This is a genomic window from Streptococcus mitis, from assembly GCF_009496155.1.
Lineage (GTDB): Bacteria > Bacillota > Bacilli > Lactobacillales > Streptococcaceae > Streptococcus > Streptococcus mitis_BQ.
The window spans coordinates 1-42,534 of sequence record NZ_WIJP01000016.1; the positions used below are offsets into that span (position 1 = coordinate 1).

35 protein-coding genes, 1 tRNA gene, 2 pseudogenes and 1 CRISPR repeat array are annotated in these 42,534 nt (G+C 40.7%); of the genes and pseudogenes, 8 read left to right on the forward strand and 30 right to left on the reverse strand.

From position 1 onward, the window contains the following. From GEZ84_RS09185 to GEZ84_RS09215, 7 genes and pseudogenes are all read right to left on the reverse strand, one after another. On the reverse strand, positions 1-5,333 hold a 5,333-nt coding region (locus GEZ84_RS09185), incomplete at its 3' end, for a YSIRK-type signal peptide-containing protein (protein WP_153224310.1). Between the two features lie 425 nt (positions 5,334-5,758). Next, a pseudogene (locus tag GEZ84_RS11165) lies at positions 5,759-6,139 on the reverse strand (hypothetical protein); the annotation flags it as partial. A 10-nt stretch (positions 6,140-6,149) separates the two neighbouring features. Continuing rightward, positions 6,150-7,061, reverse strand: coding sequence for an Rpn family recombination-promoting nuclease/putative transposase (locus GEZ84_RS09195; RefSeq protein ID WP_153224312.1), 912 nt, complete (start codon positions 7,059-7,061; stop codon positions 6,150-6,152). A 210-nt stretch (positions 7,062-7,271) separates the two neighbouring features. Next, positions 7,272-7,357: transfer RNA gene (locus tag GEZ84_RS09200), tRNA-Leu, on the reverse strand. Between the two features lie 81 nt (positions 7,358-7,438). After that, positions 7,439-8,014 carry a cysteine hydrolase family protein gene (locus tag GEZ84_RS09205; protein WP_070526965.1) on the reverse strand — a complete coding sequence of 192 codons (576 nt, stop codon included), beginning with the start codon at positions 8,012-8,014 and terminating at the stop codon, positions 7,439-7,441. Further along, a complete protein-coding gene (codY, locus tag GEZ84_RS09210; protein ID WP_153224313.1) occupies positions 8,014-8,802 on the reverse strand; it encodes a GTP-sensing pleiotropic transcriptional regulator CodY in 789 nt (262 codons plus the stop codon). Before codY ends, GEZ84_RS09205 begins: the two co-directional genes overlap by 1 nt. Positions 8,803-9,058: 256 nt before the next feature. After that, positions 9,059-10,633, reverse strand: coding sequence for a DEAD/DEAH box helicase (locus tag GEZ84_RS09215; RefSeq protein ID WP_319946444.1), 1,575 nt, complete (start codon positions 10,631-10,633; stop codon positions 9,059-9,061). A gap of 329 nt (positions 10,634-10,962) precedes the next feature. On the opposite strand from GEZ84_RS09215, the gene GEZ84_RS09220 reads away from it, so the two are divergent. The 4 genes from GEZ84_RS09220 (at position 10,963) to GEZ84_RS09235 (ending at position 15,819) form a co-directional block, all read left to right on the forward strand. Then, positions 10,963-12,279, forward strand: coding sequence for an FAD-containing oxidoreductase (locus GEZ84_RS09220; RefSeq protein WP_084889397.1), 1,317 nt, complete (start codon positions 10,963-10,965; stop codon positions 12,277-12,279). Positions 12,280-12,483: 204 nt separating this feature from the next. Next, positions 12,484-13,827, forward strand: a complete 1,344-nt coding sequence (gene murT, locus GEZ84_RS09225) for a lipid II isoglutaminyl synthase subunit MurT (RefSeq protein ID WP_153224314.1) — start codon at positions 12,484-12,486, stop codon at positions 13,825-13,827. Then, on the forward strand, positions 13,827-14,609 hold the full coding sequence (gene gatD / locus GEZ84_RS09230) for a lipid II isoglutaminyl synthase subunit GatD (RefSeq protein WP_153224315.1): 783 nt from the start codon (positions 13,827-13,829) through the stop codon (positions 14,607-14,609). Before murT ends, gatD begins: the two co-directional genes overlap by 1 nt. 127 nt (positions 14,610-14,736) lie before the next feature. Beyond that, positions 14,737-15,819 carry a M24 family metallopeptidase gene (locus tag GEZ84_RS09235; protein WP_153224316.1) on the forward strand — a complete coding sequence of 361 codons (1,083 nt, stop codon included), beginning with the start codon at positions 14,737-14,739 and terminating at the stop codon, positions 15,817-15,819. Between the two features lie 100 nt (positions 15,820-15,919). Here the strand turns inward: GEZ84_RS09235 and GEZ84_RS09240 are convergent, their stop codons facing one another. The 8 genes from GEZ84_RS09240 to GEZ84_RS09275 form a co-directional block, all read right to left on the reverse strand. Beyond that, the gene (locus tag GEZ84_RS09240; protein WP_125420178.1) at positions 15,920-16,381 is read right to left on the reverse strand and encodes an ECF transporter S component; all 462 of its coding nucleotides are present in this window, start codon (positions 16,379-16,381) and stop codon (positions 15,920-15,922) included. Then, positions 16,359-17,132, reverse strand: coding sequence for a bifunctional hydroxymethylpyrimidine kinase/phosphomethylpyrimidine kinase (locus GEZ84_RS09245; protein ID WP_153224317.1), 774 nt, complete (start codon positions 17,130-17,132; stop codon positions 16,359-16,361). Before GEZ84_RS09245 ends, GEZ84_RS09240 begins: the two co-directional genes overlap by 23 nt. Beyond that, complete coding sequence (gene truA / locus GEZ84_RS09250; RefSeq protein WP_153224318.1) at positions 17,122-17,871, reverse strand: tRNA pseudouridine(38-40) synthase TruA; 750 nt, start codon at positions 17,869-17,871, stop codon at positions 17,122-17,124. Before truA ends, GEZ84_RS09245 begins: the two co-directional genes overlap by 11 nt. A 99-nt stretch (positions 17,872-17,970) precedes the next feature. After that, positions 17,971-19,122 carry an MFS transporter gene (locus GEZ84_RS09255; RefSeq protein WP_153224319.1) on the reverse strand — a complete coding sequence of 384 codons (1,152 nt, stop codon included), beginning with the start codon at positions 19,120-19,122 and terminating at the stop codon, positions 17,971-17,973. 235 nt (positions 19,123-19,357) lie between these two features. Further along, a complete protein-coding gene (locus GEZ84_RS09260) occupies positions 19,358-19,987 on the reverse strand; it encodes a Pr6Pr family membrane protein (protein ID WP_153224320.1) in 630 nt (209 codons plus the stop codon). Between the two features lie 2 nt (positions 19,988-19,989). Next, a complete protein-coding gene (locus GEZ84_RS09265) occupies positions 19,990-20,328 on the reverse strand; it encodes a zinc ribbon domain-containing protein YjdM (protein ID WP_153224321.1) in 339 nt (112 codons plus the stop codon). Between the two features lie 129 nt (positions 20,329-20,457). After that, on the reverse strand, positions 20,458-21,129 hold the full coding sequence (gene cmk / locus GEZ84_RS09270; RefSeq protein WP_153224322.1) for a (d)CMP kinase: 672 nt from the start codon (positions 21,127-21,129) through the stop codon (positions 20,458-20,460). Positions 21,130-21,137: 8 nt separating this feature from the next. Beyond that, on the reverse strand, positions 21,138-21,620 hold the full coding sequence (locus GEZ84_RS09275) for an SAG1386/EF1546 family surface-associated protein (RefSeq protein ID WP_153224323.1): 483 nt from the start codon (positions 21,618-21,620) through the stop codon (positions 21,138-21,140). 45 nt (positions 21,621-21,665) lie between these two features. On the opposite strand from GEZ84_RS09275, the gene GEZ84_RS09280 reads away from it, so the two are divergent. After that, positions 21,666-21,869, forward strand: a complete 204-nt coding sequence (locus GEZ84_RS09280; protein ID WP_194252059.1) for a ferredoxin — start codon at positions 21,666-21,668, stop codon at positions 21,867-21,869. Positions 21,870-21,932: 63 nt separating this feature from the next. Here the strand turns inward: GEZ84_RS09280 and GEZ84_RS09285 are convergent, their stop codons facing one another. The 6 genes from GEZ84_RS09285 to GEZ84_RS09310 form a co-directional block, all read right to left on the reverse strand. Beyond that, positions 21,933-22,898, reverse strand: a complete 966-nt coding sequence (locus GEZ84_RS09285) for a glycosyltransferase family 2 protein (protein ID WP_153224325.1) — start codon at positions 22,896-22,898, stop codon at positions 21,933-21,935. 1 nt (position 22,899) lies between these two features. Beyond that, complete coding sequence (gene galE, locus GEZ84_RS09290) at positions 22,900-23,919, reverse strand: UDP-glucose 4-epimerase GalE (RefSeq protein WP_153224326.1); 1,020 nt, start codon at positions 23,917-23,919, stop codon at positions 22,900-22,902. A gap of 102 nt (positions 23,920-24,021) precedes the next feature. Further along, positions 24,022-25,125, reverse strand: a complete 1,104-nt coding sequence (locus GEZ84_RS09295) for an NAD(P)/FAD-dependent oxidoreductase (protein ID WP_153224327.1) — start codon at positions 25,123-25,125, stop codon at positions 24,022-24,024. A 16-nt stretch (positions 25,126-25,141) separates the two neighbouring features. Next, positions 25,142-25,939, reverse strand: coding sequence for a Nif3-like dinuclear metal center hexameric protein (locus GEZ84_RS09300; RefSeq protein ID WP_153224328.1), 798 nt, complete (start codon positions 25,937-25,939; stop codon positions 25,142-25,144). Further along, a complete protein-coding gene (locus GEZ84_RS09305; RefSeq protein ID WP_153224329.1) occupies positions 25,926-26,603 on the reverse strand; it encodes a tRNA (adenine(22)-N(1))-methyltransferase in 678 nt (225 codons plus the stop codon). The genes GEZ84_RS09300 and GEZ84_RS09305 overlap by 14 nt, the downstream gene beginning before the upstream one ends. Before the next feature lie 100 nt (positions 26,604-26,703). After that, positions 26,704-29,040: a cation-translocating P-type ATPase gene (locus tag GEZ84_RS09310; protein ID WP_153224330.1), complete on the reverse strand. Its 2,337-nt coding sequence runs from the start codon at positions 29,038-29,040 to the stop codon at positions 26,704-26,706. Between the two features lie 131 nt (positions 29,041-29,171). On the opposite strand from GEZ84_RS09310, the gene GEZ84_RS09315 reads away from it, so the two are divergent. Next, positions 29,172-29,921 carry a lysophospholipid acyltransferase family protein gene (locus GEZ84_RS09315; protein ID WP_153224331.1) on the forward strand — a complete coding sequence of 250 codons (750 nt, stop codon included), beginning with the start codon at positions 29,172-29,174 and terminating at the stop codon, positions 29,919-29,921. A gap of 42 nt (positions 29,922-29,963) precedes the next feature. Here GEZ84_RS09315 and GEZ84_RS09320 read toward each other — a convergent pair whose 3' ends face one another. The 6 genes from GEZ84_RS09320 to rpsO all read right to left on the reverse strand — a co-directional run bounded on the left by GEZ84_RS09320 (position 29,964) and on the right by rpsO (position 36,351). Beyond that, positions 29,964-30,656: an alpha/beta hydrolase-fold protein gene (locus GEZ84_RS09320; protein ID WP_153224332.1), complete on the reverse strand. Its 693-nt coding sequence runs from the start codon at positions 30,654-30,656 to the stop codon at positions 29,964-29,966. Further along, on the reverse strand, positions 30,637-31,647 hold the full coding sequence (locus GEZ84_RS09325; RefSeq protein WP_153224333.1) for an ABC transporter substrate-binding protein: 1,011 nt from the start codon (positions 31,645-31,647) through the stop codon (positions 30,637-30,639). Before GEZ84_RS09325 ends, GEZ84_RS09320 begins: the two co-directional genes overlap by 20 nt. A gap of 19 nt (positions 31,648-31,666) precedes the next feature. Beyond that, complete coding sequence (locus GEZ84_RS09330) at positions 31,667-32,422, reverse strand: ABC transporter ATP-binding protein (protein ID WP_153224334.1); 756 nt, start codon at positions 32,420-32,422, stop codon at positions 31,667-31,669. A 1-nt stretch (position 32,423) separates the two neighbouring features. Beyond that, positions 32,424-33,470: a FecCD family ABC transporter permease gene (locus GEZ84_RS09335; protein ID WP_153224335.1), complete on the reverse strand. Its 1,047-nt coding sequence runs from the start codon at positions 33,468-33,470 to the stop codon at positions 32,424-32,426. Between the two features lie 234 nt (positions 33,471-33,704). Further along, positions 33,705-34,325 (reverse strand): CadD family cadmium resistance transporter, encoded by a 621-nt coding sequence (locus GEZ84_RS09340; protein ID WP_153224336.1) that lies wholly within the window; start codon positions 34,323-34,325, stop codon positions 33,705-33,707. A gap of 272 nt (positions 34,326-34,597) precedes the next feature. Continuing rightward, a CRISPR array of direct repeats spans positions 34,598-35,737; the repeat unit is 35 nt; unit sequence GTTTTTGTAGTCTCCAAAATTGTGACCGATAAAAC. Between the two features lie 344 nt (positions 35,738-36,081). Beyond that, on the reverse strand, positions 36,082-36,351 hold the full coding sequence (gene rpsO / locus GEZ84_RS09345; RefSeq protein WP_001018251.1) for a 30S ribosomal protein S15: 270 nt from the start codon (positions 36,349-36,351) through the stop codon (positions 36,082-36,084). Between the two features lie 320 nt (positions 36,352-36,671). Between rpsO and GEZ84_RS11090 the strand changes: the two are divergent. Both GEZ84_RS11090 and thrS read left to right on the forward strand, forming a co-directional pair. Continuing rightward, a pseudogene (locus tag GEZ84_RS11090) lies at positions 36,672-36,880 on the forward strand (hypothetical protein). Positions 36,881-36,921: 41 nt separating this feature from the next. Continuing rightward, positions 36,922-38,877, forward strand: a complete 1,956-nt coding sequence (gene thrS, locus GEZ84_RS09350; protein WP_153224337.1) for a threonine--tRNA ligase — start codon at positions 36,922-36,924, stop codon at positions 38,875-38,877. 206 nt (positions 38,878-39,083) lie between these two features. On the opposite strand, the gene GEZ84_RS09355 is transcribed toward thrS, so the two are convergent. The 3 genes from GEZ84_RS09355 to GEZ84_RS09365 form a co-directional block, all read right to left on the reverse strand. Next, on the reverse strand, positions 39,084-40,133 hold the full coding sequence (locus GEZ84_RS09355; RefSeq protein ID WP_153224338.1) for a DUF389 domain-containing protein: 1,050 nt from the start codon (positions 40,131-40,133) through the stop codon (positions 39,084-39,086). 415 nt (positions 40,134-40,548) lie between these two features. Beyond that, a complete protein-coding gene (locus tag GEZ84_RS09360) occupies positions 40,549-41,523 on the reverse strand; it encodes a sensor histidine kinase (RefSeq protein WP_153224339.1) in 975 nt (324 codons plus the stop codon). Beyond that, positions 41,516-42,193: a response regulator transcription factor gene (locus GEZ84_RS09365; protein ID WP_000548991.1), complete on the reverse strand. Its 678-nt coding sequence runs from the start codon at positions 42,191-42,193 to the stop codon at positions 41,516-41,518. Before GEZ84_RS09365 ends, GEZ84_RS09360 begins: the two co-directional genes overlap by 8 nt. Between the last annotated feature and the right edge of the window lie 341 nt (positions 42,194-42,534).

Consider the following 42,534-nt stretch of genomic DNA (forward strand, 5'->3'; position numbering starts at 1 on the left):
TTTCCGTCTACTGTGATCTCTTCTGGTGTGTAGCTTACTACATCTCCTTGATGAGTTTTTTCCGCTGGTACTGTGATTGCTATTGGTTGTCCTTTAGCTTCATCTCCTACTTTCGGTTGGTATTTCAAAACTGTAGACACCACTCCCACATACACAGTTAACGGATCACTTTCTTTTCCTTGACTATCAACAGCTTTAAGTACTACTGCATAGCTTCCTGAGGCTGTTGCTTTTCCTGGTGTTTCTGTTAATCCTGAAACAATTTTTACAGTTGGTGTACCATACGGTCTGTCAGCTTCATTTGTAACTTTATCTTCTCTATCTCCAACAGTTACTAGATTTTCTAGCATTGCTTTAGTAATACTTGTTCCTGATGGGAATACTTTACGTGCGTCAACGCTACTTGCTTCTCTTCCTTTATAAGCTAATGTAGGTTTATTATTTGTTACAGAAACTACTTTCCAATTTCCTGCTGATGTGACTGCTTGTCTTGTTTCTGGTTTGTAATCTACTCGTAATCCTAAACCAGTTCTGTAAGTAGCTGTATTATCCCCTGAAGCATTTTCTTCTTTAATACGAAGTTTTGAATTATTATATGATTCTTTTAATGTAATTGTTACAAGATTTTCTGCTTTATTTGATGCATTAACAGTATTAGTAATAGCTTGTACGAAATTATTTACATTCGTTACTCCTGCAGGTGTTGCTGTAGAGTCTACTTGCCAGTCTCCACCATTTTGACTACGTACAAGAACGATACTTTTTGGTGTATTTCCTGTTTCTGTACTATTATGGAATCGTAATTCCATTCGTTTTGCATCATGTGGTACTTTAACATCTATATGTTTACTACCTGCAATTGTTGTATTTACTGAGTAATCACCCATTTCAACAGCTTTAACATCACTAACTACACTAATATCGTCCGCAGTAGTAGAACCTTTAATTTTCGTTGTAACTGTTAAACCAGTTGGTTGAGTTGTTTCACCATTTTTAGCAACCGATGTACGAAGTTTTACATCATCAGGAAGTGTTGCTGTCCACGTATTACCACTGATTCTTACTCCACCATTATTTTCACTTGTCAATACTCGGTTAGTTCCATCATTCAATGCAACAGACACTACTGTATTACTGCTATTAGCATTTAATCCACCTAATGTACCTGTAATAGTACGTGAAGTTGAAGTCACTTTATTACTATCAAATGTTGGTTTTGGTGGCGTTACGTTCACCGTTACATTGATTGTCTTACTTGGTGTCGCTTGAGTTGCAGCTGGTAAATTATTCCCTGTTTGTGATGGTGGTAATGTAACCTTCACTTGGAATGTTTGTTTACCTGATGTATTAGCTACCTTATTTCCTACCCATTCATAAGTTGTTCCATTAGGTAAAGTATCAGAGCCAGTAGCATTCTTCACAGCAGCTTTTGCCTGTTCGGCACTTAATGTAGTTCCTTGGCTAACAGAAACATTTTTACTATCTGCAATATCAAACACTTTATGCGTTAATGTCTCTGTATGTTCTAAATTGCCTGTAGTTGTATTAGGGTTTGTAAATCGACCATAATTATATCTACCAATGAATGTATAATTAGTTGTCCCTACAGGATCTGATGCAAGAGTTCTAGTAAAGTTCGTTTCTCTTTGCTCTGCTCCTCCACTACGTTTATAAAGCCAATTCATTCCCCCAGGAATATTGTTCCCTTTATTAACATAATAATCCGAATGTCCGTTACTTCGATTCACATCTTTAAAGTCATAAATTGTATTAGCAATCGGGAATGTATTAAGAACTTTATAAGTTAAACGAACTTTTTTCGTTCTATTGTCTCCAAAATTAACGGTTGCTTCTACAGTTTTTGTTTCTTCACTTCCACTTCTTATATTGTTAGTGTCAAGTGTAGCTGTGACAGTTGCCCCCTGAGGTAAATCAACTCGTTGATTTCCTTCTTGTACTTGAATAAATCTCTTCAACTCATCTGCTGAAATCGTTTCTCCACGTTTAACATTGATAATATCACGAGCTACTAGATTATAGCCTGTAACATTTCTATTTTCACTATTATCTGAACTTACAGAATAAGCTGTAGCGCCTTGTCCTCCACTAACTTTTACGACCGCATGAACTTGTTGTCCTTCTGTTAAGTTAGTTGTAAAGTTACTTGCGGATAACGTTGTCGTTCCGTTTCTATCTGTTACAGTCTTACTAGCGACTTTAGTAGTTCCTTGATAGAGCTCAACCGTTACAGTTGCTCCTTTTTGTAATTGAGCATTTGTTGGAAGATTTTCTACAGTCACATTTGGTCTTGTACCTGCTGTACCGTTAAATTGAGGTTGAGATATTGTTGGCGCATTTGGCTTCACATTAAACGTTATTGGTATTGCTTTTTGTGTAGGTGAATAGATTGTATAATTTACACGATCTATTTCTTTCGTATTCTTCACACCAGGGAATACAGCTGTAGCAGTATACTTAGTAATAGTTCCTAACTCATTTAACTGCGTACCATTAGCAACATCAGTAATTCTAGCATTTCTAAGATCGATCTCTTTCCATTTAAACTGCATTCCATCTGGATAGTACTTATTGTTCTCTACAGTATCACTTTCTGCTACTTTGAAGTGATCACGAGGATTTCCTAATGTACTTCCAACCGCACGATTTTCTGTCGTACTATTTTTTGCTTGAATATCTACAATACGATATTTAAATTTATATGTTTTGCTATTGCCATATTGGTCAGATGCTTCAACTGTTGCAATTTGTTCCCGTAATGTAGCATCATCTGCTACTTTATTACTATCATCATCAGAAATTGTATGATTTAAAGTTGTAGATGTTCCTACAAGTTCTCTATCTACATTATTAACTTTATTAAAATAAACACCTTTTGGTAGGTTTCTTACCATCAAACTACCAATTCTACTTTCGTCTGTTACGTTAAATGTAGGATTAAATGCAGCTCCACGATAAATAATAAAACGATTATCATTCTCATTTGTTGTTAATCTTTTTCCATTTAGTAACACTGTTGGTGGTTGTTTATCAGGAACTTCTGTTGGGATTACAGCATCACTTCGTTCAGAGGTCACTGTCCCACCATGCTCTACTATTGTCTCTGCTGTAATAGGATTGCCAGACAAAGCTTCCGAAACAGTAACAGTAGCTGTTGTACCAGTTGTTCTCCCTTCCCCAATAAGTTTACCTCTATCATACAACCTAACTTTAGAATTATCTTTAACTCCACTTCCTACATCCACTCTAATCGATTGTCCTTTTAAACCTTTTTTATGTTCTACTTCGCTGGCTTTAATAATCGGTTTTTTAGGCTTTACTTTTAGTGTTACGGTTGTCGAATTTGATGAATTATCATAATAGTTGGCAGTGACATTATACTGAAATACTCCAGCAGTATTAGTATTCGGTTGTCGTCCATTTGGCCAACTCCAACTCACATCACTAGGGAAGTGTGTAGTGTTATCATTTCGGACTACAAAACCTGATGATACAGGATTACTTACATTCTCAATAGTTTCCCCAACTGTCTTTGTGACTTCTTTACCTTTAATCCGATATTCTTCATTTTGTTGAACGGTTGGCACTACTGGTCTATCTGGTACATTTGTATAGTTCTCACTAGCATTTTTTCCCGATACAAATACATAAGATTGGTTTGTTGTTGGTCTCTGAGTTCCAGCTATTGCTAATGTATAAGCTTCTTTTACCTTTTCTTCTGTTACACCTGGCTTTAACTTAGCCTTTACTTGCATATGCACAGCGTCTCTATCGTTAAGAGTTAGCACACCGATACCATATGACAATTTGCCGTACACACTATTTCTTGATACAGCCATTGCTAAAAAGGGATCATTATTGTTACTTTTAAAAGTATCCCTCATATCTAATCCATAAGAGTCATTAGTGTGACGAATATCTAAATTATAATAATATGTTAATCCTTCCTTGGTTCTCTCATGTTCATGCAAGAAATCAAAATTTGCTGTTCCTGTTTTAGAAAAATTCCTTGGATTTTGAGATAAAGTTCCAACATTCCCATTTTTTCGATATATTTCAAATTTCAAGTCCTTTAATGTATCATCTTTGTAACCTCCATTAGATTTTAAATCTAAAATTTCAGGCTGCAAAATCAATTTATAAAATACTTGGTGAGTACTTCCACCCATCTCACGCCCGTCATTATTAAAGAACACATCATAAACGACATACTTACTTCCATTAATGATTTCAAAACGAGCTGTCATATCAACTTTGTTTTCCGTAAATTGTCTATTTCCGTTTTGGAGATTCCCATTAAAATCAGAAGCACGAAAGCGTTGGTAACTTAAAATATTTTTTTCAGAAGTCCAATCTCGTGATACAGCTGCAGCTCTGTTACTTGTTCCCGATTCCATACTCTGACCATTTCGAGAATCACGTTTCCCTGAATGTTCACGAGTTACTGCTAAGACAAGTTTTTGCTCAGCTTGCTTACCTCGCTTCATCAATTCTTCAATTTCCGAAGCAGTTAATTTCGGATTCACTAACCCATTTTCGACAGAGCGGACAATTTCTTCTACTCCCTCCAAGAGTTTCTTAGTCTCAGGGCGTTCAATTTTTTTAGCAGTATCTAAGTAAGTGATTAAACTTTTAGAAAGCGCCTCCAATTTATCTTTATTAGCAGCACCTTCCTCTTTGTTGTCATCTTTTTGAACATCTTTGATTTCTTCAGCCTGATTAGTAGGAATCACAGCTTTATCAGATACTTTGAGCTCTTTTTTATCTTGAGCTTTAGAATCAGTTTTCTCTTCTTTGTTAGAAGTTTTATCTTCCGTCTTAGACTTAAGCTGACCTACTTGCTCTGTAAGAGATTGAACTCGACTTACTTGTCTTGTAAGCACTTCCTGAGAAATGTCTTCTCCATCAAGTAAACGCTTATTTTCATCGGTTAATTGAGAAAGTTGATTAGATAGACTTAATAAACTTTCCTCGTCTGCTTTTGCAATCGCAGCTTGAAGTTCACTAATAGCCTGAACGAGAGGAGACTTATCCACTGGCTTCTGAGCAACAGTTGTTTTATCACCCTCTACTTCTTTTGATTTCTCTATAAGATTCTCTTTAGGGGGAACTCCCTCTGTCAGTCCCGTAACACCAGCATTTACCTTTTCAGTATTAGCCGTAACAGGTGATACAGCTAAAGTATCTGCCTTAACCGCACCATTAGCGAAAAACATTAATGCCGCTACGGCAACACTTGCAGCACCAAAATGGTACTTACGAATAGAATAACGGTATAATTTTTCACCATTATCATTAGATTTTTTACCAAACATAAATATGTCCTTTCTATTGTTTCAGTAAAATAAGTTTAAAATCTTCGAGACACAATGGCTCAATAATATGTTATCTCTTTTAAAATAAAAAATCAAGTATTTTCATAAACAACATCTAAAGATGTAAACGCTGTAATCGTACTATTTCAAGGCATTTCTGTAATATATATATATATATATATATATGCAACGCTTATTGTGCCGCATTTTTAGACTATATATTATAAAAATTTAATATAAACAAAAAACAGATTTTACCTTTTGCTTCGGAAAAATCTGTCATTATTTTATTTTAAATGGTAGATTGCCTGTCCTTACATTTTATGGATAAAGCTTATTGCTTAGCAAAAAGCTTGTTCTCAAAAAACTCCAACTATGGCTTGCGAACGCTATCCTTGCTGGTTTCTCTGTATTTTTAGGTTTTACTAATGATAGTCTTTCAATAGTGACTCAAATTCAGCGACGGTCATACCCAATTGCTGACTTGCAATCTCAGGTGTCAGGATACCTTGACGAACCATATCTAGGAAGGCAAAAAGTTTCCCTTCTTCTCTTCCCTCAACTTTCCCACGTTCTAATCCTTTTTCTTCAGCTTGCTCCAAAGCATAGTCCTGTGCTAACAAGGCCTGTTCTTCTCGCATACGTAGTTGACTAAACATTTTCCTGTCCTCCTCGGACCAGCTCTTATAGTCCAGCAGTTGATCTGCCTGACTGATGGCTCGCTCAGGTTCTTGGGTAAAGGGTTTATTCCCGAAAAACTCCAACCACGGTTTGCGAACGCTATCCTTGCTGGTTTCTCTGTATTTTTAGGTTTTACTAATGATAGTCTTTCAATAGTGACTCAAATTCAGCGACGGTCATACCCAATTGCTGACTTGCAATCTCAGGTGTCAGGATACCTTGACGAACCATATCTAGGAAGGCAAAAAGTTTCCCTTCTTCTCTTCCCTCAACTTTCCCACGTTCTAATCCTTTTTCTTCAGCTTGCTCCAAAGCATAGTCCTGTGCTAACAAGGCCTGTTCTTCTCGCATACGTAGTTGACTAAACATTTTCCTGTCCTCCTCGGACCAGCTCTTATAGTCCAGCAGTTGATCTGCCTGACTGATGGCTCGCTCAGGTTCTTGGGTAAAGGGTTTATTCCCAAAAAACTCCAACCACGGTTTACGAACCGCATCTTTGCTGGTTTCTCTGTATTTTTTTAGTTCCAAGAACGCCATCTTGACCAGATGGTTTTCTTGTCCATTATTGGTTATGGTTAAAACCTCTCCTGTAGTGTCCTCTCGCATGCTAAAGCTATGAAAAGCAAAATCATCTGAGAAATAATTACTATCCACAATAGCGATAGCGTATACGGGTGCGATGTGTTTATAACTCTGATGAGTATTTCCTTCTTGCTGGCGAATTTTTTCAAGATTTTGATTGACCTGACTGCACAAGTAAGCCCACAAACGATTAATGAAAAAATTCTGATGATGCACCTGAATCTCAATGATAACTTGAGTGCCATTATCTAGTTCAGCTAAAACATCTATACTGGTATAGAAATCCTGAGCCGAGTACGGCAGGGAAGGCAAGACATGAATATTGCTTCCCTCCAAAATAGTTACATTTTTAGCTGATAAGTCCAGCATATCGCGAATAAATTGACAAGTGATTTCTGGATTACTGAAGATTTTCTTAGCAACCAAGTCATTAGTTGGGCTGATGCCCGGATGACGTACAGTCATACTTTTCCTCCTTTTATTATACCACAGTTTTAAATCTAAGCTCACTAGATTCACTGCTACTATCTATTTATTCGGAAAAAGTAGAAAGAGTAGAGAAAATTAGGAGAAATTTCAAACTATATTATTTATCTGAAAGAGAGGGGTGCCCACCATGGATATTATAAATCTGATAAAAAACAAAAGAGTTAGCCTAAGCTAACTCTTATCCTATGCGGAGAGAGGGACTTGAACCCTCACGACCTAAAGCGGTCACAGGATCCTTAGTCCTGCGCGTCTGCCAATTCCGCCATCCCCGCGTCGATTACTTTACTAGTATATCAACTTTTAGGATGCTTGTCAACACTTTTTTCAAATTTTTTTCATTTTCACCAACCAAGTTACTCTGAAATTTCATTTAGATTTTCATCTACTAACTTAGCTCCAAGTGTATTTTTGAAATGCCCTAGGGCAAATTGGTGATTTTCAGGCCAGATGGAAGCAACAGCTGGTTTAACAATCTCGATGTCATATCCTAGATTATAGGCGTCTATAGCTGTATGCAGGACACAAATATCCGTCAAGACCCCTGTTAAGATAACTGTAGAAACGCGACGCTCTCTCAGACGGATATCCAAATCAGTCCCTGAAAATGCTGAGTAATGGCGTTTATCCATCCAAAAGACTCGACTGTCTGAACCATGCTCTTGATAAAAGGTCCCCAAATCTCCATATAAATTGCGTCCACTAGTCCCAATCAAATTGTGAGGAGGAAATAATTTACTTTCTGGATGGAAACAATCATTTTCTTCGTGAGCATCGATGGTAAAGAAGATATAGTCTCCACGTTCAAATGCCAATCGAGTTACCTTGCTGATGGCATCTGAAATTGCCTGAGCTGGAGCGCCTGCTGTCAATTTTCCACTATCAGCCACAAAATCTTCTGTATAATCAATCGAAATTAAAGCCTTAGTCATTAGTAATCTCTTTTCTTCACTTCTTCAAAAATATCTGTAATCAAGACCTTAAGATAGGTTCCCTTCATTCCAAGTGAGCGACTTTCAATAATCCCCGCAGATTCAAGTTTACGAAGGGCATTGACAATCACAGAACGGGTGATTCCGATACGGTCTGCAATCACAGACGCAGTTAACTGACCTTCATTTCCATTTAATTCCCCTAAAATTGCTGAAACAGCACGGAGTTCGGAGTAAGATAGGGTGTTAACCGCCATGGTAACAGCAGTACGGCGACGGATATTTTTCTCATCTTCCTCACGCTGGAAGTTGAGAAGTTGAATTCCAACAACGGTACTGGCAATCTCAACAAGAATCAAGTCCTCGTCTTCGAATTTTTTATCATTGCGCCAAATAATCAAAGAACCAAGTCGAATCCCTGATACATGAATCGGTGCAATAGTCGTCAAGCCATCAGGAAAATCAGCACGACTTTCCACAGGAAAAATACTTAAATCATGATCAACTGTCAGATTGGCTTCTGTATCGTAAATCATGTTCGCACCTTGAATATAGTCATCAGGGAAAATCTTAGTTTGGAAGAATTGCTCTACACGATCTGTATTGGTTTTGTAACGCATAAAATAGCCAAGGAGACGTCCCTTGCTATTGACGATACAAGCGTTACAGTCAATAATATCTGCCAATTGACGGGTAATCGCATTGTAGGGAAGTTCTTCCTGCAACTGCTCGTCTGAGCGCTTCAGGATAGAAGTAATTTTTCTAGTTTTTTCTAATAAATGTGCCATTTTTCACCTCGAATTTAATCGCTATCATTATAACATAAACAGCTTGAATTTTCAATTATTATCTGAAAATTGCTTATTTAATTGCAATTTGAAAAAACAAGAATATTTTTAATTAAATTGCTTCTTTTCTATTGACAAGTTCCCTATTTTTGTGTATTATAATATTACAAGAAGATAATATAGCTATTATATATATCTTTCTTTTTCCATTCGGTCTCCTTATATAAAAAAGCGATTCATTTTGAACCGCTTTTTCTTATTTATCACCCTTGTTACGAATCACAAAGCCTGTTTTCTTTTCACTTGAAGTAGTGCGTGGTTTTTTATTATCTTTACGGTAACGTTTTTCCTTATCAAAACGATCGTTGCCACGACTGCCTTTCTTGAAATCATCACGACGACCACCACGACGGTTGTCTCCTCGGCGATTATCACGACGGTCATCTCCACGACGACCTCCCTTACCTTTACCGCCGAAGCCATTACCTGATGGTTTAAACGGCAGTGGTTTTTCACGCGCAATCTCCACTTCAGGCAGACTATCTGGATCTTGAACAGTCAGACTCAAGATATACATTGCCAATTCTTCTGGAGTAAACTCAGCAGCTAGTTTACGAGCATCCTTGCCAAATTTCTCAAAGTTGGCACGAATGGTTTCATCTGTAAAATCACGTTCGATTTTCTTGAGAGCTACCTGTTTTTTAGCTTGGAAGGCTTCTTCTGCACTTGCAGGTTTGAGACCTTTCATGCGTTTCTTGGTCAAGTTTTCAATGATTTGGAGGTAACCCATTTCATTTGGTGATACGAAAGTAATAGACTGACCTGACTTACCAGCACGACCTGTACGACCGATACGGTGAACATAACTTTCAGGATCTTGTGGAATATCGTAGTTATAGACATGAGTCACACCTGAAATATCCAAGCCACGCGCTGCAACGTCTGTCGCAACTAGAACATCAAGATTGCCATTTTTAAAGTCACGAAGGACACGAAGACGTTTATTTTGGTCTAGGTCACCATGAATTCCTTCTGCACGGAAGCCACGGATTTTAAGACCACGAGTCAATTCATCTACACGGCGTTTGGTACGACCAAATACGATAGCAAGTTCTGGTTGTTCCACGTCCATGAGACGTGTCATAGTATCAAATTTTTCTTGTTCCTTAACTCGGATATAGTACTGGTCAACCAATTCTGTTGTCAATTCCTTGGCAGCAATCTTCACATGCTCAGGTTCTTTCATAAACTGAACACCGATACGTTTGATGGCATCTGGCATAGTTGCTGAGAAAAGCAAAGTTTGACGGTTTTCAGGAACACGAGAAATGATAGCTTCAATGTCTTCAAGGAAGCCCATGTTGAGCATTTCATCCGCTTCGTCAAGGATGAGAGTTTCAATATCTTGTAATTTCAAGGCCTTGCGTTTGATCAAGTCTAAGAGACGACCAGGTGTTCCCACCACGATATGGGCACCAGATTTAAGAGCCTTAATTTGTTTTTCAATGCTTGATCCACCGTATACTGAGCGAACCTTGACTCCCTTACTGCGACCAAAGCGGAAGAGTTCCTCCTGACTTTGGACAGCGAGTTCACGAGTTGGAGCGATGACCAAGGCTTGGATAGTTGCTTCTTCTGTACGGATTTTTTCAAGGGTAGGCAAGCCAAAGGCTGCAGTTTTCCCTGTACCAGTCTGTGCTTGACCGATAACGTCTTTTCCTTCAAGAGCCAAGGGAATAGTTTGTTCTTGGATAGGACTAGCTTCTACAAATCCAGCTTTTTCAATCTCTGCTAGCAAATCAGCAGACAAGTTTAATTCATTAAATTTCACGTTATTCTTCTTTCTAAAGGTGGTGCGAAGCCACCCTATAGGGCTTAGTTTATACTTTTCTTTTTATGACGTATTTTCATATACTGGATATAAAATCGTGTTGCTTCTTTTCCACAAAAGAAAAGTACTGTTTTCTTTGCAACCTATCTAGTATAACACAAGAGAGAAGCAAAAGATAGCTAAATCCGTCGATAAAATCATGTAAACGATTTTTCAGAGAAAATAAGGATGAAATTTCCACTATTTCATAAACTTTTTTAAAGCGTAGCAGAATTGTGCAAAAGTTTTTTTCTTGTGCTAGAATGAAATTCGAATAGGAGGAACTCTAAATGTTAACTTATGATTTAATCGTTATCGGATTTGGTAAAGCTGGTAAAACACTAGCTGGTAAATTGGCTTCAGCTGGCAAAAAAGTTGCCCTCATTGAACGTAGCAAAGCTATGTATGGTGGAACTTGTATCAACATCGGTTGTATCCCAACTAAGACTTTGCTAGTTGCTGCTGAGAAGGACTTGTCTTTTGAAGAAGTGATTGCTACCAAAAACACTATCACTGGTCGCCTCAACGGTAAAAACTATGCTACTGTTGCTGGTACAGGCGTGGACATCTTTGATGCGGAAGCTCACTTCCTTTCAAATAAAGTCATTGAAATCCAAGCTGGTGATGAAAAGAAAGAACTGACTGCTGAAACAATCGTCATCAACACTGGTGCTGTTTCAAACGTCTTGCCAATCCCTGGACTTGCTACGAGCAAGAACGTTTTTGACTCAACAGGTATCCAAAACTTGGACAAATTGCCTGAAAACCTTGGTGTCCTTGGTGGTGGAAATATCGGTCTTGAATTTGCTGGTCTTTACAACAAACTTGGAAGCAAGGTTACAGTCCTAGATGCCTTGGATACTTTCCTTCCTCGTGCAGAACCTTCCATCGCGGCTCTTGCTAAACAATACATGGAAGAAGACGGTATTGAATTGCTTCAAAACATCCGTACTACTGAAATCAAAAATGACGGTGACCAAGTCCTTGTCGTAACTGAAAACGAAACTTACCGTTTCGATGCCCTTCTCTACGCAACAGGACGTAAACCAAACGTAGAACCACTTCAACTTGAAAATACAGATATTGAACTAACTGAACGTGGTGCTATTAAAGTAGACAAACATTGTCAAACAAACGTTCCCGGTGTCTTTGCGGTTGGAGATGTCAACGGTGGCCTTCAATTTACTTACATTTCACTTGATGACTTCCGTGTTGTTTACAGCTACCTTGCTGGAGATGGCAGCTACACTCTTGAAGACCGTCTCAATGTACCAAACACCATGTTTATCACACCTGCACTTTCACAAGTTGGTTTGACTGAAAGTCAAGCAGCTGATTTGAAACTTCCATACGCCGTTAAGGAAATCCCTGTTGCAGCAATGCCTCGTGGTCACGTAAATGGAGACCTTCGCGGAGCTTTCAAAGCTGTTGTGAATACTGAAACAAAAGAAATTCTTGGAGCAAGCATCTTCTCAGAAGGTTCTCAAGAAATCATCAACATCATCACTGTTGCTATGGACAACAAGATTCCTTACACTTACTTCACAAAACAAATCTTCACTCACCCAACCTTGGCTGAGAACTTGAATGACTTGTTTGCGATTTAAGTTGAAGTCTCATCTTAACTGACAGCCCTCTTTGGGCTGTTTTTACTTCTGCGGAACCTCATACTCTTTGAAAATCAAATGCAAACTACGTCAGCTTCACCTTGCCGTACTCAAGTACAGTCTGCGGCTAGCTTCCTAGTTTGCTCTTTGGTTTTCATTGAGTATCAAATCTGTCTTTTCCCTCTTTTATGATATAATAGAAACATGAAATTAAAAACTACTTTGGGCCTTCTTGCTGGGCGTTCTTCCCACTTCGTTTTAAGTCGTCTTGGCCGTGGAAGTACGCTCCCAGGAAAACTCGCCCTTCAATTTGATAAAGATATTTTACAAAACCTAGCTAAGAACTACGAGATTGTCGTGGTCACTGGAACCAACGGAAAAACCTTGACAACTGCCCTCACTGTCGGCATTTTAAAAGAGGTTTATGGTCAAGTTCTGACCAACCCAAGTGGTGCCAACATGATTACAGGGATTGCGACAACTTTCTTAACAGCCAAGTCTTCTAAAACTGGGAAAAATATTGCCGTCCTAGAAATCGATGAAGCCAGTCTATCTCGTATCTGTGACTATATCCAGCCAAGCCTTTTTGTCATCACGAATATCTTCCGTGACCAGATGGACCGCTATGGTGAGATTTACACAACTTACAAGATGATTTTGGATGCTATTCGTAAGGTGCCTACAGCTACTGTCCTCCTTAATGGAGACAGTCCACTTTTCTACAAGCCAGCTATTCAAAATCCTGTACAGTATTTTGGTTTTGACTTGGAGAAAGGGCCAGCCCAACTGGCTCACTATAATACCGAAGGGATTCTCTGCCCTGACTGTCAAGGAATCCTCAAATACGAGCATAATACCTATGCAAACTTGGGTGCCTATATCTGTGAAGGCTGCGGATGTAAACGTCCTAATCTCGACTATCGCTTGACAGAACTAGTTGAGTTGACCAACAATCGCTCTCGCTTTGTCATTGACGGACAAGAATACGGTATTCAAATCGGTGGTCTCTACAATATCTACAACGCCCTAGCTGCGGTTGCCATCGCCCGTTTCCTTGGTGCTGATTCACAACTCATCAAGCAAGGATTTGATAAGAGTCGTGCTGTCTTTGGACGCCAAGAAACCTTCCATATCGGGGACAAGGAATGCACCCTTGTCTTGATTAAAAATCCAGTCGGTGCAACTCAAGCTATCGAGATGATTAAACTAGCACCTTATCCATTTAGCCTATCAGTCCTCCTTAATGCCAACTATGCAGACGGTATTGATACCAGCTGGATCTGGGATGCTGATTTTGAACAAATCACTGACATGGACATTCCCGAAATCAACGCTGGCGGTGTTCGCCATTCTGAAATCGCTCGTCGTCTACGAGTAACAGGCTATCCAGCTGAGAAAATCACTGAAACGAGTAGTCTGGAACAAGTTCTTAAGACAATTGAGAATCAAGAATGCAAGCATGCCTATATCCTGGCTACCTATACTGCTATGCTGGAATTCCGCGAACTGCTGGCTAGTCGTCAGATTGTTAGAAAGGAGATGAACTAATGGTTTATACTTCACTTTCCTCAAAAGATGGCAATTACCCCTATCAGCTCAACATCGCTCACCTCTATGGAAACCTCATGAATACCTACGGGGACAATGGAAACATTCTCATGCTCAAGTATGTGGCTGAAAAACTGGGAGCCCATGTGACCGTTGACATCGTTTCACTTCATGATGATTTTGATGAAAACCACTACGACATTGCCTTTTTCGGTGGCGGTCAAGACTTTGAACAAAGTATTATTGCAGACGACCTACCTGCTAAAAAAGAGAGCATTGACAACTACATCCAAAACGACGGTGTGATTCTGGCTATCTGCGGTGGTTTCCAACTATTGGGTCAATACTATATTGAAGCTTCAGGGAAACGCATCGAAGGGCTAGGGGTCATGGGACATTATACCCTTAATCAAACCAACAACCGCTTTATCGGGGACATCAAGATTCACAATGAAGATTTCAATGAAACCTACTATGGATTTGAAAACCACCAAGGACGTACCTTCCTCTCGGATGACCAAAAACCACTGGGACAGGTTGTCTATGGAAATGGAAACAATGAAGAAAAGGTCGGCGAAGGGGTTCATTATAAGAATGTCTTTGGTTCTTACTTCCACGGGCCTATCCTCTCTCGTAATGCCAATCTAGCTTATCGCCTAGTCACTACTGCCCTCAAGAAGAAATATGGTCAGGACATTCAACTCCCTGCTTATGAGGACATTCTCAGCCAAGAAATCGCTGAAGAATACAGCGATGTTAAAAGCAAGGCTGACTTTTCTTAAACCAAGGAAAACTCTATCAAAGAACTCCGTCATCATATCGGAGTTCTTTTTATCTTTTCTTTTACCCTTCTCCCTTGCATTTTCTCTCTTTTTTTGCCAAAATAGAGGGGTAGAAAGAAGGTAGCATATGTCTAAATTACAACAAATCGTAACATATCTTGAAACTGAAAAACTAGACGTCGCTGTCGTATCTGACCCCGTCACAATCAATTACCTCACTGGTTTTTACAGTGATCCCCATGAACGCCAAATGTTCCTTTTTGTCCTAGCTGATCAGGAACCGCTCCTCTTCGTTCCAGCCCTTGAGGTTGAGCGTGCAAGCAGCACTGTTTCTTTTCCAGTTGTGGGCTATGTGGATTCTGAAAATCCATGGAAAAAAATGAAAGATGCTCTTCCACAACTTGACTTCAAACGTGTAGCTGTTGAGTTTGACAATCTCATCTTGACAAAATACCATGGCTTGAAATCAGTCTTTGAAACTGCTGAGTTTGACAACCTCACTCCTCGTATCCAACGCATGCGCCTCATCAAATCAGCTGACGAAGTGCAAAAAATGATGGTTGCAGGTCTCTATGCGGACAAGGCTGTTAAGGTTGGTTTTGATAATATTTCTCTTGATAAGACCGAAACAGATATCATCGCTCAAATTGACTTTGCCATGAAACGTGAAGGCTATGAAATGAGCTTTGATACCATGGTCTTGACTGGTGATAATGCTGCAAATCCGCACGGTATTCCAGCAGCTAATAAGGTCGAAAATAACGCCCTTCTCCTCTTTGACCTGGGTGTTCTAGTCAATGGCTATGCGTCAGATATGACTCGTACAGTCGCTGTTGGTAAACCAGACCAATTCAAGAAAGACATTTATAACTTGACTCTTGAAGCCCAACAAGCTGCTCTTGACTTTATCAAACCAGGTGTGACTGCCCATGAAGTGGACCGCGCTGCCCGTGAGGTCATCGAAAAAGCTGGTTATGGCGAGTACTTCAACCACCGTCTCGGTCACGGAATCGGTATGGATGTCCACGAATTCCCATCTATCATGGAAGGAAACGACATGGTCATCGAAGAAGGCATGTGCTTCTCCGTTGAACCAGGTATCTATATCCCTGGTAAAGTCGGCGTCCGTATCGAAGACTGCGGTGTTGTTACCAAGGACGGCTTCGACCTCTTTACAAGCACCAGCAAAGATTTACTTTATTTTGATTAATATTCTCGGAAAATCTTTCCACAATAAAAACGCATAGTATCAAGGTTTCAACACTGTACTATGCGTTTTTCTGATTTGAAAGACTTTTGGCTCAGCCTCTTTACTTAATCTTCTTGATACTTTGACTAAGAATAATTCCTACAATCATCCCTACCATATTTTGCATGAAATTTGGTAGGATTTCTGGTAGGGCTGCAGCCCAGCCATTCATCAAAGTTGAACCCAAGGCGTAGCCCCCTACCATGGCAATCGTTGCTAAGATAAGGCCTAACCACTGAGTTTTTCCTTTAAATCCTGCGAAAAATCCCTGCAAGCCATGGTTGACCAAGCTAAAGAACATCCACTGAGGATAACCTGATAAGAGATCAATCAAGAAACCTGCTAGTCCTCCGACTACAGCCCCTTCACGACTACCAAAGTAAAAGGCCGCAAAGAAGACACCCGCATCTAAAAGAGTTAGAATTCCTGTCGGTGTTGGAATTTTTAAGAAATAACCTAGAACCACAGAAAGGGCGGTTAAGAGGGATACAAGGGCGATTTTAGTTGTTTTGGTTTGCTTCATATTGTCTTACTCCATACTGATCTGCTTGTGCAATAGCACGATAAACGAAAGCCTTAGAGCTTTCTACTGCTGGTAAAAGTTCATCACCTTTGACTAGGTGACTGGCAATGCTGGAGGCAAAGGTACAACCTGCACCAGCATTTTGCCCTTGAATGACAGGATTTTCTAGGATAGTAAAGGTCTGTCCATCATAAAAGACATCTACAGCCTTGTCCTGACTAAGGCGATTACCTCCCTTGATAATGACTGCTGGCGCTCCTAAGTCATGTAATTTCTGAGCTGCAGCCTTTATATCTTCCAAGGTTTTAATTTCCTGACTAGCTAATAATTCTGCTTCAGGAAGATTAGGCGTAATCACACTGACATGAGGGAAAAAACGAATCAACTCTTGGCAGAGTTCACTGACAGCTACATCGTGCGTTTCCTTGCAGACCAAGACAGGATCCAATACCACAGGCACTCTTGGACGCTGCTTGATAAAGTCCAAGGCCTTCTCAGCCACACTGACAGTTGGTAGAAGACCAATCTTAATTCCCCCAAACTCCACATCACGCAAGCTATCTAATTCATGTTGAAAAATGGTATCGTCAGTTGGAAAGACTTCAAATCCTTTTTCTGTTAAGGCTGTCAAGCAAGTCACTGCTACAAAGCCATGCAAGCCGTTCAAGGTATAGGTAGCCAAATCAGCGGACAAACCACCACCACTAAAAATATCATTTCCAGAAAGTGCTAAAATACGATTATTCTTCATAACGAATCTCCTTTAAATACAAACCATTTGGTGCCGCAGTGGGACCAGCAAGTTGCCTGTCCTTCTTCTCCAAAACGAGGTCAATCTGCTCCACTGGCATGCGATTATTGCCGATTTTGAGCAGTGTCCCCACCATATTGCGAATCTGCTTATACAAGAAACCATTTCCTGAAAAGGTAAAAGTCAAAAACTGACCTGTCTCATCAACCCTGAGACTAGCTTCTGTAATAGTACGAACCTTATCCTCCACACTAGTCCCAGAGGCTGTAAAACCTGTAAAATCATGTGTTCCCTCTAGCTTCTTGATTGCAATCTGCATCCGTTCCACATCGAGTGGGTAGGGGAAGTGAGTAGCATAGTGACGGCGCATTGGATTTTTAGGACGTCCTCTATCCACAATAAACTCATAGGTCTTGCTATGCTTGGCATAACGGCAATGAAAATCATCCGCCACAAGCTCAATCGAAATCACATCAATATCTTCAGGAGACTGGGTGTCCAAAGCAAAACGGAGCTTCTCCTCATCCATTTGATAGGGCAGGTCAAAATGAATGACCTGTCCCAGAGCATGAACCCCACTATCTGTCCTACCAGCACCATGAACAGTGATGGCTTTCCCCTTATTCAATCTAGTCAAGGTTTTTTCAAGTTCCTCCTGAACACTACGTGCATGGGGCTGGCGCTGAAAACCAGCAAAGGAGTAACCGTCATAGGAAATAGTTGCTTTGTATCTTGTCATAACTTCTATTTTATCAAGAAATTAGTCTGTAGACAAGGTACAAAATTTAAAATTGTATGGGTGCAAAAATCACAAAAAGAAAAACTTAGGAAACTAATCCTAAGCTCTCTTTTGAAGTAGGTACATGACAAAGATAGAGGTTACAATCAACCAACCTCCTAAGATACTAAAGACCAACATACCATTGTGAGTTAGTAAGCCGATTGCACCTAGAACGAATGGGGTCGTAAAGGCTCCGAAACTACAGCCTAAAACCGCAAATGAAGTCGCTTGATTGAGGAGTTTAGCTGGAATTCTTTCAGAGACAAGTTGAAAAACCGTCGTCAAGGCTACACTGTAGGCAAAACCAGCCAGAATGCTTCCTACCACCACCAACAACAAGGATGGAGACAAGGCAATCACAATTTGCCCTAAGCCGAAGGTAATACCTGACCAGAGGAGCAGTTTCTCTTTAAAGATAGAAATCAAGAAAGAAAAACTCACCCCAGCCACAATCCCAATCAACTGCATGACACTGAGAACAAAACTAGATAACTGGGCATCTCCCAGTCCTCTTTCCACCATCAAACTTGGAATACGAATTGTAATAGCCGTATTGGTACAAACTACAACTGCCGCTTCAATAGCTAGGATAAAAATCAAGCCTTTCATTTCCCGAGTTAAACGACTTGCTTCCTTCGTTTTTTTCTTGACTTCTTTCTTTTCTTTTCCATAAGGGACAAAGAGCAGATAAAGGGTCAGCACCAAAAATCCAGCACTATAGGCTAGAAAGGTGGCTGTCCAACCAAAGGCCAACAACTGGCCGACTGCCAAGGTAATGAGAGAGGCTCCAACGACCTCTGCAGAACCGCGTAGCCCTAGCATCTGAATCCGTGTTTTCCCTTGATAGCGTTCACTGATAATGGAAATAGCCTTGGCATTGATCATCCCAACACCCAAACCAAAAAGAATCCGTGTTCCAAATACAAAGGGATAGGCTTGATACCAGAAAGGAGCCGTTCCACTCAGTGATAAAATTAACAAGCCCAAACTAATCTGTAAGCGCTCAGGAAATATTTTTTCTAAGAAACCATTTAATAGCAACATAATCATGATTCCAAAGGAAGGCAAGCTGGCCAAGAGCTCAATTTGTTCCTTAGGATAACCTTGATAATAGTCAAACATGGCTGGCAGGGCACTCGAGATGGAAAAGGAGGTAATCAAAACGAGGGAGAGAGCCAAAATACTGGCCCGTTCTAAAAATTGTTTCATGAAATCTCTTTCTATATTTTATCTTAATATCTTTCTCTATTGATAATTCTCAAGCAAGAAAAGAAGAAGCCTCTTTAGTGTACAGACTCCTTCTTAAACTCGAAAATGAATCCCTTGTATCTTATACTCAATGAAAATCAAAGAGCAAACTAGAAGGCTAGCCGCAGGTTGCTCAAAGTACAGCTTTGAGGTTGCAGATAAAACCGACGTGGTTTGAAGAGATTTTCGAAGAGTATTAGGATGACTTTCTCTTGATTTGCTTGATAAAGTAGAAGATAAATCCTGCCACCATATAGGCAACAAAGATAATCAGACACCACTTGAACACGACATCCCAACCCTTGTTCACATTCAAAAAGAAGTAAGGGAAGGGACTAACCTTAGAATTAGGAATGTCTAGTTTCAGTACCAAGCCATTAAAAAGAGCAAACATCATATACAGCAAGGGTAAAATCGTCCACACAACTGGATCCCAGATTTTGTATTGACCCTGTTTGTCAAACAAGAGGGTATCTGCTAAAAACCAGAGGGGAACGATATAGTGGCAAAGGAAATTTTCTAGGGTATAAAAATTAGTCGCAATGGGCGCTAAAAGGAAATGGTAAATCACACAGGTAATCATGATACTCATGGTGACCCCACCTTTTAAGCGCAAGAGGCTTGGCCTTTGCCAGTTTTCACCTAAACGGCTCATAACCTTTAGGAGATAGAGCGTAAAAATCGCGACTAAAAGGTTGGACAGAACCGTATAATAGAGCAGCATCCCAAATCCACCATGCTTGGCGATTTCAAGATAAACTCCCGTAAAAGCCGCTAGAAACAAGAAGATACGGCTATAAAATATAAGTTTGTAGTTCTTTGACATGTTTAAATTTTCTTCACAAACTCTGATTTAAGTTTCATGGCACCAAAACCATCAATCTTACAGTCGATATTGTGGTCGCCTTCTACGATGCGGATATTTTTCACGCGCGTTCCTTGTTTCAAATCTTTTGGCGCACCTTTTACTTTCAAATCCTTAATGAGGGTTACTGTATCACCATCAGCCAATTTATTTCCGTTGGCATCGATCGCGACAAGACCATCTTCTACTTCTGCAACTTCAGCAGGATTCCACTCATAAGCACACTCTGGGCAAACCAGTAGGGCACCGTCTTCGTAGACATACTCTGAGTTACATTTTGGGCAATTTGGTAAGTTGTTCATGGTTTCTCCTTATCATCATTCACTATTCTTTGAAAATCAAAATTTCTCGAACAGCAACTATTATACCCTAAAATCAGCATTTTGACAAATTTAGAAAAAACCGATATCCATCTATCGGCTTTTCAACATCTACATTCTTTTTTCAGCTTCTGCTTTAATTTTTTCAACTACTTCTTGAATGTTCAAACCAGTTGTATCAAGGTAGACAGCATCCTCTGCTTGTTTGAGAGGCGAAGTCTCACGATGACTATCCTTGTAGTCACGCGCTGCAATTTCCTCTTTTAGGGTTTCAAGGTCTGTCTCAATTCCCTTGGCGATATTTTCCTTATAACGACGCTCTGCTCTCTCATCAACAGAAGCTACTAGGAAAATTTTCAGTTCTGCTTGTGGCAATACAACCGTTCCAATATCGCGACCGTCCATGACAATCCCGCCTTGTTGGGCAATTTCTTGTTGGAGGGAAACTAGTTTCTCACGCACTTCAGGAATTGCTGCAATAGCAGAAACATGATTGGTCACTTCATTTTCACGGATAGGATGGGTAATATCCACATCTCCTACAAAGACAAGCTGTTCCCCAGTTTCTGAACGCCCAAAACTAATTGGATGCTGGTCCAACAAGGCTAGAAGGGCTTCAACTTCTTCTACTCCTAACTGGTTCTTGAGAGCCATATAGGTCGCTGCACGATACATGGCACCTGTATCTAGGTAGGTGTATCCAAAATCCTTGGCAATAATCTTTGCGACTGTGCTCTTACCGCTGGAAGCAGGCCCATCAATAGCAATTTGAATTGTTTTCATATCAACTCCTATTTGATTTTAACAACATCACCTGGATTAGCAAACCAAGATCCTGTAGCCATGTGCCCAGGATTTAAGGCTTCTAACTGTGCAATCGAAATCCCCGCACGAGCTGCAATAGCTGCTTCTCCTTCTCCAGCCAAGACTTTTGTCGTCCCTTCTGGATCTGTTGAATGTTCTGAACTACTAGATGACTCTTCCTTACCCTCTGAACTAGAAGATGCCTGCTCTGAACTACTAGAAGATGAAATCTGTACTACATTTGCATCAGAATCGTGAAAATCTTTTAAGGCTGCCGTACGATTACTCCCACCCGATGACAGATAGATAAGAACAATGATCATCACGACTACAATCACAAAGAAAATACTTGCTAAGATAGTTAAGATACGGTTAGCAATGACTCCTCCGCCTTGTTCTCTCTTACGACGTTGTATTCTTGTTTCTTCTTGATTTTCATAAATATCTTCTTGCCACGGTTCTTTTGCCATACCTTACTCCTTGTTTTTTTTTACTTTTCTTATTACAATATAAATATGAAAATCACACTTATACCTGAACGTTGCATTGCCTGTGGGCTTTGCCAAACTTATTCTGATTTATTTGACTATCACGATAATGGAATCGTGCGCTTTTACGATGACCCTGACCAACTAGAAAAAGAAATTTCTCCTAGCCAGGATGTCGTAGAAGCTGTTAGAAACTGTCCGACACGTGCCTTGATTAAAGATCAACACTAATCTTTCATAGTAAATTGACAAGAACGTTTCACTCTTTCTAGTTTAGCATATTTCCATGCAAAATTATAGTCTTTTCACTTTATTTTTTTCTGTAAAATCAGGAAGGTCACTTTTTTCTTTAACGAGATAAAGTGGTCTTTTTTTAGTCTCTAGATAAATCTTACTGATATACTTGCCGAGAATCCCAATGGTCAAGAGTTGAATGCCTCCAAGAAAGAGAATGACAGCCATCAGAGAAGTCCAACCTGATGTCGGATTACCCAAAATGAGGGTCCGAACCACAACAAAAAAGGTCATAAGCAAAGAAATAAAACAAGATAGGAAACCAGCTACAAAGGCTATAATCAAGGGAAAATCTGAAAAATTCACAATCCCTTCAATGGAGTAGAAAAAGAGTTGCCTAAAACTCCAACTGGTCTTGCCAGCCTGTCTTTCAACGTTTGAATAGTCCAAATAGTGGATTTTAAAGCCCACCCAGGCAAAAAGTCCCTTAGAAAAACGATTGGACTCAGTCAAGCTTAAAATCGCATCGACTACAGACCTTCTCATCATGCGAAAATCACGGACACCTGACGGCAAGGCTACTGGACTAATTTTTTTCATGAAGCCGTAAAAGAGATTAGCACAGAAACTGCGAAAGAAAGGTTCCCCCTCTCGACTAGTTCTCCGTGTCCCAACACAGTCCAAGTCTGTATTTTGGTCTAGTAATTTTTTCATCTCAAGCAACATACTAGGAGGATCTTGGAGGTCTGCATCCATCACCACCACTAGGTCTCCTGTAGCATATTGCAAGCCTGCATAGAGGGCTGCTTCTTTTCCAAAATTTCGCGAGAAAGAAATATAATGTACTGCCGAATTTTGCTCCCGATAGGCTTTTAACAGTTCTAAGGTCCCATCACTTGATCCATCATCGACAAAGACATACTCGATTTCTGTTTCCAAATCTGGAAGTAAAGCTTCCAAAGCCTGATAAAAAAGAGGAAGTACTTCCTCTTCATTTAAACAGGGGACAATGATTGACATCACCATCTTAGTCTTCAAACCCATTTGGATGCTTACTTTGCCAACGCCATGCGTCTTCACACATTTGGGTGATGCCGAGTTCTGCTTCCCAGCCCAGTTCTGCTTTGGCTTTTGCAGGATCTGAATAGCAGGCCGCGATATCACCTGGGCGACGTTCTACAATGCGGTAAGGAATTGGGCGTCCCACTGCTTTTTCCATGTTTTGGATAATTTCAAGAACAGAATAACCTTTACCTGTTCCAAGGTTATAAACGTTTAGACCTGAACCTTTTTGGATTTTTTTCAGAGCTGCGACGTGACCTTTAGCCAAATCGACAACGTGGATATAGTCACGAACACCAGTTCCGTCTTCCGTATCGTAATCATCTCCAAACACTTGCACTTGCTCTAATTTTCCAACGGCTACTTGAGTCACATATGGCAAAAGGTTATTTGGAATTCCGTTTGGATTTTCTCCCAAATCACCACTCTCATGGGCTCCGATTGGGTTGAAATAACGAAGCAAGACAACATTCCATTCTGAGTCTGCCTTGTAAATATCCGTCAAAATTTCCTCAAGCATAAGCTTGGTGCGGCCATATGGATTGGTCACTGAAAGTGGGAAATTTTCCAAGATTGGCACTGTATGAGGATCTCCGTAAACTGTCGCAGAAGAACTGAAGATGATGTTTTTACAGTTGGCTTCTTCCATAGCTTTTAGAAGACTGACAGTTCCAGCGATATTATTGTCATAGTAGGCAAGAGGAATACGAGTAGATTCACCGACAGCCTTCAAACCAGCAAAGTGAATAACACCAGTCGGTTCTTCCTGTTTGAAAATGTCTCTAAGGGTATCTGTATCACGAATATCTGCCTCATAGAAAGGCACTTCAACTCCTGTGATTCTTTCAACAACTTCTAAACTTTTTCTGTTACTATTAACAAGGTTATCCACCACAACGACTTGATGACCTGCTTGGATTAACTCAATAACAGTGTGGGTTCCGATAAATCCTGCACCACCTGTTACTAAAATCTTTTCTTGCATCTTCTTTCCTCGATTCTCAGATTATTTTTTCTTATTTTACCATTTTTGATAGGGAATGTCATTTGCCATCCTAGAGGGTAGGATAAAATTTAAGTAAAATGCTTATTCACTTTTTACTCGTTTGACATAGTTTTCAATTGGGTAGTTTGCTGGGTCTAGAGTCATTTCCCTGCTTTGAACCAGTTGAGCTAGATGGTAGCCAATGATAGGACCTGTTGTGAGGCCTGATGAACCTAGTCCACTAGCCGCATAGACACCTGCCAATTCTGGCACTTGTCCAAAGAAAGGAGAGAAATCACGGGTGTAGGCGCGGATTCCCACACGCTCAGCCCTTGAAGTAGCTTCTGCTAAACTAGGATAGTGAGGTAAGGCCATATCCTCCATTTGCTGGAGTAAGGTTTCATCTACCGTCAAATCAAATCCCATATCATTTTCATGAGTGGCACCTAGGGACAATTTCCCACCTGCAAAAGGAATCAAATCCCACTCCCCTTCTGGCATAACAACAGGGTAAGTGTCCATGTCTTGGGCAAGCTGATAATCTCGTAGTTGTCCTTTTTGAGGACGGACATCCACATCATAACCTAAAGGCTCTAATATGTCCCCCAACCAAGCTCCCGTCGCCAAAATAACCTGTTCAAACACCTCTTCGCCAATCTGGTAGCCTGACGATAAGGGTGTCAGAGTCACTTTTTCTTTGACCAGCTTGACCTGACTGGCTTCCAGCAAACGAGTCACTAAGAGTTGGCCATCTACTCTCGCTCCACCAGAAGCATAGAGCAGGCAATCAAATCCCTTCAAACCAGGGAATAATTCATTTGCTGATGCTTGGTCCAGAGTGGCTAATTGCCCTATCAAGGGAGACTCTTCTCTGCGCTCTAAGGCTAGTTGATAGAGTTCTTCCAATTTGGATTCATCCTTTTTCAAGAGAAAAACTCCCGACCGCTGGTAAAAGTCGATCTCCTGCCCTGACTTGTCTAATTCAGCCAACAAATCCACATAAAAGTCAGCCCCCAAGCGCGCCATCTTGTACCAGGCTTTATTTCGACGTTTGGAAAACCAAGGACTGATAATTCCTGCTGCGGCCTTGGTAGCCTGACCTTGTCCATGGTCAAAGACGGTTACCTCTAGGTCACTTTCTTTGGAGAGGTAGTAAGCTGCTGTTGCACCCACAATTCCTGCTCCGATAATGGCAACTTTTTTCATTGTTTTTACTTTCTAACTAGATATGGTGGAAAGGATTGGTCGATGCTTGACTAGGTACAATATCGATTGTCCAGCCTTTTTCCTCTTTCCATTGAGTAAGGAGTGCTGCGATTTTTTCCACAAAAAGCACTTCAATATAGTGACCTGGGTCCAAGGCTAGCAAGCCATCAGACAACATATCCTGAGCAGTATGGTAGTAAATATCACCAGTGATATAGACATCTGCCCCTTTTGCCAAAGCATCCTTATAGAATGACTGCCCGCTTCCACCACAGATGGCCACTCTTGAAATAGGCTTCCGCAAATCACTCTCTTGATAATGCACTATTCGAATACTATCTAGGCCAAAGACTTGCTTGACATACTGGGCCAATTCCCCAAATGTCTGAGGTCGAACATTCCCAATACGCCCAATTCCACGTTCAGGACCTGTCTCCTGAAGATAAGTCGTCTCCTCGATTCCTAGCATCTGACAGAACCAATCATTGAGGCCATTTTCAACGATGTCAATATTGGTATGGCTAACATAAACTGCAATATCATGCTTGATGAGATCGATATAAATCTGATTTTGCGGACGACTAGCTACCAAATCCTTGATAGGACGGAAAATCGGCGCGTGCTTGACGATAATCAAGTCCACCTCCTTTTCAATGGCTTCAGCTACCGTTTCTTCACGAATATCCAGAGCAACCATGACACTTTGGATCTCCTTGTTTAGAGTACCGATTTGCAAACCACGACTGTCTCCCTCCATAGAAAATTCCTGAGGGCAAAAGGCTTCATAGCGTTTAATCACTTCACTTGCTAGCATGAAGAACCTCCTTGATGGCTTGAATTTTATCTACTAGAACTTGACGTTCCTCCAGATTTTTCTCTGGGATTTGTCCGAGGGCAAACTCTAGCTTAACAGCTTCTTTTTGCCATTTTTGGACAAATACTGGACTGACTTCTTTGGACAAGAAGGGGCCAAAGCGAACATCACTAGCTGCTAACTTCATTTCCCCTGCTTCCACCACCAAAATCTCGTAAAACTTGCCAGCCTCTTCTAGGATACTTTCTGCTACAATCTGAAACCCGTGGTCTTGCAACCAGATGCGCAAGTCGTCTTCACGATTATTGGGTTGGAGGATTAAACGTTGCACATTGCCAAGCTTCTCCAAGCCTTCTTCTAAAATCCTAGCAATCAAACGACCACCCATACCAGCAATGGTAATGACAGACACTTGGTCTCCCTCTTCAAAAGCTGCTAATCCATTGGCTAAACGGACTTGGATTTTCTCCTTTAGGCCGTGAGCCTCAACATTTTTGACCGCAGACTGATAGGGGCCTTCCACCACCTCACCTGCAATGGCACTTTCGATTTGGCCTCTTTCGACCAACTCGATAGGCAGATAAGCATGGTCACTTCCCACATCTAGCAAAATGGCTCCCTGTGGCACAAAGGAAGCCACTAATTCTAATCTCTTTGAAATCATCTTCTCTCGCTTTCCAAACTCTATTACCTCTTATTATACCACATTTCAGCTGGCAATCTTGTACCTAAAAAGACCGCAATCCACAGATTGCAGCCTTTCTTTATTTTCTGGCTTGATAGCGACTCGTCAGAATGAAAATCAAGGTAAAGACCAACATCATGACACCATAAACAGGCAACGTTTGTCCTGTCAAGATTGAAATTTCAAGCAGTTTTTGAATTCTTGGGAAGAGAGCTGTGGCTAGGAAGCCTCCTACTGACCAAACAATCAAGAGGACACGCCAGAGGGTAAATGGCATGCAGGCTCTAAATACGGATAAGAAACCAATTGACCCCAAGAGATAATAGAGGAGGGTTGAGATTTCTAACTCAGACCAACCTTGGCTACTTCCAAATATTTTCACAAAAAGCACGCTGAAGACGACCATGAGAGCGCTTGGTAGAGCACGAAGCATGGATTTTCTGAGGAAGTTTGGCTCAACAGGTTTGATATTTCTCTCAAAAGTCAAAACGAATGGTGGGAAACCTTCCACGAACTGGTCAATCATGGTAATCTGGATTGGAATGAAAGGGAAAATCAAGATCCATTCAGACCGTCCCAGAAGAGCACTGGCGATACAGATGACTGCGAGCAAGAAGGAATAAATGGTCTTTATCAAGAAAATCGGGGCGATGTGGGCAATGTTATTGACCACACGACGACCTTCAAAGAGAATCTCAGGAACATCATTGAAGTCCGAGTTCAAAAGAACCAGATTAGCAATCTGACGAGTAGCAGGATCCCCTTCAGCCATCACGATAGAACAATCCGCCTCACGAAGAGCCAAGATATCATTAACTCCATCCCCTGTCATAGCCGTTGTATGTCCTGCTTTTTTCAAGGTTTGGATGATGAGTTTCTTTTGATGAGGGGAAACACGTCCGAAAATGGCTGTTGTTTCAGCCATAGCAATCAATTCTTCATCTGTGATTTTCGAGCAATCTACATAGCTATGGTAGTCCGTAAAACCAGCCTTCTGAGCAATGCTGGACACAGTAACGGGATTGTCACCAGAAATAATCTTGAGTCCCACTTCCTGAGAACGGAGATAGTCCAGCGTCTCTGCTGCTCCTTCTCGAATAGGGTCCAAGATTTCTAGCAAGGCTAGAGCCTGAATATCAGATGGTTTCTGTGGCTGGTGATGGTCTAATTTCTCCTGACTGAGAGCTAAGACCAAGACACGTGAACCTCTCTCCAAGGCCTCCCTTGCTTCTGGGACCTCAGAATCCAGCAACATCTCAGGTGCCCCTAAGAACACTGTCCCCAAGCCTTCTAATTCCATAGCCCCCCACTTGCGGTCGCTAGAGAAAGGAAGATTAGAGAGCATAGGATAGGCAACCTCTCCCACAAAACGCTGGCGAATAGCTTGAGCTGTTGGATTCTTATCCTCACTATGGGCTATATAGCTAGTCAAAATGCTGGCAATAGCCTCGTCACCATAAGTTGCCGTCAGTGGAAGAACAGCCTCCACCTGCATCTTTCCTTGGGTGATGGTACCCGTCTTGTCCAAACAGAGCATATCCACGCGCGCCAAGGTCTCAACAGAGTACATCTCCTGAACCAAGACCTTTTTCAAGCCCAACTTAATCACAGCTGTCAAGAGCGAAGTAATGGTCAAAAGGGCGATTCCCTTGGGTAACATTCCCAAAAGGGCTGTTGACGAATTTACAACGGATGACTTGAGAGGAAGGCCTTTTAAAAGCAAGGCTTCTAGCAAGAGAGCTAGACCAAAAGGAATGATAATCTTCCCAGTAAAACCTGCTAACTTGTCCAGCGATTTCATGATACGGGAGTTGATCGGTTTAACTGTCTTAGCTTCCAACATGAGTTTGGCAGCATAGTTGTCAGCACCAACATGGTGAACTTGAGCCAAAACTGACCCACTGGCTAGGAAACTTCCTGACAAAAGCAAGGCGTCAACTTCCTTTTGTACCAAATCACTTTCCCCCGTCAACATGGCTTCATTGACTTCCACAAAACCTTCTAAAACCCGCGCATCACTAGGAATCTGCTCCCCAGCCGACAGACGAATCACATCTCCTAGCACCAATTCTTCAGAGTTAAGAGCAACTTCCTGACCATCACGGATGGTTTTGACCTTTTCCTTGGTCATGAGATTGAGCTTGTCCACCATGTGTTTAGCCCGTAGCTCGGTCACAATCCCAGAAAAAGCGTTAAAGCAGATAACGGCAAAGAAGACCAAATTGCTCCAGGCCTGCACAAAGGCTAGTGCCAAAGCAATGACAAAGTTCAAAGCGTTAAAAAGGGTAAAGACATTTCGTTTGATGATTTGCCAAGTGCTAGTACTGGCCGAAGCAGTAAAATCATTGACCAAGCCCTTAGCCTGTCTTTCCTCGACTTCTCTTTGGGTTAATCCCATAATCTTATTTTTATCCATGAATTCTATCATATCATTTTTTCTAAAAGAATTCTAATCTCATCCTGAATATGCACCTAGTCAAGGGAAAAGTTTGCCAGCCCTCCTTTGATAAGGTATAATAATAACAAGAAATAATCGAAGGAGATCGCATGTTTTATACTTATTTACGTGGATTGGTTGTCTTGCTCCTATGGTCCATCAATGGCAATGCCCATTATCATAATACTGATAAAATTCCTAATCAAGATGAAAATTATATTTTGGTTGCCCCTCACCGTACCTGGTGGGATCCAGTTTACATGGCTTTTGCGACCAAGCCAAAACAGTTTATCTTTATGGCCAAAAAAGAGCTCTTTACCAACCGTATCTTTGACTGGTGGATTCGTATGTGTGGTGCTTTTCCTATTGACCGTGAAAATCCTAGCGCTTCTGCCATCAAATACCCTATCAATGTTCTTAAAAAAAGTGATCGCTCTCTCATCATGTTTCCAAGTGGTAGCCGCCACTCAAACGATGTCAAGGGGGGCGTAGCCTTGATTGCCAAAATGGCCAAGGTCCGTATCATGCCTGTTACCTATACAGGCCCTATGACCTTGAAAGGCTTGGTTAGCCGTGAGCGTGTCGATATGAACTTCGGAAATCCGATCGATATCTCAGATATCAAGAAAATGAATGATGAAGGTATTGAAACAGTCACCAATCGTATCCAAACAGAATTCCAACGTCTGGATCAAGAAACCAAACAATGGCACAATGATAAAAAACCAAACCCACTCTGGTGGTTTATCCGCATCCCAGCCCTCATACTTGCAATTGTTCTCGCTATCCTAACCATCATCTTTAGCTTTATCGCAAGCTTCATCTGGAATCCAGATAAGAAAAGAGAAAAACTTGGTTAAAAAATACAACAATCCCTTGGCAAAAGCCAAGGGATAATTCTTTTATTCGATTTCCCATTTTTGGGTCAACCAGCTGGAAAAGGCTAAAAATCGTTCAGCTACTTGTTCATGGTGTCCATAAGGATCAAAGACAAACTGACCGGTCGGACAGCTTTTCTGAAGACTAGTATGGATTTTCTCAGCATAAACTGGTGCTTGAGCCAAACGATTAGTATGGTGTGCTCCTTCTGTTTGACCATTTTGTAAATACAGCAAACAGTCTAGATTTTTCACTGTCTCTTCCTTGCAGTAAGTCACAAAATCAGGATACCAAAAGGAACCGCAGATGGAGAAAACACAGGAAACCTTGTCAAAGCTGAAAAGACTGTAAACTGCTGCCAAGCCACCTAGTGAATAACCTCCATAGGCAAGACGTGCTTCATCCAGTCGATAAAGCGACTGCAATTTGTCCAAAAGACCTCCAAATAAATGATTATGATAGACGTTGGCCTGACCTCCAAAATCTGGAGCTCCCTCCCTCAGAGCTGATACCTTCCAGGGAGTGTAGTCATCTAAGCGATTTTTAGAGGTCAAACCCACTAAAATCACAGATTCGGAAAGGGAGGATAGAAAATCCAAGTTTCCATCATTCAATAAAATAGCCGGATAGGTTTGATTGGGGGCGTAGGTAGAAGGAAGGCTGATTTGGACTTGAATTCCTTCCCAATCAAACTCATTATTTATTGATAAAGTCATTAATTTTCTCAAGGGAATCAATCACTGCTGGACCATAGTCCATCAATTCATCGTAAGAGATGGTCATGATTTTTTGATTCTTAATAGCAGGAACGCTTTCCAAAACAGCATTTGACTTCATCAACTCTACTGCTTTTTCATCCAATTTTTTATTGCGGTCGCTGGTTACATAGATAATCAATTCAGGATCCATTGATACAAGATTTTCCAAGGTCAAACCTGATGTCCCCGTGGCAACGTTTGTATAACCAAGTTGGTTCAGCAAACTTTCTTGCAAAGCAGACTTATAAGCGCCAAAGGTTTCATCATTATAAGCAACCATAATCAAAGCCTTTTTCTTTTCACCTTGGCTTGCTGGATTTGCTTTCTTAACAGCGTCAATTTTAGCTTGTAATTGGGCTGCGTATTCATTAGCCTTGTCCTGAACATTAAAAATCATTCCAAGATTTTTGACATCTTCTACGATATTCCCCAAATCTTGCTGAATCGTTGAGAGAGAAGCTTTTTGCGTATAAACTGGGATTTTGTTTTCATTCCAAGTGCTAACTGTCCCCAAGGATTTTTCAGAAAACATCATGTTTCGCCCCATCACTGCATCTGGTTCATAAGAAAGGACTGTCTCTTGTGAGACTGTTTTTTTATCCCCAATTTGAGGAATAGCTGCAATAGCGTCCTTGTTTTTACCAGTTACGGCATTATCAGGGTTGAGCATACCAGCAATTTTATCCTTTAATCCTAACTCTAACAAGATTTCAGTAGTTGAAAGATTGTTTGTGATAACTTTTTCAGGTGCCTTGTCAAAGACTTGTTCGACTTCATTTCCCTTAGCATCATAGGTTTTAACCGTTAGTGGATAAGTCGTCTCTGCGCTCGCCTTTTGACTTGTTTCTGTGCTAGATTGTGTGGTAGCTTTTTCTGTAGTAGTATTACCACAAGCTGCCACGGTTAGGGTAGCTACTGTTACGAGTAAAATACTGAGTGTTTTTTTCATCTTGTTTTCCTTTTCATTCTTATAAATAGTGAATCATGGCTTGCTGATCCTCGGTCCAAGTCACCTGACTTTGAACTCCATATACAGTTTGCAATGATTTTGAGGTGATGGTCTCCTTTGGAGACCCTTGATAAAGGATTTCTCCCTCTTTCATCAGATAGAGATAATCCGAATAGCGACAAGCAAGTTGAATATCATGCAGGACAGCTAGAACATTGATCTTTAGTTCCTTTACAATGGCCAACAAGTCTAGCTGGTACTTGATATCCAAGTGATTGGTTGGTTCGTCAAGGAGCAAGAGAGTCGGTTCTTGCGCCAAGGCACGGGCTAGTAAGACTCGCTGTTTCTCACCCCCTGACAGGGACGAATAGAGACGAGTTTTCTTCTCAAGCATATCCACCTTAACGAGGGCATCTTGAACGAGCGTAAAATCCCTCTCCCTTTCCTTCTCTAAAAAAGAGAGATGGGGAGTTCTTCCCAGCAAGACAATTTCTTCAACTGTACAATCAAACTGCAGCTGGTTAAACTGGGTCACAACTGCCATTTGTTTGGCTGTTTCTTTGAGCGTCCATTGTTCCAGAGGCTTTCCATCTAGGCTTATCAAGCCTTTGTCCACCTTTTCCTGACGATAGAGGAGTTTAAGTAGACTGGTTTTCCCGCTTCCATTTGGTCCTAATATCGTGTGAAATTGATTCCCTTCAACCTTAAGAGAAACTCCTTTGAGGATTTTTTTATTTCCTAATCCAAAATGGATGTCCTGACAAATCAAATCCATATCAGACCCTCACCTCCCTTCGCCTACCTCCAACAATGTAGATAAAGAAGGGAGCACCTACTAAGGCTGTGAAAATGCCAATAGGCAACTCAGCATTTTGAATGATGGTACGAGAGAGTACATCTGCCCAGATGACAAAGAGAGCACCCAGCAAGGTTGCAACAGGAAAAAGCCTCTTGTAATTCGTTCCTACTAACCCTCGAGCTAAATGTGGAGTAATCAGACCGACAAATCCAATAATCCCACAGGTTGCCACTAATACTGCTGTTAGCACAGCCACCATGGTCACATAAAGATACCAATAAAAGCGTAAGGGAATCCCCAAAGTTAAAGCAGCCTCATCTCCCATCATCATCGCATTGAAAACACGATACTGAGTAGAGAAAAATAGAAAGGCTATTCCTACTACCATAGTTGGCAGGACCAAGTCTGCCCAGGAAGTCCCAGCGAGCGAACCCATGGTCCAAAACTTAATGGTCATCACACTGTCCGCATTGGCGCCAACCGAGATAATAAAGTTGGAAAAAGCCAGAAAGAGAGCATTGACCACCGTTCCCGATAAGATTAAACTAGAAGTCGTCATCCTTCCCTGCATAGAGGCAATGATGAGGACAGCAATTGTTGCCAAAATAGCTCCAAGAAAAGCTCCAAGGCTAATCATCACTTTTAAACCAAGAATGATGCTCAAGGTTGCCCCTAGAGTTGCACCCGCAGATATTCCTAAGACATAAGGCTCTGCGATGGGATTGTTCACTGTAGACTGCATCACGCTACCACACATAGAAAGACCAGCCCCTACTATCAGACCTAACAATACTCGAGGGAATCTCATGTTCCATACAATGGCAATAGTAGACTTGGAAACCTCTCCTATCTCAAGAGGAAATCCCAACCTGCTCAAAATAATCCGATAGGTGTCTCCTAGATTAATCGCAACGGATCCCATAGAAACTGCTAGAAAAAGAGAAATCCCTAAAACACCTAGCAAAATACCTAAAAGCAACACAAATTGCTGGTCTTGTCGGCTTCCAGAAAATTTGGAAAGCATGCAAACCTCCTTTGATAGAATCTTAAAAATTTAGAAAATTCTCATGAAAAGTATACCATATTTTCAACAATGGAACAAGATGAGAACAAATGAATATAGTTGGTTTTATAGTGCTAGGAACCGTAAGTAAAGATAATACTTGAGTATATCGAGGTAAGGTGACAACGTAAAAAGCCCTCTGAAAATCAGAGAGCTGATTTTCAGAGGGCTAAAATCCTAGTGAAACAAAAAAATCTACACGGTCAGAAAAGTCTCTATCGTGCCATTTTCATACATGATGTATAGTCCAAGTAGAATGAATACTAAGGGCACAATGATTCGCTCGTATTTTTCAATTGTCTCGAATATTAACGGAATAGAGGATAACACCCGACTAATCTCACATAAGATAATTATGCCGATTACAAACACAAGCAACGCCACGAGGGTCTGTGACCAATCTAACGAAGCAAAATAAGGTATATAGATACCTAAATTATCTCCGCCAGACGCAATTGTCAGCAATGTAACTGTCCAAAACAGTTGATTTGCCTTGCTTTGTTCTAATCTTTCAATAATTTCTTCCTCTTCTTCCTCTTCTTCCTCACCTTCTCCAACAATTGCAAAGCGAATCCCTAAATAGATAGGGATTAAACCAAGCAATCCAACCATCCATTCTTCAGGTACGAAATTAACGACATAAGCAGCAACTAAACTCGCCCCTACAAGTAAGCCTGTGCCTAGATATTGCCCCGCATAAATATGCCATTTCTGTTTATTCTGTGATAGCTGTGCAAATAAAATAATTAAAATAACTAAATAATCGATACTGGTGGAAATATAAACACCAATAGCAGATATGATTGTCTGTCCCATAAAAACCTCCTGTATTAGTCAGTAATAAATCAGCAGATTTTAGGAGAGCACAGACACATTAATTTAGCTATCGCTAGTGGGTAATTTCGAACATAGGAAAGCATGTTACTCCTCCTCAAAACGTAGTTACAAAGTAATTTCTAACTGGAATTCGGTGACTACTTCCATGTAAAGTATAACATACTATACTTTACTTCGTAAAGTGTGGGCTCTTCGAGGGGCTTGCAGACAGCTACTCGGCTTTATGGTGTAATTAGCTGATACCATTTGAGGTTTTTGTAGTCTCCAAAATTGTGACCGATAAAACAATTGACAAAGGTTTACAAACATCACTCTGGTTTTTGTAGTCTCCAAAATTGTGACCGATAAAACTATGTCCTAGATAGACCAATCCTCCAGCTAGTTTTTGTAGTCTCCAAAATTGTGACCGATAAAACCAATCGCAAAAGGAATCAAAACAAGTTCGAGTTTTTGTAGTCTCCAAAATTGTGACTGATAAAACATAACTTACCAGAATTGGCTCCTGAGTTGAGTTTTTGTAGTCTCCAAAATTGTGACCGATAAAACCTCAGTTACATCTAAATGAATATTGTTGCTGTTTTTGTAGTCTCCAAAATTGTGACCGATAAAACCCTAAGCGCTACAAGGGAAAACCCAAGGAGGTTTTTGTAGTCTCCAAAATTGTGACCGATAAAACATAGCCTCAAGATAAACAAAATGTCTGGCGGTTTTTGTAGTCTCCAAAATTGTGACCGATAAAACAAGTTGCAGGAAAGGCTGCACAATTAGCAGGTTTTTGTAGTCTCCAAAATTGTGACCGATAAAACTAGATTTTACATTCCCTAACTCATCCAAATGTTTTTGTAGTCTCCAAAATTGTGACCGATAAAACAATGACCCAATTATTTTGGCGAAAAATCGTGTTTTTGTAGTCTCCAAAATTGTGACCGATAAAACATGGAGAAGACAAACTTGTAGAAGTACCAAGTTTTTGTAGTCTCCAAAATTGTGACCGATAAAACCAAAGGAGCTGATTTTTTATTAAAATATTGGTTTTTGTAGTCTCCAAAATTGTGACCGATAAAACCACATTCTTCAAACCGTGCAATGATAAAATGTTTTTGTAGTCTCCAAAATTGTGACCGATAAAACTCGAACTTAGACGAGCTCACCAGGCTAACGGTTTTTGTAGTCTCCAAAATTGTGACCGATAAAACCAGCAACTACTTCTGCAGCAACGCCAACCGGTTTTTGTAGTCTCCAAAATTGTGACCGATAAAACGGATTGAGTAGGGAAGCGTTTTGTGGAGATGTTTTTGTAGTCTCCAAAATTGTGACCGATAAAACTTTCCAAAATTTTTGATAACTAGATATTTAGTTTTTGTAGTCTCCAAAATTGTGACTGATAAAACCTCAATAAAAAAGCTCTCTGAAAATCAGAGAGCTGATTTGAGCTCGGACTAAAATCCTAGTGAAAAAGATGAAACTCCTTGTGTTCATCGAACACTGTGTCCTTTCCCTATTTTCATACGGATTTCTTACGCCCTTAGCATCATGATTCTTGCTGGATAAACCGTTTATAGACTAGGCGACGAGGCGAAGATTGTACGAAAATTTCAGTGAAACAAAAAAATCTCCCCAAAGGGAGATCATTCTGGTTTATTTTACCTTACAGTGCTAGGAACCGTAACCGAAGATAATACTTGAGTATATCGAGGTAAGGTGACAACGCAATGTAAGTGGAAAATAAAGCAGATTAACGACGAAGTCCTAGAGAGTTGATCAACTCACGGTAACGGTTAACGTCGTTTTTACGCAAGTATGCAAGCAAGTTACGACGGCGACCGATTTTTTTCATCAATCCACGGTAAGTAGCGTGGTCTTTTTTGTGTTGTTTGATGTGTTCGTTAAGGTGGTTGATTTCCCAAGTAAGGACAGCAACTTGAACCTCTACTGAACCTGTATCACCTTCGTGACGTGCATATTGTGCGATGATTTCATTTTTTTTCTCTTTTGAGATTGCCATGATGTTTCTCCTTTTTATTTGGCTTCATCCGAGTGACAGGTTGGCATGCCTGGAACCAAGAAGAAGTTATTTGTCTTTACGACAATCCCTATTCTACCAATAACTAACTTCTTTGTCAACAGATTTACTTTCTTTCTCTTTGGTTCACTAGCATCATTAAGAGTGTCAACTTCTTCTAAAGATTAGCATATCTGATTGCCAACAACTTTCCAACAAGGAAATTCAAAAAAATCTACAAAAATCTTGAAAATTTTCACAATCATGCTATAATAATCCATAGAGACAAGTCACTTAGTCCTTTTCTACTAGAGAGTGCGTGGTTGCTGGAAACGCATAGAAAGCCTAAACTGATACTACTCTTGAGTTTTTTATGAAAACATAAAACGGTGGCCACGTTAGAGCCAATCAGAGGTGTCCCTCTCTTTTGAGGTACATAAATGAAGGTGGAACCACGTTGCGACGTCCTTTCGAGGATGTCGCTTTTTGTTTTTCTAGCTTTCACAATCCTCTGTCCCTATTCTCAAAATAGGGGTTAAAACATTCGTCAATAATATAAGTAAGGAGAACATCATGATTAACATTACTTTCCCAGATGGCGCTGTTCGTGAATTTGAATCCGGCGTTACAACTTTTGAAATTGCCCAATCTATCAGCAATTCCCTAGCTAAAAAGGCCCTGGCTGGTAAATTCAACGGCAAACTTATCGACACTACTCGTGCCATCACTGAAGATGGAAGCATCGAAATCGTGACACCTGATCACGAAGATGCTCTTCCAATCTTGCGTCACTCTGCTGCTCACTTGTTTGCCCAAGCAGCTCGTCGTCTTTTCCCAGACATTCACTTGGGAGTTGGTCCAGCCATCGAAGATGGTTTCTACTACGATACTGACAACACAGCTGGTCAAATCTCTAACGAAGACCTTCCTCGTATCGAAGAAGAAATGCAAAAAATTGTCAAAGAAAACTTCCCATCAATCCGTGAAGAAGTGACTAAAGACGAGGCACGTGAAATCTTCAAGAACGACCCTTACAAATTAGAATTGATTGAAGAACACTCTGAAGACGAAGGCGGTTTGACTATCTACCGTCAAGGCGAATATGTGGACCTCTGCCGTGGTCCTCACGTTCCATCAACAGGACGTATCCAAATCTTCCACCTTCTTCATGTAGCAGGTGCTTACTGGCGTGGAAATAGCGACAACGCTATGATGCAACGTATCTACGGTACAGCTTGGTTTGACAAGAAAGACTTGAAAAACTACCTTCAAATGCGTGAAGAAGCCAAAGAACGTGACCACCGTAAACTTGGGAAAGAGCTTGACCTCTTCATGATTTCACAAGAGGTTGGTCAAGGACTTCCATTCTGGTTGCCAAATGGTGCGACTATCCGTCGTGAATTGGAACGCTACATTGTCGACAAGGAGTTGGCTTCTGGCTACCAACACGTTTACACTCCACCACTTGCTTCTGTTGAGCTTTACAAGACTTCTGGTCACTGGGATCATTACCAAGAAGACATGTTCCCAACTATGGACATGGGTGACGGGGAAGAATTCGTCCTTCGTCCAATGAACTGTCCGCACCACATCCAAGTCTTCAAACACCATGTTCACTCCTACCGTGAATTGCCAATCCGTATTGCCGAAATCGGTATGATGCACCGTTATGAAAAATCTGGTTCCCTTACTGGTCTTCAACGTGTGCGTGAAATGTCTCTTAACGACGGTCACCTCTTCGTTACTCCAGAGCAAATCCAAGAAGAATTCCAACGTGCCCTTCAGTTGATAATCGATGTTTATGAAGATTTCAACTTGAATGAATACCGCTTCCGTCTCTCTCTTCGCGACCCTCAAGATACTCACAAGTACTTTGACAACGATGAGATGTGGGAAAATGCCCAAACCATGCTTCGTGCAGCTCTTGATGAAATGGGTGTGGACTACTTTGAAGCCGAAGGCGAAGCAGCCTTCTACGGACCAAAATTGGATATTCAAGTTAAGACCGCTCTTGGAAAAGAAGAAACCCTTTCTACTATCCAGCTTGACTTCTTGCTTCCAGAACGCTTCGACCTCAAATACATCGGAGCTGATGGAGAAGAGCACCGTCCAGTTATGATCCACCGCGGAGTTATCTCAACTATGGAACGCTTCACAGCTATCTTGATTGAAAACTACAAGGGTGCCTTCCCAACATGGCTTGCACCACACCAAGTAACCCTCATCCCAGTATCTAACGAAAAACACGTGGACTACGCATGGGAAGTGGCTAAGAAACTCCGTGATTGCGGTGTCCGTGCAGACGTAGATGAGCGCAATGAAAAAATGCAGTTCAAGATCCGTGCGTCACAAACCAGCAAGATTCCTTACCAATTGATCGTTGGGGACAAGGAAATGGAAGACGGAACAGTCAACGTTCGCCGCTACGGCCAAAAAGAAACACAAACTGTCTCAGTTGATGACTTTGTTCAAGCTATCCTAGCTGATATCGCCAACAAATCACGAGTTGAGAAATTCGATATTATATAATTCTCAAATTTTACTGACCAATAATTGAGCAATCCCTATTCGAATTTTATCATAAGAGATAAAACCTGGGACAAAATCCCAGCTACCTAAAAAGCAACAACTAAAACAGCTGTTGCTTTTTTATATTTTATTTAATCTGAGCTAGTAGTGATTGGTCACACCACCATACAAGATTTGCTTTCATGAGTTAGATAAGGTCAATATCCTCAATCCTTGTCTGCTTCATTTTCTTTTACGAGATCTTTTTGTGAATCCTTTTCAGAGAGTTTTTGATCGATATACTTGTTAATGGTTTCATAAAATTCCTTGGTCGTCTCACTGTCTAATTTTGTCGAACTATGGACTTGATTGACTTTCAATTGAACAGATTGAATGCCGTAAGAGGCTTGTTTTTGGTGAATCGTTTCTAATTCTTCTTCTGAAATCGGATCTCCAACAACCGTCAAGACCAATTCATTGTTCCTTGACTTGTAGACTTGATTAATAACCGTGTGATTGGCGAACTCTTTTCCTACAAACTGTTTGATTCCTTCTTTTCGCGCTTGATCTATCGTCAGAGTGACTGCTGAATAGCTGGCTGGAAGAATCAATAATGCAATCAAGGATATCAACCCAATTCTCATTTTAATATTTAGCTCTTTAAATGAACTTAAGGGAGATTTTCTCATCATAATTCTTGTTCCAACCATATTGGTTAGCATGATAAAAACACAGTTGATCAAGAAAAGATAGAGAGCTCCAAATAAAAATCGTACATTTCCATTAGCTAAACCGTAACCTGCAGTACAGATAGGTGGCATCAGAGCTGTTGCAATGGCTACTCCTGGCACGATATTGTTTGCTTCTTTTTTCCTTGACCCAATTACACCTGCTATCCCACCAGCAATAGCAATGAGAACATCCCAAATGGTTGGAGAGGTTCGTGCAATCAATTCGCTACTTTCATAAGATAAGGGAGAAATCCAGAAATATAGAGTCGAGACAAGCAAACTGACCAATACTTGAGTAAATAAAACCTCTAGAGATTGCTTGATTAAACGCGTATCAAAAATAGCTAAACCAAATCCGAGTCCAACAATCGGTGTCATAAGAGGGGAAATCAGCATGGCTCCAATAATGACAGCTGTTGAATTCATATTTAGGCCGATAGAGGCAATAAAAATCGCACACATCAAAATCACTGTATCTCTTAATCGAACATGAAGATCATCATATAATTTCTCACGGTATTCACGTGTTGAATAGTTTCCGGTCATTGATTACTCCTTTTATTTCATATAATCTTGTTTCTGCATGGATGATGGTAGAGAGACTTCTGTCCAATCTTACACATTTTTCTTCTCACCTGTTATTCTTTTGAAAATGATCCTTTAAATATCCGTCAGTCCATCCTTAACATTATATCAAAAATTTTACAGTCTTTCTCTTAAGAAATTTATCAATTTAACAGATAAAGAAAGAAATTTTTGTTTCCTTATCCAAAGAACAAAAGACTGCATCTCCTATAAAAGAAGATGCAGTTTAATGATTAAGCGTGATGAGTGTGTTTGACAACCCATTGCTCCATTTTTATTTTTTCAACCGAAAGCGTCCAAGCAAATAATTTACTAGGATACACAGTTAAAGATAAAAAAGCCCAGCTGTCTCATCCTGGGCTCTTATCTATTATGCTCACTCAATTATTAGATTCATATCAGAAAACTTGATCCGCACTGTCGTTCCTGTTCCAACCTCAGACTCGATGCGAATCTGGTGACCCAGTTCTTCAGAAATTTTCTTAGATAGGTAAAGGCCAAGTCCAGATGACTGCTGGGTTAGGCGACCATTATATCCTGAAAATCCACGTTCAAAGACTCGGAGGACATCACTATTTTTTATCCCGATTCCCGTATCCTTGATACAAAGCTCTTGCCCCTCCATATAAATCTCCAGACCACCTTCCTTGGTGTACTTGAGACTGTTTGAGATAATTTGCTCAATAACCACTAGCAGCCACTTTTTATCTGTCACGATTTCTTTATCAAGGTCATGTAGATTGACATTTAAGCCTTTTTGAATAAAGAAAAGAGCATATTTACGAATTATTTCCTTAACCAAGTCCTCGATTTGAACCCGCTTTAAGACCAAATCATCATGAAAACTTTCTAAACGCAGGTACTGTAAGACTAGATTAGTATAGGAGTCGATTTTGAAAATTTCCTGTTCTAACTGCTGCTTTAGTTGGCGGTCAGCTACTTCTGCAACTAAGAGTTGACTGGCTGCAATGGGGGTCTTAATCTGATGGACCCACAAGGTATAGTAATCCAGCAAATCCGTCAGTTTTCTTTCTGAATCTGACCTTTGCTGATAAAGTTCCATCTCACGCGCTTCTAGTTTCTCAACCAAAACTCTTTCCAGTGGAGATTTGGCTTCCCTCTCTCCGTAGAGAACTTCCTTGCGATAGACCTGCATCTCCACCAATATGTCCCAAGTGAAAAATAAGATGGTTACAAAGCAACACAGCAGGAAAAAGTAGAGAAAGTAAATTCCCAAACTGGCAAATAAAAACTGAAAGAGCAAAACCAGAAATGTCAAAGAAAGCAGATAGACAAACAGACGACTACGGGAGCGCAGATAGGCTAGAAAAAATTGTTTCCAATCAAGCATGCTTCAATCCGTACCCTATCCCTTTCTTGGTCTCGATAAATCCTACCAAGCCCTGCTCTTCCAATTTTTTACGCAAACGAGCCACATTAACTGAGAGGGTATTATCATCAATGAAAAAGTCACTGTTCCAAAGTTCCCGCATGAGGTCATCACGCGCTACGATATTGCCCGCATGCTCAAATAAAACCCGTAAAATCTGGAATTCATTCTTGGTCAAATTCAAGACTTGGCCTTGATAATGTAAATCCATGGATTTGGTATTGAGGATCACACCAGCATATTCCAGTAAACTCTCGTCACGCCCGAACTCATAGGAACGGCGCAACAAGCCCTGAACCTTAGCTAAAAGAACCTGCTGGTCAAAAGGCTTGGTCACAAAGTCATCCGCCCCCATATTGATTGCCATAACGATATCCATAGCCTGGTCTCTGGAAGACAGAAACATGATAGGCACCTTGGAAATCTTGCGAATTTCCTGACACCAGTGATAGCCATTAAACAAAGGCAGCCCAATATCCATGAGGACCAGATGAGGTTCCGATTGGACAAAAAGACTCAACACTTCCATAAAGTCTTCTACCAGAACCACTTCAAATCCCCATTCAGAGAGCATTTTCCCGACCTGTTGACGAATGACCTGATCATCTTCTACTAATAAAATCTTGTGCATCTGATTCTCCTTTACTAATTTTAGGAGTCTTAAATCCTTTAGTATAAATAGAGGGCTTAGTATCTAATACTTTTTTGACATTTCCTTGTCACAACAGCTCAAAAACAGATAGTGAATAACCCCATTGATATCATACCTTATTTTCAGACATAGTGCCAGCCCTACCCTTTTATTTTTAATTTTTTCAACCTTCAGGTAACTTCTCAAAGTAACTTCCACTTGCCCAACCGAAGTGGAAATTAGTCTAAAACGGATTTTTATGGTGGAATTAAGTATGAGACGTTTGAGTTAGAAATGAGGTCCACTATGACAAAACATAAACACCTTACCCTTTCAGACCG

What these genes read in the sequence shown, in the direction of transcription:
- GEZ84_RS09195 (WP_153224312.1), bottom strand. Translation starts at nt 7,061, where the DNA reads ATGACTGTACGTCATCCGGGCATCAGCCCAACTAATGACTTGGTTGCT.
- GEZ84_RS09205 (WP_070526965.1), bottom strand. Translation starts at nt 8,014, where the DNA reads ATGACTAAGGCTTTAATTTCGATTGATTATACAGAAGATTTTGTGGCT.
- codY (WP_153224313.1), bottom strand. Translation starts at nt 8,802, where the DNA reads ATGGCACATTTATTAGAAAAAACTAGAAAAATTACTTCTATCCTGAAG.
- GEZ84_RS09220 (WP_084889397.1), top strand. Translation starts at nt 10,963, where the DNA reads ATGTTAACTTATGATTTAATCGTTATCGGATTTGGTAAAGCTGGTAAA.
- murT (WP_153224314.1), top strand. Translation starts at nt 12,484, where the DNA reads ATGAAATTAAAAACTACTTTGGGCCTTCTTGCTGGGCGTTCTTCCCAC.
- gatD (WP_153224315.1), top strand. Translation starts at nt 13,827, where the DNA reads ATGGTTTATACTTCACTTTCCTCAAAAGATGGCAATTACCCCTATCAG.
- GEZ84_RS09235 (WP_153224316.1), top strand. Translation starts at nt 14,737, where the DNA reads ATGTCTAAATTACAACAAATCGTAACATATCTTGAAACTGAAAAACTA.
- GEZ84_RS09240 (WP_125420178.1), bottom strand. Translation starts at nt 16,381, where the DNA reads ATGAAGCAAACCAAAACAACTAAAATCGCCCTTGTATCCCTCTTAACC.
- GEZ84_RS09245 (WP_153224317.1), bottom strand. Translation starts at nt 17,132, where the DNA reads ATGAAGAATAATCGTATTTTAGCACTTTCTGGAAATGATATTTTTAGT.
- truA (WP_153224318.1), bottom strand. Translation starts at nt 17,871, where the DNA reads ATGACAAGATACAAAGCAACTATTTCCTATGACGGTTACTCCTTTGCT.
- GEZ84_RS09255 (WP_153224319.1), bottom strand. Translation starts at nt 19,122, where the DNA reads ATGAAACAATTTTTAGAACGGGCCAGTATTTTGGCTCTCTCCCTCGTT.
- GEZ84_RS09260 (WP_153224320.1), bottom strand. Translation starts at nt 19,987, where the DNA reads ATGTCAAAGAACTACAAACTTATATTTTATAGCCGTATCTTCTTGTTT.
- GEZ84_RS09265 (WP_153224321.1), bottom strand. Translation starts at nt 20,328, where the DNA reads ATGAACAACTTACCAAATTGCCCAAAATGTAACTCAGAGTATGTCTAC.
- cmk (WP_153224322.1), bottom strand. Translation starts at nt 21,129, where the DNA reads ATGAAAACAATTCAAATTGCTATTGATGGGCCTGCTTCCAGCGGTAAG.
- GEZ84_RS09275 (WP_153224323.1), bottom strand. Translation starts at nt 21,620, where the DNA reads ATGGCAAAAGAACCGTGGCAAGAAGATATTTATGAAAATCAAGAAGAA.
- GEZ84_RS09280 (WP_194252059.1), top strand. Translation starts at nt 21,666, where the DNA reads ATGAAAATCACACTTATACCTGAACGTTGCATTGCCTGTGGGCTTTGC.
- GEZ84_RS09285 (WP_153224325.1), bottom strand. Translation starts at nt 22,898, where the DNA reads ATGGTGATGTCAATCATTGTCCCCTGTTTAAATGAAGAGGAAGTACTT.
- galE (WP_153224326.1), bottom strand. Translation starts at nt 23,919, where the DNA reads ATGCAAGAAAAGATTTTAGTAACAGGTGGTGCAGGATTTATCGGAACC.
- GEZ84_RS09295 (WP_153224327.1), bottom strand. Translation starts at nt 25,125, where the DNA reads ATGAAAAAAGTTGCCATTATCGGAGCAGGAATTGTGGGTGCAACAGCA.
- GEZ84_RS09300 (WP_153224328.1), bottom strand. Translation starts at nt 25,939, where the DNA reads ATGCTAGCAAGTGAAGTGATTAAACGCTATGAAGCCTTTTGCCCTCAG.
- GEZ84_RS09305 (WP_153224329.1), bottom strand. Translation starts at nt 26,603, where the DNA reads ATGATTTCAAAGAGATTAGAATTAGTGGCTTCCTTTGTGCCACAGGGA.
- GEZ84_RS09310 (WP_153224330.1), bottom strand. Translation starts at nt 29,040, where the DNA reads ATGGATAAAAATAAGATTATGGGATTAACCCAAAGAGAAGTCGAGGAA.
- GEZ84_RS09315 (WP_153224331.1), top strand. Translation starts at nt 29,172, where the DNA reads ATGTTTTATACTTATTTACGTGGATTGGTTGTCTTGCTCCTATGGTCC.
- GEZ84_RS09320 (WP_153224332.1), bottom strand. Translation starts at nt 30,656, where the DNA reads ATGACTTTATCAATAAATAATGAGTTTGATTGGGAAGGAATTCAAGTC.
- GEZ84_RS09325 (WP_153224333.1), bottom strand. Translation starts at nt 31,647, where the DNA reads ATGAAAAAAACACTCAGTATTTTACTCGTAACAGTAGCTACCCTAACC.
- GEZ84_RS09330 (WP_153224334.1), bottom strand. Translation starts at nt 32,422, where the DNA reads ATGGATTTGATTTGTCAGGACATCCATTTTGGATTAGGAAATAAAAAA.
- GEZ84_RS09335 (WP_153224335.1), bottom strand. Translation starts at nt 33,470, where the DNA reads ATGCTTTCCAAATTTTCTGGAAGCCGACAAGACCAGCAATTTGTGTTG.
- GEZ84_RS09340 (WP_153224336.1), bottom strand. Translation starts at nt 34,325, where the DNA reads ATGGGACAGACAATCATATCTGCTATTGGTGTTTATATTTCCACCAGT.
- rpsO (WP_001018251.1), bottom strand. Translation starts at nt 36,351, where the DNA reads ATGGCAATCTCAAAAGAGAAAAAAAATGAAATCATCGCACAATATGCA.
- thrS (WP_153224337.1), top strand. Translation starts at nt 36,922, where the DNA reads ATGATTAACATTACTTTCCCAGATGGCGCTGTTCGTGAATTTGAATCC.
- GEZ84_RS09355 (WP_153224338.1), bottom strand. Translation starts at nt 40,133, where the DNA reads ATGACCGGAAACTATTCAACACGTGAATACCGTGAGAAATTATATGAT.
- GEZ84_RS09360 (WP_153224339.1), bottom strand. Translation starts at nt 41,523, where the DNA reads ATGCTTGATTGGAAACAATTTTTTCTAGCCTATCTGCGCTCCCGTAGT.
- GEZ84_RS09365 (WP_000548991.1), bottom strand. Translation starts at nt 42,193, where the DNA reads ATGCACAAGATTTTATTAGTAGAAGATGATCAGGTCATTCGTCAACAG.